The organism is Vibrio sp. CB1-5, assembly GCF_059412285.1.
In genome coordinates this window covers 1-57,671 of sequence record NZ_JBJHPB010000007.1, presented here as the reverse complement: position 1 = coordinate 57,671, position 57,671 = coordinate 1, and the positions used below count along the sequence as shown (strand labels likewise).

The 57,671-nt window shown below is 46.0% G+C and carries 53 protein-coding genes and 1 pseudogene (1 of these 54 running past the window's edge); 19 read left to right on the top strand and 35 right to left on the bottom strand.

The window, feature by feature from the left end:
- Both ACJB0T_RS07255 and cysB read right to left on the bottom strand, forming a co-directional pair.
- Positions 1-260 carry the start of a methyltransferase gene (locus tag ACJB0T_RS07255; RefSeq protein WP_479289343.1) on the bottom strand. The gene continues 937 nt to the left of window position 1, outside the view, so 260 of the gene's 1,197 nt are visible here — the first part of the coding sequence; its start codon is at positions 258-260; the stop codon falls past the left edge of the window.
- Between the two features lie 77 nt (positions 261-337).
- Positions 338-1,312, bottom strand: coding sequence for an HTH-type transcriptional regulator CysB (cysB, locus tag ACJB0T_RS07250; protein WP_479289342.1), 975 nt, complete (start codon positions 1,310-1,312; stop codon positions 338-340).
- Between the two features lie 264 nt (positions 1,313-1,576).
- Between cysB and ACJB0T_RS07245 the strand changes: the two genes are divergently transcribed.
- Together ACJB0T_RS07245 and miaE are read left to right on the top strand one after the other, a co-directional pair.
- The gene (locus ACJB0T_RS07245; protein ID WP_112461994.1) at positions 1,577-2,338 is read left to right on the top strand and encodes a DNA repair protein; all 762 of its coding nucleotides are present in this window, start codon (positions 1,577-1,579) and stop codon (positions 2,336-2,338) included.
- Positions 2,339-2,394: 56 nt separating this feature from the next.
- The gene (gene miaE / locus ACJB0T_RS07240) at positions 2,395-3,165 is read left to right on the top strand and encodes a tRNA isopentenyl-2-thiomethyl-A-37 hydroxylase MiaE (RefSeq protein ID WP_479289340.1); all 771 of its coding nucleotides are present in this window, start codon (positions 2,395-2,397) and stop codon (positions 3,163-3,165) included.
- Between the two features lie 70 nt (positions 3,166-3,235).
- Here miaE and pyrF read toward each other — a convergent pair whose 3' ends face one another.
- From pyrF to msrB, 8 genes are all read right to left on the bottom strand, one after another.
- Positions 3,236-3,931, bottom strand: coding sequence for an orotidine-5'-phosphate decarboxylase (pyrF, locus tag ACJB0T_RS07235; RefSeq protein ID WP_479289338.1), 696 nt, complete (start codon positions 3,929-3,931; stop codon positions 3,236-3,238).
- 69 nt (positions 3,932-4,000) lie between these two features.
- Entirely contained in the window at positions 4,001-5,170 is a 1,170-nt protein-coding gene (gene lapB, locus ACJB0T_RS07230) for a lipopolysaccharide assembly protein LapB (protein WP_479289336.1), read from the bottom strand.
- Between the two features lie 31 nt (positions 5,171-5,201).
- The gene (locus ACJB0T_RS07225; protein WP_479289334.1) at positions 5,202-5,483 is read right to left on the bottom strand and encodes a LapA family protein; all 282 of its coding nucleotides are present in this window, start codon (positions 5,481-5,483) and stop codon (positions 5,202-5,204) included.
- A 207-nt stretch (positions 5,484-5,690) separates the two neighbouring features.
- Positions 5,691-5,975, bottom strand: a complete 285-nt coding sequence (gene ihfB, locus ACJB0T_RS07220) for an integration host factor subunit beta (RefSeq protein ID WP_042499256.1) — start codon at positions 5,973-5,975, stop codon at positions 5,691-5,693.
- A gap of 195 nt (positions 5,976-6,170) precedes the next feature.
- Positions 6,171-7,841 carry a 30S ribosomal protein S1 gene (gene rpsA, locus ACJB0T_RS07215; protein WP_038230008.1) on the bottom strand — a complete coding sequence of 557 codons (1,671 nt, stop codon included), beginning with the start codon at positions 7,839-7,841 and terminating at the stop codon, positions 6,171-6,173.
- 135 nt (positions 7,842-7,976) lie between these two features.
- On the bottom strand, positions 7,977-8,657 hold the full coding sequence (cmk, locus tag ACJB0T_RS07210) for a (d)CMP kinase (protein ID WP_479289331.1): 681 nt from the start codon (positions 8,655-8,657) through the stop codon (positions 7,977-7,979).
- Between the two features lie 243 nt (positions 8,658-8,900).
- Positions 8,901-9,461, bottom strand: coding sequence for a hypothetical protein (locus tag ACJB0T_RS07205; protein ID WP_479289329.1), 561 nt, complete (start codon positions 9,459-9,461; stop codon positions 8,901-8,903).
- A gap of 206 nt (positions 9,462-9,667) precedes the next feature.
- Positions 9,668-10,090, bottom strand: a complete 423-nt coding sequence (gene msrB, locus ACJB0T_RS07200; protein WP_479289327.1) for a peptide-methionine (R)-S-oxide reductase MsrB — start codon at positions 10,088-10,090, stop codon at positions 9,668-9,670.
- Positions 10,091-10,429: 339 nt separating this feature from the next.
- Here msrB and gap point away from each other — a divergent pair, with 339 nt between their 5' ends.
- The 6 genes from gap (at position 10,430) to ACJB0T_RS07170 (ending at position 16,924) form a co-directional block, all read left to right on the top strand.
- Entirely contained in the window at positions 10,430-11,425 is a 996-nt protein-coding gene (gene gap / locus ACJB0T_RS07195; RefSeq protein ID WP_265673358.1) for a type I glyceraldehyde-3-phosphate dehydrogenase, read from the top strand.
- Positions 11,426-11,563: 138 nt separating this feature from the next.
- The gene (locus tag ACJB0T_RS07190) at positions 11,564-12,448 is read left to right on the top strand and encodes a D-hexose-6-phosphate mutarotase (RefSeq protein WP_479289324.1); all 885 of its coding nucleotides are present in this window, start codon (positions 11,564-11,566) and stop codon (positions 12,446-12,448) included.
- Positions 12,449-12,536: 88 nt separating this feature from the next.
- A complete protein-coding gene (rlmA, locus tag ACJB0T_RS07185; RefSeq protein WP_479289323.1) occupies positions 12,537-13,355 on the top strand; it encodes a 23S rRNA (guanine(745)-N(1))-methyltransferase in 819 nt (272 codons plus the stop codon).
- Between the two features lie 125 nt (positions 13,356-13,480).
- Positions 13,481-14,425: a ChaN family lipoprotein gene (locus tag ACJB0T_RS07180; protein WP_479289321.1), complete on the top strand. Its 945-nt coding sequence runs from the start codon at positions 13,481-13,483 to the stop codon at positions 14,423-14,425.
- Positions 14,426-14,595: 170 nt separating this feature from the next.
- Positions 14,596-14,955 (top strand): hypothetical protein, encoded by a 360-nt coding sequence (locus ACJB0T_RS07175; protein ID WP_479292217.1) that lies wholly within the window; start codon positions 14,596-14,598, stop codon positions 14,953-14,955.
- A 94-nt stretch (positions 14,956-15,049) separates the two neighbouring features.
- Positions 15,050-16,924: a BCCT family transporter gene (locus ACJB0T_RS07170; protein WP_479289319.1), complete on the top strand. Its 1,875-nt coding sequence runs from the start codon at positions 15,050-15,052 to the stop codon at positions 16,922-16,924.
- A 76-nt stretch (positions 16,925-17,000) separates the two neighbouring features.
- On the opposite strand, the gene ACJB0T_RS07165 is transcribed toward ACJB0T_RS07170, so the two are convergent.
- Positions 17,001-17,438 (bottom strand): YcgN family cysteine cluster protein, encoded by a 438-nt coding sequence (locus ACJB0T_RS07165; protein WP_112461964.1) that lies wholly within the window; start codon positions 17,436-17,438, stop codon positions 17,001-17,003.
- A gap of 137 nt (positions 17,439-17,575) precedes the next feature.
- On the opposite strand from ACJB0T_RS07165, the gene ACJB0T_RS07160 reads away from it, so the two are divergent.
- Entirely contained in the window at positions 17,576-17,824 is a 249-nt protein-coding gene (locus ACJB0T_RS07160; RefSeq protein WP_479292215.1) for a YkgJ family cysteine cluster protein, read from the top strand.
- A gap of 65 nt (positions 17,825-17,889) precedes the next feature.
- On the opposite strand, the gene recR is transcribed toward ACJB0T_RS07160, so the two are convergent.
- The 6 genes from recR to ACJB0T_RS07130 form a co-directional block, all read right to left on the bottom strand.
- Positions 17,890-18,489 (bottom strand): recombination mediator RecR, encoded by a 600-nt coding sequence (gene recR / locus ACJB0T_RS07155; protein ID WP_479289316.1) that lies wholly within the window; start codon positions 18,487-18,489, stop codon positions 17,890-17,892.
- 23 nt (positions 18,490-18,512) lie between these two features.
- The gene (locus ACJB0T_RS07150) at positions 18,513-18,842 is read right to left on the bottom strand and encodes a YbaB/EbfC family nucleoid-associated protein (RefSeq protein WP_042474318.1); all 330 of its coding nucleotides are present in this window, start codon (positions 18,840-18,842) and stop codon (positions 18,513-18,515) included.
- Between the two features lie 119 nt (positions 18,843-18,961).
- Entirely contained in the window at positions 18,962-21,139 is a 2,178-nt protein-coding gene (gene dnaX, locus ACJB0T_RS07145) for a DNA polymerase III subunit gamma/tau (RefSeq protein ID WP_479289314.1), read from the bottom strand.
- 12 nt (positions 21,140-21,151) lie between these two features.
- The gene (apt, locus tag ACJB0T_RS07140) at positions 21,152-21,697 is read right to left on the bottom strand and encodes an adenine phosphoribosyltransferase (RefSeq protein ID WP_479289312.1); all 546 of its coding nucleotides are present in this window, start codon (positions 21,695-21,697) and stop codon (positions 21,152-21,154) included.
- A gap of 157 nt (positions 21,698-21,854) precedes the next feature.
- Complete coding sequence (locus ACJB0T_RS07135; protein WP_479292214.1) at positions 21,855-22,229, bottom strand: YbaN family protein; 375 nt, start codon at positions 22,227-22,229, stop codon at positions 21,855-21,857.
- A gap of 333 nt (positions 22,230-22,562) precedes the next feature.
- The gene (locus tag ACJB0T_RS07130; protein WP_479289310.1) at positions 22,563-23,657 is read right to left on the bottom strand and encodes a response regulator; all 1,095 of its coding nucleotides are present in this window, start codon (positions 23,655-23,657) and stop codon (positions 22,563-22,565) included.
- Between the two features lie 355 nt (positions 23,658-24,012).
- Between ACJB0T_RS07130 and ACJB0T_RS07125 the strand changes: the two genes are divergently transcribed.
- On the top strand, positions 24,013-24,888 hold the full coding sequence (locus ACJB0T_RS07125) for a LysR family transcriptional regulator (RefSeq protein ID WP_479289308.1): 876 nt from the start codon (positions 24,013-24,015) through the stop codon (positions 24,886-24,888).
- A gap of 80 nt (positions 24,889-24,968) precedes the next feature.
- On the opposite strand, the gene purF is transcribed toward ACJB0T_RS07125, so the two are convergent.
- From purF to fabB, 10 genes are all read right to left on the bottom strand, one after another.
- Positions 24,969-26,483, bottom strand: a complete 1,515-nt coding sequence (gene purF, locus ACJB0T_RS07120; RefSeq protein ID WP_479289305.1) for an amidophosphoribosyltransferase — start codon at positions 26,481-26,483, stop codon at positions 24,969-24,971.
- A 36-nt stretch (positions 26,484-26,519) separates the two neighbouring features.
- Positions 26,520-27,008, bottom strand: a complete 489-nt coding sequence (locus ACJB0T_RS07115) for a CvpA family protein (protein ID WP_338163922.1) — start codon at positions 27,006-27,008, stop codon at positions 26,520-26,522.
- 61 nt (positions 27,009-27,069) lie between these two features.
- Positions 27,070-27,612, bottom strand: coding sequence for an SPOR domain-containing protein (locus ACJB0T_RS07110; RefSeq protein WP_479289302.1), 543 nt, complete (start codon positions 27,610-27,612; stop codon positions 27,070-27,072).
- Positions 27,613-27,635: 23 nt separating this feature from the next.
- Positions 27,636-28,907: a bifunctional tetrahydrofolate synthase/dihydrofolate synthase gene (gene folC / locus ACJB0T_RS07105; RefSeq protein ID WP_479289300.1), complete on the bottom strand. Its 1,272-nt coding sequence runs from the start codon at positions 28,905-28,907 to the stop codon at positions 27,636-27,638.
- Between the two features lie 42 nt (positions 28,908-28,949).
- Entirely contained in the window at positions 28,950-29,876 is a 927-nt protein-coding gene (gene accD, locus ACJB0T_RS07100; RefSeq protein ID WP_446647933.1) for an acetyl-CoA carboxylase, carboxyltransferase subunit beta, read from the bottom strand.
- 175 nt (positions 29,877-30,051) lie between these two features.
- Entirely contained in the window at positions 30,052-30,855 is an 804-nt protein-coding gene (gene truA, locus ACJB0T_RS07095; RefSeq protein ID WP_479289296.1) for a tRNA pseudouridine(38-40) synthase TruA, read from the bottom strand.
- A gap of 187 nt (positions 30,856-31,042) precedes the next feature.
- Positions 31,043-35,059, bottom strand: coding sequence for a FimV/HubP family polar landmark protein (locus tag ACJB0T_RS07090; protein WP_479289294.1), 4,017 nt, complete (start codon positions 35,057-35,059; stop codon positions 31,043-31,045).
- A gap of 293 nt (positions 35,060-35,352) precedes the next feature.
- On the bottom strand, positions 35,353-36,366 hold the full coding sequence (locus ACJB0T_RS07085) for an aspartate-semialdehyde dehydrogenase (RefSeq protein ID WP_479289292.1): 1,014 nt from the start codon (positions 36,364-36,366) through the stop codon (positions 35,353-35,355).
- On the bottom strand, positions 36,363-37,496 hold the full coding sequence (locus ACJB0T_RS07080; protein ID WP_479289290.1) for a 4-phosphoerythronate dehydrogenase: 1,134 nt from the start codon (positions 37,494-37,496) through the stop codon (positions 36,363-36,365). Before ACJB0T_RS07080 ends, ACJB0T_RS07085 begins: the two co-directional genes overlap by 4 nt.
- A gap of 243 nt (positions 37,497-37,739) precedes the next feature.
- On the bottom strand, positions 37,740-38,951 hold the full coding sequence (gene fabB, locus ACJB0T_RS07075; RefSeq protein WP_042499210.1) for a beta-ketoacyl-ACP synthase I: 1,212 nt from the start codon (positions 38,949-38,951) through the stop codon (positions 37,740-37,742).
- A gap of 175 nt (positions 38,952-39,126) precedes the next feature.
- Here fabB and mnmC point away from each other — a divergent pair, with 175 nt between their 5' ends.
- The 5 genes from mnmC to ACJB0T_RS07050 all read left to right on the top strand — a co-directional run bounded on the left by mnmC (position 39,127) and on the right by ACJB0T_RS07050 (position 45,841).
- Positions 39,127-41,130, top strand: a complete 2,004-nt coding sequence (mnmC, locus tag ACJB0T_RS07070) for a bifunctional tRNA (5-methylaminomethyl-2-thiouridine)(34)-methyltransferase MnmC2/FAD-dependent 5-carboxymethylaminomethyl-2-thiouridine(34) oxidoreductase MnmC1 (protein WP_479289287.1) — start codon at positions 39,127-39,129, stop codon at positions 41,128-41,130.
- A 217-nt stretch (positions 41,131-41,347) separates the two neighbouring features.
- On the top strand, positions 41,348-42,424 hold the full coding sequence (locus ACJB0T_RS07065) for an ABC transporter substrate-binding protein (protein ID WP_479289285.1): 1,077 nt from the start codon (positions 41,348-41,350) through the stop codon (positions 42,422-42,424).
- The gene (locus tag ACJB0T_RS07060) at positions 42,421-44,244 is read left to right on the top strand and encodes a GGDEF domain-containing protein (protein ID WP_479289283.1); all 1,824 of its coding nucleotides are present in this window, start codon (positions 42,421-42,423) and stop codon (positions 44,242-44,244) included. The genes ACJB0T_RS07065 and ACJB0T_RS07060 overlap by 4 nt, the downstream gene beginning before the upstream one ends.
- Before the next feature lie 145 nt (positions 44,245-44,389).
- Positions 44,390-45,463, top strand: coding sequence for a DUF4056 domain-containing protein (locus ACJB0T_RS07055; RefSeq protein WP_479289281.1), 1,074 nt, complete (start codon positions 44,390-44,392; stop codon positions 45,461-45,463).
- 3 nt (positions 45,464-45,466) lie between these two features.
- Positions 45,467-45,841, top strand: a complete 375-nt coding sequence (locus ACJB0T_RS07050; RefSeq protein WP_479289280.1) for a diacylglycerol kinase — start codon at positions 45,467-45,469, stop codon at positions 45,839-45,841.
- A gap of 220 nt (positions 45,842-46,061) precedes the next feature.
- Here ACJB0T_RS07050 and ACJB0T_RS07045 read toward each other — a convergent pair whose 3' ends face one another.
- The 4 genes from ACJB0T_RS07045 to ACJB0T_RS07030 all read right to left on the bottom strand — a co-directional run bounded on the left by ACJB0T_RS07045 (position 46,062) and on the right by ACJB0T_RS07030 (position 48,869).
- Positions 46,062-46,262 (bottom strand): hypothetical protein, encoded by a 201-nt coding sequence (locus ACJB0T_RS07045; RefSeq protein ID WP_479289278.1) that lies wholly within the window; start codon positions 46,260-46,262, stop codon positions 46,062-46,064.
- 1 nt (position 46,263) lies between these two features.
- Complete coding sequence (locus tag ACJB0T_RS07040) at positions 46,264-46,410, bottom strand: hypothetical protein (protein WP_479289276.1); 147 nt, start codon at positions 46,408-46,410, stop codon at positions 46,264-46,266.
- 397 nt (positions 46,411-46,807) lie between these two features.
- The gene (cspE, locus tag ACJB0T_RS07035) at positions 46,808-47,020 is read right to left on the bottom strand and encodes a transcription antiterminator/RNA stability regulator CspE (protein WP_479289275.1); all 213 of its coding nucleotides are present in this window, start codon (positions 47,018-47,020) and stop codon (positions 46,808-46,810) included.
- A gap of 481 nt (positions 47,021-47,501) precedes the next feature.
- Positions 47,502-48,869 carry an MATE family efflux transporter gene (locus ACJB0T_RS07030; protein WP_479289273.1) on the bottom strand — a complete coding sequence of 456 codons (1,368 nt, stop codon included), beginning with the start codon at positions 48,867-48,869 and terminating at the stop codon, positions 47,502-47,504.
- Positions 48,870-49,138: 269 nt separating this feature from the next.
- Here ACJB0T_RS07030 and ACJB0T_RS07025 point away from each other — a divergent pair, with 269 nt between their 5' ends.
- Positions 49,139-50,545, top strand: a complete 1,407-nt coding sequence (locus ACJB0T_RS07025; RefSeq protein WP_479289272.1) for a DEAD/DEAH box helicase — start codon at positions 49,139-49,141, stop codon at positions 50,543-50,545.
- A 105-nt stretch (positions 50,546-50,650) separates the two neighbouring features.
- On the opposite strand, the gene ACJB0T_RS07020 is transcribed toward ACJB0T_RS07025, so the two are convergent.
- The 3 genes and pseudogenes from ACJB0T_RS07020 to ACJB0T_RS07010 form a co-directional block, all read right to left on the bottom strand.
- On the bottom strand, positions 50,651-51,286 hold the full coding sequence (locus ACJB0T_RS07020) for a murein L,D-transpeptidase catalytic domain family protein (RefSeq protein ID WP_479289270.1): 636 nt from the start codon (positions 51,284-51,286) through the stop codon (positions 50,651-50,653).
- A gap of 453 nt (positions 51,287-51,739) precedes the next feature.
- A pseudogene (locus ACJB0T_RS07015) lies at positions 51,740-52,024 on the bottom strand (EAL domain-containing protein); the annotation flags it as partial.
- A 154-nt stretch (positions 52,025-52,178) separates the two neighbouring features.
- On the bottom strand, positions 52,179-52,343 hold the full coding sequence (locus tag ACJB0T_RS07010) for an EAL domain-containing protein (protein WP_479292212.1): 165 nt from the start codon (positions 52,341-52,343) through the stop codon (positions 52,179-52,181).
- Between the two features lie 177 nt (positions 52,344-52,520).
- Between ACJB0T_RS07010 and ACJB0T_RS07005 the strand changes: the two genes are divergently transcribed.
- Both ACJB0T_RS07005 and ACJB0T_RS07000 read left to right on the top strand, forming a co-directional pair.
- A complete protein-coding gene (locus ACJB0T_RS07005) occupies positions 52,521-53,804 on the top strand; it encodes a DEAD/DEAH box helicase (protein WP_479289268.1) in 1,284 nt (427 codons plus the stop codon).
- Between the two features lie 136 nt (positions 53,805-53,940).
- Positions 53,941-54,813 carry an aspartoacylase gene (locus ACJB0T_RS07000; protein ID WP_479289266.1) on the top strand — a complete coding sequence of 291 codons (873 nt, stop codon included), beginning with the start codon at positions 53,941-53,943 and terminating at the stop codon, positions 54,811-54,813.
- A gap of 68 nt (positions 54,814-54,881) precedes the next feature.
- Here the strand turns inward: ACJB0T_RS07000 and ACJB0T_RS06995 are convergent, their stop codons facing one another.
- Positions 54,882-55,889, bottom strand: a complete 1,008-nt coding sequence (locus ACJB0T_RS06995; RefSeq protein ID WP_479289265.1) for a CobW family GTP-binding protein — start codon at positions 55,887-55,889, stop codon at positions 54,882-54,884.
- A gap of 350 nt (positions 55,890-56,239) precedes the next feature.
- Here ACJB0T_RS06995 and ACJB0T_RS06990 point away from each other — a divergent pair, with 350 nt between their 5' ends.
- Complete coding sequence (locus tag ACJB0T_RS06990) at positions 56,240-57,583, top strand: MATE family efflux transporter (RefSeq protein ID WP_479289263.1); 1,344 nt, start codon at positions 56,240-56,242, stop codon at positions 57,581-57,583.
- Positions 57,584-57,671 lie beyond the last annotated feature (88 nt).

Below are 57,671 nucleotides of genomic sequence, written 5' to 3'. Positions count from 1 at the left end.
CGTATCGAATCGATCACCGCCGCCTTCTGAAGCGCATGTAATTCAGGTATGAACGAGCTAAGCACCTCTGCGCACTGTGACGGAGACTGCTTTAAGAGTTGGATGTGTTCTGGGGAACATTGAGAAAGCCAATCAGCCAAGACAGGATGCTGTGATTGCCAAGGAAGCTGACCACTGACTATTTGAATAAAGGGATCGTGCCGCCAATAATCTTGGTAGGCTTTTAGTATGACGGTAAGTTGATCAAATTGCTGGCGCACATTTCCCCCTATTCTTCAGGCAATGCGAAACTGCATGGATTGTAGGGGGAAGTGAGTACTAACAAAAGTACTTTGTGTTATCGAATCGGCAATTCGATATCTCTGAACATCTCTTCAATTTCGGTGTTCGACTTAAGTGAAATCGCCTGCTCAACTACTGGGCGGGTTAAGTGAGGGGCAAATCGCTCCATAAAGTCGTACATGTAAGAGCGCAAGAAAGTGCCCTTTCTAAATCCAATACTCGTCGTACTGGCCCCAAAGATATGGCTAGCGTCAATCGCAACTAGGTCGGTATCTTGAGAGTCATCCATAGCCATACTGGCAATAACGCCTACACCGATACCCATACGTACATACGTTTTAATCACATCAGCATCCGTTGCAGTGAAGACAACTTTGGGTGTCAGACCTACTTTGTTAAACGCTGTATCGAGCTCTGAACGTCCAGTAAAGCCAAATACGTATGTCACCAATGAATAAGCGGCTAGATCTTCTATCGTTACGTGGTCTTTTTGCGCGAGTGGATGCTCTTTTGGCACTACGATCGAACGATTCCAGTGATAACAAGGTAGCATGATCGCGTCTTGATAAAGGTGCAGCGCTTCCGTTGCAATAGCGAAGTTTGCTGTGCCTTTGGCTATCGCTTCTGACATTTGCGACGGGGTACCCTGATGCATGTGCAACGATACTTTCGGATAGCGAGCGGTGAATCCTTTAATCACGTCTGGGAGCGCGTAGCGAGCCTGTGTGTGCGTGGTTGAAATGTTCAATGTGCCCATTTCAGGATGGGTATGTTCCCCTGCTACGGCTTTGATACTTTCAACTCGAGACAGAATTTCTTGAGAGATTCGAACAATGTCTTCACCGGCATTGGTTACCTGAGTTAAATGCTTACCGCTACGCTCAAAGATTTGGATCCCTAATTCGTCTTCCAACAAGCGAACTTGTTTACTGATACCAGGCTGAGAGGTATAGAGACTTTCTGCGGTCGCGGACACATTTAGATTATGGTTCACCACCTCGACAATGTACTTTAACTGCTGTAACTTCATCTGCTCGTCTTCATCCTTGTCAAAAATTTCCGCTCAGCTCACCACCGCCAGCCTAAGCATATAATCAATAGTTATAACGAATTACTAAACAGATTAACAGTTTTTTTGGATAGGAATTGTTCTACCTCTCAAACCCGTTCAGAAAGTTTCTACGTTTTCCGAGGATTATGACCAATTCAACAACTTTGCAGTGTTGGTCAGTTAGCCTTTGGTGTATCCTGTCCCACTAGACTGTAGGGAAACTCATTGTAGATACAAAACGTTATGAATATTGGTTTAATTATTGCGCTCGTCGCCCTTTTGCTGGTTTTAGTGCTGGGCTACAACATCATGCTGCAATACAAACTAAAAGCCGAAGCCACTAGAAGGCAAGAGTCGGCCAGGTATGTTGCCTTGATTGATGCCACTGAAGAACTGATCAGTGGTGCGAGCTACTTACCATACAGCAAAGAGCTAATGCTATGTCTTCATAACCGCATTTTAGATGCCGTTACGAACATGCATGAGTTGGATCCTAAGAACAAACACTTGGCGCAACGCGTCGAGGCGGCAAAGACACAAATTCAGCAACTGCAAGAAAACTACGAAGGCAGTGAAGCCACCTCGTTCAAAGTGCCAACCAGTGACAAGCAAGCGATCATTATGTTGAAACTGGTCAAACGCCTGCGTGATACCGTTCGCACTGAGCACAACAAAGGACGTATGGATACGCAGTCTTATATGGTTGAAAATGCGCGCCTTGAAACGATCCAAATCCGCATCAACATTGAGAACGTCGTCAAACGTGCTCATGACTCTATGGCAAAAGGACAGCCCGGTACGGCGGCACAGCTGCTAAAGAAGGGGATTGATGCACTGAGCTCGAAGAACGACAACTACTCTATTCAAGCGAAAGACAAACTCACCGAGATGCTCGACAAGCTGCAAAACTCCCGCCAAGCCAAGGCTGAAGAGAAGCAGCAACAAGCCAACAGTGAACGAGATGACGACATCAATGCTCTGTTTGGTGAGAAGAAAAAGTGGTAGAGTTAACAAAGGTCGCAAACGCGGCCTTTGTTAACTCTACAACAACGAAATTAGCCATGATCAGTCCTTCTCAAATCGACGCCATTTTAGAACCTATCAATCAGTTTTTGCACTGCTCAACGCCTGATGCTTGGGTAGAAAAAGCCAAACGCCCAGAAAACCTACCAGTGATCTTGATTGATCACCTATTGTGCGAGCTCAAAGCCGGCCAATCTGCAATGTATTTAATTCGTAAGTATGCCGTCGATAAACAGAGCAGCTCAGCATTATTTGAATGGTTCAAGCCATATGAAGACTTTGCGTATCGCAGCATTGGTGATATGACTTCTTTGAAGGGCAAAAGTAATATTTCTAAGTCGATCATTGCTAAATCTGAATCGCCTTACAGCCAAGATCTGATTGACAAAATGGTTCTACTGATCAAAGAAGAGTTACATCATTTCTACCAAGTGTTAGAAATCATGGAGAAAAAAGGCATTCCCTACGAATCAATACCCGCGAGCCGCTATGCCAAAGGGCTGCTTAGCCACATGACAACACATGAACCAAACACACTCATCGACAAACTGATCATTGGGGCTTATATCGAAGCGCGCTCTTGTGAACGATTTGCCAAACTGGCACCATTTATGGATGACGATATCGCGAAGTTTTATGTATCCCTGCTGCGCTCTGAAGCTCGTCATTATCAAGACTACTTAACTTTGGCAGAGCAAGTGGCAGGCAAAGACATCAGTGAAAGAGTTGCTTACTTCGGCAAAGTGGAAGCTGAACTGATTTCCTCGCCAGATACTGATTTTAAGTTTCACAGCGGTATCCCTGCTTGATACAAAAATGCCAGAGCTATTTAGCTCTGGCATTTTTAGTTTTACCTTATCGACTAACGTATCGAGACGATTAGCTTAGAGAAGTATTGATCTCTGCAAGAACCTTGGCAGGATCCTCAGCTTGAGTGATTGGGCGGCCAATCACGAGATAATCTGAACCTGCTTGAATTGCCATATCTGGCGTCATGATACGCTTTTGGTCACCTACTGCAGCGCCAGCAGGGCGAATGCCAGGGGTCACCAACTTGAACTCTTGACCTAGCTCTGTTTTAAGCATGCTTGCTTCTTGAGCCGAGCAGACCACACCGTCAAGGCCAGCGTTCTTGGTCAGGTTCGCCAAACGCAATACTTGCTCTTGAGGCGCTACATCAATGCCGATTCCCGCTAGATCTGACTGCTCCATGCTCGTCAATACCGTTACACCGATCAGTAATGGGCGATCTTTGCCGTAAGGTTCTAAGATCTCACGAGATGCTGTCATCATACGCTCGCCGCCACCAGCGTGAACGTTTACCATCCAAACACCCATTTCCGCTGCTGCGCGAACGGCTTTCGAGCAGGTGTTAGGAATGTCATGAAACTTAAGATCTAGAAATACTGAGAAACCACGCTTGTGTAGCTCTTTTACGAACTCAGGACCAAATAGTGTGAACATCTCTTTGCCCACCTTCAGTCGGCAAGAGCTTGGGTCAATTCTATCGACAAAAGCTAATGCATCGGCTTGGTTATCATAGTCCAGTGCAACAATCACTTTTTGGTCAATCATTTTCGCTCCTCGTTTTACTCAAAAAAAGCAGCACCTAAGTGCTGCATTACAAATCTGTTCGGGTTTAGGCTATTCGCCGTCCAACCCCCGAATGGGCTTGATCGTACCCCATCCCTTACATGAAGGACAATGCCAATATAATGAATGCGTTGAGAAACCACATTTACGACATCGATAATGCGGTTTTGTCTTAAGCTGCTCGCCCACAAGCGATTGCAACGTCGTTAAACTCTCTTTCGCTTTACCTTCTTCGGCGTTGGCCAGATGATAATCCATCAAACGATAGAACCCCTTCATTGTAGGGCTTCGCACCAACTGCCTCGTTAATAGCGCTTGTGCGGCCTCTGTGCCGTCATGCTGGGCGACAAGCTGAGCGAGCATCAATTCTGCGGAAACCCCTGCCCCTTTATCGATGCTAGCTCTTAGAAACTCTACTAAACCTTGTTCTTGTCCAAGATGGTGATAACACTCTGCTAAAGTCGGTAAGACTTCACTAATAAAGTCCTTATCTTGCTCGAGCACCGACTCCATGTAGGAAATGGTTTTCGGATAATCTTCGTCTTCAAGATAGAGTTTACCTAGCGAAATACTTGCTCGAGCACAGCGAGGATCCACTGCCAGCGCTTTCTTAAAATTCTGAACGGCCTTGTTGCTGTTGCCATCGGCCTTCTCAATCATGGCAAGCTCACACCAAAAATGGGCGATACTGTTTCTGATGCGTTTTTTGCCCATTTTAAGCAGCGCATTCGCAACCTCAATTGCCTTGTGCCACTCGCTCGTTTGCTGATAGATGGCAAGCAACTGGGTTAATGCTGCTTCGCGATGATCAGGCTCATCAACCAGTTGAACAAAGATTTTCTCAGCTCGGTCAAGAAAGCCGGACACCATGTAGTCCTTTGCAAGCTGCTGCAAGGCGAGGTTTTTCTGATCAATGGTAAGTCCAGATCGAGAGATGAGGTTTTGGTGAATACGGATAGCACGGTCAACTTCACCGCGGGAGCGGAATAGGTTACCGAGAGCAAGGTGGGTATCAATGGTTTCGTTGTCGACCTGAAGGAGCTCGATGAAGTGATCGACCGCTTTGTCCGACTGATCTGACAACAATAGGTTAAGGCCCGTCATATATTGACGAGAGATCTGATGCGATTGCTCTTGGCGATCATGCCTAACGCTGCGCTGCCCCATGTACCATCCATAGGCAGCCGCGATAGGCAACAGCAAGAATAATAGCTCAAGCATTAGCTAAATCGACCTTAACCCTTAATCTCTATTAATTGCTGCTAGTTGCGACTTCTTTTGATTCAGAAGGCGTCTGTTTAGCCAGCTGCTTCTTTAGCTTACGCACCGTCATTTGAGACTTTAGGTGTAAGCTACCAAAAATTAACCAAGCAACCACAAAGCCGACTACGAAAACACTGCCCAGCAGCGTCGACAAATGGAAGTCACCTTGCGCTAACAAGTAGTTGAAGGTTACCACTTCCTGGTTTTGAGAACCCAGTGCTAGGGTTACCAGGAACAATGCGATGAGTACAATTATTTTTAGAATCTTCATATGCTCGTGCCACAGTTATTGGATAGCTCGATTATGCAGGAATTTGACTCTATGCACCATGCTCTAAGGCAATTATCTTGATAATCTAAGTGATATTTAGAGTAACTAGCCTATTGTTTGTCCAAGCAGGTGAACCTTATCAACACCGCTCGCCTAAACGTAAAACGGCACACTAAAAAAGTATGCCGTTTCATAAAGATAGAATCTCTATAGACTGTCGTTCACACGCTCACGAAGCTCTTTACCAGGCTTAAAGTGTGGAACGTACTTACCTTCTAGCTCCACTTTATCACCCGTTTTAGGGTTACGCCCAACTCGTGGCTCGCGGTAGTGAAGCGAGAAACTACCAAAACCGCGGATTTCAATACGGTCACCACTTTCCAGTGTAGAGGCCATATGTTCCAAAATATCTTTTACCGCATCTTCAATTTCCTTTGCGGATAAGTGAGTTTGCTCCGCGCAGAGTCTTTCTATCAGTTCAGACTTAGTCATAGGTAGTTACCCTCGTTACTCTTAATCTTTAGTGTCTCTATCTTCGATGTCTCATACTACAGCGGACAGCGGTCTACATATATTCTATATCAACAATGCACTAACTGCCTGTATAAATTGATAATAGTCTAAATTTCACAAAGATAAAAACAAAAAAAAGGAGCCTTACGGCTCCTTTTTCTCTAATGGCGTAAATTATTCGCCTTTAGCAGCTTTGAATGCGTCAGCCATAGCATTACCGAACGCGCCTTCTTCTTGCTTGTTCAGTGAAGCCATTGCTTCTTGCTCTTCAGCTTCATCCTTAGCTTTAACAGATAGGTTGATTACGCGGTTCTTACGGTCAACACCTGTGAACTTCGCTTCAACGCTGTCGCCAACGCTTAGGATTAGAGACGCATCTTCAACGCGGTCACGTGATACTTCAGAAGCGCGGATGTAACCTTCTACACCTTCTTCTAGTTCGATAGTAGCACCTTTAGCGTCAACTGCAGTAACAGTACCGTTAACTAGAGTACCTTTCTTAGTGTCTGCAACGTAAGCATTGAATGGGTCATTTTCCATTTGCTTAACGCCTAGAGAGATACGCTCACGCTCAGCGTCTACAGCTAGAACAACTGCAGAGATCTCGTCACCTTTCTTGTACTCACGAACTGCTTCTTCACCAGCAACATTCCAAGAAATGTCAGATAGGTGAACTAGACCGTCGATGCCGCCTTCTAGACCGATGAAGATACCAAAGTCAGTGATAGACTTGATCTTACCAGTAACTTTGTCGCCCTTAGCTTGCATTTCTGCGAATGACTGCCATGGGTTAGCTTTACACTGTTTCAGACCTAGAGAGATACGACGACGTTCTTCGTCGATATCAAGAACCATAACCTCAACTTCGTCGCCAACATTAACAACTTTAGATGGGTGGATGTTCTTGTTAGTCCAATCCATTTCAGAAACGTGTACTAGACCTTCAACGCCTTCTTCGATTTCCACGAAGCAGCCGTAGTCAGTTAGGTTAGTTACGCGACCAGTTAGCTTGTGACCTTCTGGGTAACGCTTAGCGATTGCTACCCATGGATCTTCACCTAGCTGCTTAAGACCTAGTGATACGCGAGTACGCTCACGGTCGAACTTAAGAACTTTAACTAGGATCTCGTCACCAACGTTAACGATCTCAGATGGGTGCTTAACGCGCTTCCACGCCATGTCAGTGATGTGTAGAAGACCATCAACACCGCCAAGGTCAACGAATGCACCGTAGTCAGTAAGGTTCTTAACGATACCTTTAACTTCAGTACCTTCTTGTAGAGTTTCAAGAAGTTCGTCACGCTCAACACTGTTTTCAGATTCGATAACAGCACGACGAGAAACAACAACGTTGTTACGCTTCTGGTCTAGCTTGATAACTTTGAACTCTAGCTCTTTGTTTTCTAGGTGAGCAGTGTCGCGGATTGGACGCACGTCAACAAGAGAACCAGGAAGGAAAGCACGGATACCGTTTAGTTCAACAGTGAAACCGCCTTTAACTTTACCGTTGATGATACCAACAACAGTTTCAGCTTCTTCGTAAGCTTTCTCAAGAACGATCCAAGCTTCGTGACGCTTCGCTTTCTCACGAGAAAGTTGAGTTTCACCGAAACCGTCTTCAACAGCGTCTAGAGCTACGTCAACTTCAGCGCCAACTTCAACTTCAAGTTCGCCAGCAGCGTTCTTGAACTGTTCAGCAGGGATAGCAGACTCAGACTTAAGACCAGCGTCAACAAGAACGAAACCGTTCTCGATAGCTACTACAGTACCTTTAACGATGCTGCCTTGTTGGAATTCTGTTTCGTTTAGAAACTCTTCAAAGAGTTGAGCAAAAGATTCAGTCATTATTTAATCTTCAATAAGTAAACGTCCATGGGCATCCTACCGCATGGGGTTGATAATTTAGTTGGTCATCATCCTTGCGACCAACGGCTCAAAGCTCACCAAGCTCTTTCTACTAAAAGCAGTGCCTAATAGAGGCTACTTAGTGAGTTTAGATTCGATATAGTTTAGCGCTTTTTCCAACACTTGCTCGATGTTTAGCGAGGTTGAATCTAGCACTAGAGCGTCATCAGCCGGACGAAGAGGGGCAACCGCTCGGTTGCGATCTCGGTAATCTCGTTCTTCGATCTCGCTCAAAAGGTCGTCAAATCTAACATCTAAACCCTTTAGTTGCAACTGCTTAAAACGCCTTTGCGCTCTTTCCTGCGCGCTTGCGTCTAAGAAGATTTTTACTGGTGCTTCAGGAAAAACCACTGTGCCCATATCACGGCCATCAGCAACCAATCCAGGTTCAATGTTAAATGCACGTTGACGACGCAATAATGCTTCACGTACGCGTGGTAGTGCCGCTATTTTAGAAGCTGCATTGCCGGTCTCTTCTTTACGAAGTTCACCAGACACATCTTCCCCTTCCAGAATCACTTTTACCAGTTCGCCTTCAGCAACAAACTGCACATCTAAATGCATCGCTAGCGGTACCAAAGCATCTTCTGATTCTAGATCGACGCCGTGGTGAATCGCCGCTAATGCTAAAACACGGTAAATAGCCCCTGAATCCAGCAAGTGATAGCCTAATTTTTCAGCCAACAGCATACACAGCGTGCCTTTACCAGCACCACTTGGTCCATCCACAGTAATCACTGGTGTGTTTAAGGACATGTTCTACTCCACGTTGTCACATTATTGTTGTTAATTTTACGGCGCAGAATTATATACCCTATGGCCTTAAGTTGCTATGTCTTTAAAGTTATCGAACGAGAGCACCTTCAGAGGCAAAGAGACAAGCTTCAAAGAGCAACCTCTTTCATCTGGAAATAAACTGTCCATAAAGAAAAAGGGCTTATCGATGATAAACCCTCCGTTTGCTCTATATAGAGGCAATAGATATAAAGGCAGTGAGTGCTAGAAGCTATAACGTACGCCAATACCCGCACCAATACCTAGCTTAATGTCGCTATTATCAAACATCAGATTTGGAGTTAGCTGCGCGTAACCATCCCAGTTTCTTGCGAACGGGAGTTCTACACCTAAGGCAATACGTGGGCCAAATTTGTCAGAGCGTTTAATTTGACCACCGACACCTGCATACCAGTTAAAAGGCACATCACCACCAAAACTGCCGCGATTAAAAATGTAATCGGCAGCAACACCGTCGTTACCAACCGCAAAGTTAATCGTATTGTTGATTTGACCAACAATGCTTAGCCCTTGATCTAGACCCATACCAAGCTTAAAGCCAGAGTTGCCACCGCGACGCGATGAAGAGCCGGAGCTTGATTTAGATTTTTGCGTCGAAGCTGTCTTTTTAGGTGCTGACTGCTTTGATGTTGATGCAGAAGATGGCGCTGCTGCTTGGTCTTCTTCTACGATTTGCCACTGCTCTTCGCCACCAGCGGTGTTTGCAAAAGACGGGCTCATAAATAACGCTGCAACAAGGGCAACGATAAACGGTGTGTTTTTCATACTGGTGTTCTTGTGTTTGCTGCTCTCACTTAATGCAAGAGCTTATGAATGTAAAGTTACGCGCATTCTAGAAGCTTACGCTTTTAAAATGTCATCATAGAGCAAAAATAGAGCAAGAATGGCTTCAAGAGTCGTTGGGTGTGGTAAACACCCAACGACGGACGCGAACGGATAAGACAGATATGAAAGAATGGTACAGCTAGTGACTAATTTACGGACTCTTGATCAGTTTTGTTGAAAATTAACGACACAGAGTTGACGCAAAAGCGCTGCCCTGTGGTTTGAGGACCGTCTTCAAATATGTGGCCTAAATGGCTGTCGCAGGCACTACAGCGTATCTCTACACGCGTCATACCGTGACTGTGATCGTCTAAATAGCGGATAGCGGACTCATTGACAGGCGCGTCAAAGCTCGGCCACCCGCACCCAGAGTCATACTTATTTTCTGAGTGAAACAGTTCGGCCTGACAACAGGTACAGTGGTATAGCCCTGTGTCCTTATTATGAAGCAGTGTCCCGGTAAATGGAGCCTCGGTACCTTGTTGGCGACAAACACGATACTGCTCATAGGTTAGCGTCTCACGCCAGTGTTGGTCTGGCTTGGCTCTATTCTTATTTTCCCCAGTCATCTCCTTTACACCCTCTTTTTTATTGTCTACATTTTATAATCAGCGCACACTTATTACGTGTAATAAACTTGGTTGTAGCACATTGTAGTCAATTACCACCAAAGTGTGTCCAACATGTTAACCCACCTTGTCTCCAAGGTTAAATACATCAAGCAAATCATTACAGAGTCACGAGCTGAGTTCAAAAAAACGTCATTTAATACCTAATGTTAAGAAAAGCGACACTTTTTTTTGACTTTAGACAAATTAATTCCGATTATCTATTGAAGTTAGTGACTGGATTCTGTAATTTTACTACCAGTTATCTTTAAACAGAAATTAAGTTGTGGAGCAACTATAATGACTATCAAAGTAGGTATTAACGGTTTTGGCCGTATCGGTCGTTTCGTATTTCGTGCAGCGCAAGAGCGCAACGACATCGAAGTAGTAGGTATTAACGATCTAATCGACGTTGAGTACATGGCATACATGCTTAAGTACGATTCAACTCACGGCCGTTTCAACGGTACTGTTGAAGTTGAAGGCGGTAACCTAATCGTTAACGGCAAAACTGTACGTGTAACTGCAGAGCGCAACCCAGAAGACCTAAAATGGGACGCAATCGGTGTTGACGTAGTTGCTGAAGCAACAGGTCTTTTCCTAACAGACGAGACTGCACGTAAGCACATCACTGCTGGTGCTAAGAAAGTTGTTCTAACTGGCCCTTCTAAAGACGCAACTCCAATGTTCGTTATGGGTGTGAACGATTCAACTTACGCAGGTCAAGACATCGTTTCTAACGCTTCTTGTACTACTAACTGTCTAGCTCCTGTAGCTAAAGTTCTTAACGACAAGTTCGGTATCGAATCTGGTCTTATGACAACAGTTCACGCTACTACAGCAACTCAAAAAACTGTAGATGGCCCTTCTGCTAAAGACTGGCGCGGTGGTCGTGGTGCTTCTCAAAACATCATCCCATCTTCAACTGGTGCTGCTAAAGCAGTAGGCGTTGTTCTTCCTGAACTAAACGGCCTTCTAACTGGTATGGCTTTCCGTGTACCAACTGCTAACGTATCTGTAGTTGACCTAACTGTTAACCTTAAGACTGCTGCATCTTACGAAGCAATCTGTGCTGCTATGAAAGAAGCATCTGAAGGCGAGCTTAAAGGCGTTCTAGGTTACACTGAAGACCAAGTAGTATCACAAGATTTCATCGGTGAAGTTCAAACTTCAGTATTCGATGCTAAAGCTGGTGTTGCTCTAACTGACAAATTCGTTAAAGTTGTATCTTGGTACGACAACGAAATCGGTTACTCAAACAAAGTTCTAGACCTAGTAGCTCACATCTCTAAGTAATGTAAGCTTTTAGCTGAATATTTGTAATAAAGGCGACTCATAGGGTCGCCTTTTTAGTATCTGTTTCTGGGTCCAATCGACACCTGGGAGCTATCCCCTCGCCCTAGGAACCAGAGACTTAACCTAGGAAGTTACACTATGGATTTGTCTGTTTTACCTACCCTGACCGCTCTCTCTGACTATGTCACTATCGCTCAAATTGGTGACAATAAAGTGGTTCGCGTTCTTCACCCTAAAGCTTCAGCTGCCATCTCTCTACACGGTGGCCATGTCATTTCATTTAAGCCAGCAGGCCAAGAAGATCTGATTTGGATGAGCAAAGACGCCATCTTTGACAACAAAGCGGCACTGCGCGGTGGTATTCCAATTTGTTGGCCTTGGTTTGGCCGAGTAGCAGCACCGGCTCACGGTTTTGCGCGCAACAGTACTTGGGAGCTCATTGAGCACCGCGAAAATGAACAAGGTGTAATTGTTAGCCTTGGCCTGACCGACACTGACGCTACCCGTGATATCTGGCCACATAAATTCCAATTGGTCTTAAACGTGGAAGTGAGCGATTCATTAAATGTATCGCTAAACATCACCAACACTGACACCACTTCGTGGCGTTTCTCTGGCGCTCTGCACACCTACCTCAATCTAGGTGACATCGAGAAGATGGAAGTGACTGGCATGGGCTCTAGCTACATTGATGGCTTACTTGATGGCAAAATGTGTGAAGGCCAAGAGGTGCTTACCCTTTCCGATACCATCGACCGCGTTTACACAGCTCCATCTGATGAAATCGTACTGCATGACAATGCATTCGATCGCAAGCTGGCAGTATGCAATAGCGGCGACAACTCAGCAGTACTTTGGAACCCTTGGAAACAAGGTGCGGAATCTATGGGTGACATGAACAATGACGGCTACCTCAGTATGTTCTGTATTGAGTCAACACTTCATGCAGACTCGCTGGAAGCAGGCAAAGAGCTTGCACCAGGTGAAAGCCACCAGTTAGCGACACAGATTTTCGTCAAGTAATCTGCGAACCTAAAGGAATTCAGACGACTGAATTGCTTCCCTTCCTTGATATGGTTAGACTTACGAAAATTTTCGTCGAGTCTAACCTATGTCTTATCAATGCCCTCTGTGTCAGCAGCCACTCGCTCTAGACGAGCGCAGTTATCGCTGTAGCAATAATCACCAGTTCGACAAAGCCAAAGAAGGTTATGTCAATCTTATGCCTGTGCAACACAAGCGCTCAAAAGATCCAGGTGACAACAAAGAGATGATGCAGGCAAGGCGCACATTCCTAGCGCACGACTTCTATGCTCCAATGCGAGACAAAGTCGCCGACACATTGCGTTCATCTTTAACCATAACTAAGGGCAATATCCTTGATATCGGTTGTGGCGAAGGGTACTACACCAGCTATTTTGCCGACAAACTCACAGGCGATAATCCCGACTTTACCGTTTATGGCCTCGACATTTCCAAAGTCGCGGTTCGCTACGGTTCTAAGCGCTACGACAAGGTCAACTTTTGCGTTGCCTCTAGTCATAAGCTACCTTTTTCTGAAGAGAGTCTTGCCGCGGTGATTCGTATTTATGCGCCGTGCAAACATGAAGAGCTGCGCCGCTGTATCGAAGCTGATGGACTAATGATCACCGTCACACCTGGCAGTCATCACCTATATGAGCTTCGCGAGCTTATCTATCAAGATGTCAGACTTCACGACGAAGCTGCTGAAGTGATTGAGGGGTTCGACCTAGTTTCTGAAGCTAAGCTCGACTACACAATGAACCTTAACGGCCAGCAAGCGTATGACCTTTTGCAGATGACACCATTTGCTTGGAAAGCTAGCCAAGAGCTCAGAGAGAAGCTACAACAAACCGAGCACTTCGACTGTCGTGCCGATTTTATGGTAAGAGTGTATCGCAAGGTTTAAAGTCAACCAGTAATTGGTAATGATATTAATTTTCAATTGCATTGAGTCATGTGCGGTTCTCGTTTACCATATTGGTTCCAAGATAGCCTTCTATTGAAGGCTATTTTTTATTAAAGAGAGTCCCTATGAAAGCTTACCCTATCGCACTGTCACTCGCTCTGCTCGCCGGTTGTAGCAGCGTACCTTCAAATGACCTGTCCAAGCCAGCTCAATCCGTTGAATCCTTCTACGACTATCAGCTGTATTCTCCGCAAGGCTCAGCGGTTTCGCTTTCATCATTACCAGTCGAACTAAAAACCGCGGACGTCATCCTCGTGGGAGAGTGGCATACGCACAGTGGCGTGCATCGCTTTCAGACCGATCTTCTCAAACAGCTTGTAATCAACAACGACAAGCTTGCGCTTTCGATGGAGCAATTCACGCGTGATAAACAGCCTATCATCGATCAATATTTGAAGTCAGAAGTTGGCGAACAAATGCTGATACGCGAAGGAAACGCGTGGCCAAACTATGAAAGCGATTATCGACCGCTTGTGGAGCTTGCTAAGCAAAACCAACTCGACATTATTGCCAGTAATGCACCTAAAAGCTTTGTTCGCTGTATTGGGCGTGAAGGGCTTAACTACTTAGAAAAGTTGGACAGTAATGAGCGAGCATATATTGCAAAGCGCATTGATACCTCCTCTTCAGCCTACAAAGACAAGTTCATGGCTTCGATGCACCATGGCGATAGTGATCAAACCGAGCGCCAATATGCCGCTCAGTTGACATGGGACGCGACGATGGCGGAGAGTATCGTTAACTACATTAATCAGCACCCTGGCACGCTAGTCATGCACATTGCTGGTAAATTCCACACTGAGAATGCACTCGGCACAGCAGCGCAAATACAAGCTCTGGAACCTAACCTTAACATCGCGGTTATCACTCCAGTCACCGATATAACGAATGACTCAACAGATTTTCAGCTCTCGGTTCTCGCGCCACCGGTTCGATATGTGCAAAAAGAAAATCAAATGCAAGCCTACAAGCACCTTCATAAACGTAGTGACACACTCACCTGCGACTAGCGTACTTGAAGCAATAAGTCCGCTTTTTTGGCGTACTTATTGCTCAGCTATCAATGATAAACAGGTTCTATGTCCCACCTAGAGAAATTTTTATAAAGATTTTGCCATGAATGACGACATAGTAATTGATAGCACTAATGGAGATAGCTATGCAGAGCGTCAATTCCGGCATGTCTGCGCCAACCAATCAACTTGGCAGTGCCGCAGCAAACACAATCAAACAGGCAGAATCTAGTGGCAATACTTTGCCGACACCGCAAGGTGAACGTGGTGGCGACAGTGTCTCTATCTCACCGCAAGCAAAAGCGCTGTTTGAACAAGAAAAGTCAGCAACGCCGAAGCCCAACACTGGCGATAAATCAACGGATAAAGACGATAGCATGGGTAAGACGGTAACCTCTTTTGCCCATGGTGCACTAGGTATGGATCACCCTGACGATCTCGAAGAGCAAAAAGATTCGTCCTACTCGGCGGGTCAGTATGCGTCAGCAGCGGTCACCATTGGGGCGTTAATACTCGCCTTGGTATAAAACAACGCTCTTTTGTTCTCACGATAGATAACCAGATTTGAGCGTGTGATGTTATTCAAATGATAATGATGTTATTTGACTTAGAAAACATCGCATGGAACGTTATTTTAAACTCATCGATAAGCCAACCTTTTTTGGCGCTATCGCACTTTTACTCGCTGTTATCATTCCGCTGATCCTGTTCCCAGAGCAAGGCGCTGATATCATTGCGCAAGCAAAACTAATAATGACCGACAAGTTCGGTTTCCTTTATCTAGCACTTGGCCTCGCTGCCCTCTTCTTCATGATATTCATCATTTTTAGCGATATTGGCCAAATCAAACTGGGTGACCCTGACGAAGCGCCAGAGTTTAAGACCTCATCTTGGGCTGCTATGCTGTTTTGTGGCGGTATCGGTGCCAGTATTCTTTATTGGGGCTGTATCGAATGGGCGTATTACTACCAATCACCACCGTTTCAACTAGAGCCAGGCAGTGAAGAAGCAATCCGCTGGGCAGCAACCTACGGCATCTTCCACTGGGGACCTATTGCTTGGGCAATTTACCTGATCCCAGCACTACCTATCGCTTACTTCTTCTATGTTCGTAAGCAGCCTGCTCTCAAGGTATCTAGCGCACTTATTCCAGTCATCGGCGAAAAGCATACCAATGGCGCGTTAGGTAAGCTGATTGATGTTCTGTTTATTTTTGGCCTTCTGGGCGGCGCAGCAACGACTTTAGGTCTGGCGGCACCACTTATCAGTGAAGGTCTGAGTGTTCTGTTTGGCTTGCCGCAAACGACGTATACCCAAATTGGTGTGTTAGCTATCTGTACTGCGATTTTTGCTTACTCTTCTTTCGCTGGTATGGAAAAAGGCATCAAGATCCTCAGCAACATCAACTTCTGGGGTGCAATGCTATTGCTCGCTATCGTTTTGCTGCTGGGTCCAACCATTTTCATCCTAGAGACTGGCCTAGACTCAATCGGCCGCATGATGTCGAACTTCTTTGTAATGGCAACATGGGCAGAGCCTTTCGGTGGCTACGGCAGTTTCGATGACACCCATTTCCCACAAGACTGGACTATTTTCTATTGGGCGTGGTGGCTGGTATTTGCACCAAGTATGGGTCTGTTTGTCGCCAGAATTTCGAGAGGCCGCACTATCAAACAAATGGTAGCAGGCTCACTATTCTTTGGTTCATGCGGCTGCTTCTTGTTCTTTATTATCCTAGGCAACTATGGCTTATCATTGCAGCTTTCTGGGCAACTCGACATTGTCAGTATTTTGAATGAACACGGCGCGACCAAAGCCATCTTCTCGATGCTTTCAGAGCTTCCGTTCTCTTGGTTCATCATTCTGCTGTTCACCCTGCTTTGCATTATCTTTACCGCAACCACATTCGACTCTATCTCTTATATTCTGGCGTCTGTGGTACAAAAAGATGTTACTCAAGAGCCTATGCGTTGGAACCGCCTATTCTGGGCATTCACGCTAAGCTTTATGCCTGCGGTACTGATGTTCCTAGGTGGATTGAGTACATTGCAAACCGCTGCTATTGTTGGTGGTCTGCCGCTACTTGGTATTGCTGTCATGCTGATGATTTCAGCTGTGAAAGCGACGACGCTGGATATTCGTCACCAAGAGGACTACGTTGAACCAACGATCAATATTGAAGATCTGCCTGAGTTTGATCCTTGGTCTCATGAAGGTGTTGCGCTGGCGAATTTTGAGAAGTGCCGTGATGTTGCACAAGTTGCTGCCGATGAAGAGCGTGCGGCAATGCAAACCCTGTTTAAAGTGAAAAAACGCATCCGCGCCTACGCACTTGAGCATTCAGCAGACGAAAGCAAAGCGATCCCTGAAGAGCTGCAGCATCAGCTTGAAGATGCACTAAGTGCACTAGCGGAAGCACAAGACCACAAAGAGCAATCATCGCTAGCCGCGCAAGATGCTCGCTCACGCTTTACTGAAGTGTGTGCTGGTGCTTAAATTCCAATGACTAAAAACCAAAAAAGCAGGCTGTCAAAGCCTGCTTTTTTATTGGATGAAACCTTACCACCGATAACTAGCGTGAAGGATGGTTAATAATGTGGTCTTCCCAATCCACAACATCAATCTCATAAACCACTTTGTTACGAACGCTTTCACCTGCCGCGTGCATCGCTGACTTAGAGCCAGTAATCAAAGGATGCCACTCTGGGATCGATTTACCTTCTGAAAGCAAACGGTAAGAGCAAGTCTCTGGTAGCCAGTTGAATTCGCTAATTTTATCGCGTGTTAGCTTCAAGCACTCTTCGCCTGATTCAAAACGATTTGGGTAGTCTTTACACGAGCACGTTTTGCTGTTGAGCCAGCTACAAGCAACATTGGTGTAGTAAACTTCATCGCTATCTTCATCCATGAGTTTATGCAGGCAACATTTACCGCAACCGTCACATAGAGATTCCCATTGTGATTCGCTCATTTCTTCAAGTGGCGTAGTTTCCCAAAACGCATTGCTCATTCGTGTTACCCTTTTCATCATTGGAGGCGTTTTATACCTCTAGAGGCCAAAAACTGCAAGCATTGATGCATGATTCACATATGTACAATTCTAGCGCATCTGGTAAACTCGCCGCCTTCATTATCGAGGGTATTATGATGGATTGTCGATTAGGCTGCGGAGCGTGTTGTATCGCTCCAAGTATTTCTTCTGCTATTCCAGGTATGCCAAAAGGCAAGCCAAGCGGCGAGCGCTGCGTTCAACTTGATGACAACAACCTTTGCAAACTGTTTGGAAAACCCGAGCGCCCCAAGGTTTGCTTGAGCTTTAAAGCCTGTCCTGATGTTTGCGGTGAGAATGATTGTACCGCTATGAAGAACATCTTTGAGCTTGAAAGGCTGACTTAGATAGCTGCAACTAAAAAAGGCGCGATAATTTCGCGCCTTTTATATAGAGTCGTTTGCACAAAGGCTTAGATCTTATGTCGCCCCATAAGAGAGTGCGACAAGGTTGTGCCATCAACAAGTTCAAGCTCACCACCTACCGGAACGCCATGAGCGATACGGCTGGCTGACACTTGGTGTTCATGACACAGCTCTGCAATGTAGTGCGCAGTGGCTTCACCTTCTACTGTTGGGTTGGTTGCAAGAATCACTTCTCCAATGTCACCCTGTCGTAAACGGTAATCCAATACATCTAATCCAATATCGCTAGGTCCAATACCATCTAATGGTGACAAGTGCCCCATTAGAACAAAGTAACGACCAGAAAACTGTCCAGTTGCTTCTACTGCTGCGATATCCGCAGGGCTTTCTACAACACACAATTGACCATTTTCTTTGCGTTTTGGATTACTGCAAATATGGCAAATTTCTTCTTCCGTAAAGGTTCTACATTGCTGGCAGTGACCGATTTCAGTCATGGCACTTGAGAGTGCATCCGCCAACTGTAAGCCACCTTTTCGGTCACGCTGTAACAAATGAAAGGCCATGCGTTGTGCAGACTTGGGGCCAACCCCAGGTAAGCATCGCAAGGCCTCCATCAAATGCTCCAGCATATGGCTAGTTCGCATTAATTACGTCTCTAATCTTCCAATTAGAACGGCATTTTCATGCCAGGTGGAAGTTGCATACCACCTGTTACTGACGCCATTTTTTCCTTTTGAGTTTCCTCAACACGACGAGCTGCGTCGTTGAATGCTGCTGCAATCAAGTCTTCTAGCATCTCTTTGTCGTCTTCCATTAGACTTTCGTCAATTTCAACACGACGTGTGCTGTGGCTACCAGTGATAGTCACCTTAACAAGGCCAGCACCAGACTCGCCAGTTACTTCCATGTTCGCGATTTCTTCTTGAAGCTTTTGCATGCGGTCTTGCATTTGCTGGGCTTGCTTCATCAGGTTGCCCATACCACCTTTACCAAACATAGGTTTCTCTCGGTTTATTCATGTTTCAATTAATAACATGGGGTCTCATTCATTAAATGCAACCCCTGCTCACCGACAATCCCTGTCCCCTATAAGAACAAGTCTCGTCGCCAAGCGGCTTATAACGGTCGAATACTTTCTTCGTCCAGCTGCGCGGAAAAACGCGTCAACATGAACTGAACATTGGGATCCGTGTGTAGGCTTTGCGCGGCATCCGAGAGTTTTTGCTGATACAAATTCTCTCGAAGCTCAAGCGGCGTTATGCCTTGCTCAGAGATCTCAATGGACAAATGACACTCTTGTTGTAGTAAGACATTTAACCCAGCAAGTAGTTCGGATTGGTTTTTGTCCGAGTTTAGGTGCGCATGGGTTGGCCTTAATCCAAGTTGAATCGAGGTACCATCGATAGCGTAAACTGAGTTAAGAGCAAGTTGTTGAACCAACTTACCTACTTCCAGCTTCTCAATCATCTCCGCCCACTTATCTTGGGCAGCAGCCTCTTCAGTCAAACGCTTTGCCATCTCAGGCGTTTTCTCGTGCTCAAGCGCTTTTTTTAGCGTCGACGGTTTAATCGTCGGCTCAGTCTTTTGCAAAGTTGCATTGTTCGAAGGTCGCCACTGATACGGCTCATTCGAAGTCGGTTGTTGCGCTTGTGGCGCGGCGACATCTGACACCGGAGTCGAGCTTTGAGCACGACCCTGAGTGCGCATTGCAACTCGCTCTAATACGGAGCTTGGTTCAGATGACGCTTTAGGCTTTTTTGCAGGTGTCGCTCCTGGGCTTTGTGAGTTCTGTCCACCAGCCTGTCTGCGAGAACGAAGCTGATGACGTAAACCGCCTGCCGCAGGACGAACACCGGTATTTTGCGAACCACCACTTGGTACTGGCGCGCTTTCTGGTTGTCCTTGCGGTGGTACTGACTGATTTTGCGAAGGATGAGCTACCGGCGGTGATGGCTGCGGGTACCCTTGCGGTGTACTCGGCGGCTGCGATGAACTCATTTGCGAGGTATCAATGTACGGTTCTGGCCCTTCATCGTACTGAGGAATAGAACCCGCATACTGTGGCGCGCTTTGAGTATGTGACATTGGTGGTGTCGACATAGTTTCAACCGGTGGTGCCTGATTGACATTCGAAGCAGGTTGCACAGATTGTGACGGCATCGAATTTGAAGGCACTGTCGCTGCAGTTATTTCACTCGCTTGCAACTCAGTAGCAGGCCTAAAGGCCAGCATTCTCAGCAAAGTCATTTCCACCGCAACGCGCTGCGACGGTGAGAACGGCAGATCTTGACGACCTTTTAAAGCAATCTCATAGTAAAGCTGTACATCTGTGGCAGGCAACACGGTCGCGAGATGACGAACTTTGTCTCCGTCAGCGACTTCTCCATCCACGCTGGTTGGCAGTGCTTGAGCCATAGCGATACGATGCAGCTGTGTCGCTAACTCAGAAAGCAAAATGTCCCAATCAACGCCGTTGTCGGCCAGAGCTGATAACGTCGCCATCACTTGCTGCGCGTTGCCAGTGACAATTGAGTCAAGCAACTGCAGAGCTTGCGCAGTATCCAAAGTGCCGAGCATTTGGCTCACCACTTCAGTAGTAACATGGCCATTACCAAGCGCAATAGCTTGATCGGTCAGGCTCAACGCATCGCGCATACTGCCATCAGCGGCATGAGCAAGCAGCGACAAAGCTCTGTGCTCCTGCTCAACTTGTTCATGGCTCAGTACATGCTCTAGCTGTTGGTGAATGTTATCAACGGTAATCGGCTTTAAATGGAACTGCAGACAGCGAGACAAAATAGTCATCGGCAGTTTCTGAGGATCCGTCGTCGCCAGAAGAAACTTCACATACTCAGGTGGCTCTTCAAGCGTTTTCAAAAGAGCGTTAAAGCTGTGACGAGAGAGCATGTGCACTTCGTCAATTAAGTAAACCTTGAAACGCGAGCGTGCCGGCTTGTACTGAACGTTATCCAGTAACTCACGAGTATCTTCTACCTTAGTGCGAGATGCGGCATCGATTTCTAGTAAATCAACACTGCGACCTTCATCGATCTCTTTACAGCTCGAACATTCACCACAAGGCGTTGCCGTAATGCCAGTTTCACAGTTCAAACCTTTGGCAAACAAACGACCAATCGTCGTTTTACCCACACCCCGCGTACCGCTAAACAGGTAAGCGTGATGAAGTCGGTTCTGGTCTAAAGCATTCTCAAGAGCAGTCAGGACATGCGCCTGTCCAACTACTTCGGAAAACTTCTTTGGTCGCCATTTTCTGGCTAACGCAAGATAACTCATGAGGCGTCCTAATTAGTGGCCTTCAAATTCACACAGACTGTATACGTCGATACCCAGCGCTTCAAGGCGCTTGTCACCACCAATCTCTGGAAGGTTGATAACAAAAGCAGCGTGTGCAACTTCACCACCTAATTGGCGAATAAGTTTTGTTGTTGCTTCGATTGTGCCGCCAGTTGCCAGTAGGTCGTCGACCATCAACACTTTGTCACCTTCAGCAATTGCGTCTGTATGAATTTCTAGTGTGTCCATGCCGTACTCTAGCTCATATGACTGTGCCACAGTTTCGCGAGGCAGTTTGCCTGGCTTACGAACAGGAACAAAACCTAACCCTAGTTCTAATGCTAGTGGCGCACCAAACAGAAAGCCGCGAGCTTCTGTACCAACAATTTTAGTAAAGCCTTGGTCTTTGTACTTCTCTACCATTAGCTCAATCGTCGCTTTGTAGGCTGCTGCATCTTCCATCAGACTGGTTACATCACGGAACAAGATCCCCGGTTTTGGGTAATCTGAAATACTTTTGATGCTTGCTTTGATAAGGGAAATTTTGTCGATAGTCATAGTATTGATCTCTGGAAAGGTCTTTGGGTGCCTGTCGTTCAGAGTACGGGTCTTGGCATGTCGCAGCCGTAAAATGGCAACAGCAAGCTAGATACGTTCATTCTGTAGGTATTAAGTAAAACGCCCACAATTAAAGTGGGCACACAACCTTCTAATGTTAGTGATTTTCGTGGTGTTCAGCAACGGGCGGTTTCACAGGAATCCGCAAAAAGAAGATAAAAGTGGCCACAAACAGCGTCAACAGCATAAGTTTTAACCAAAGCGGTTTAATGACAAAGATAGATATAGAGAAGCTCGCAACGATGAGCATTGCACCTCGGCGCTTAACGGTTTTCGTTACGCAGCGATCTTGTTCCCAATCAGTAATGATCGGGCCTAATTTGGGGTGCGATTGCAACCATTGATGGAAGGCAGGACTACCGCGAAGAAAACACGCACTAGCCAAAAGAAGAAAAGGAGTCGTTGGTAATAGAGGAAGGGCTATTCCAACCACGCCCAAAACAACAGAAATAGTACCCACTGTATTCCACATTAAGCGCTTTACAGTGGTTAAATTATTTATGGTCAAAAACCTGCGTATCCGTTCATTACTCTGATCCAAGTGAGAGTAGCGGGAAGTGTTGGGATTAGCAATGCGGCAATAAAACCTAAAAAGTAAAAAATGTTGTACGGTTCTTTGAATTCTTGATCTGACATGACTTTTGCTCTTAAATTGGGCTAAAACTCAGCTCTTTGGCTGAGCTGGAAATTGTACGAAAAAGGGAGGCAATTGCCTCCCAAAGCGTTAACATTTTCACTATAACTCAATTACAACCCGCCAAAAACCGAGTAATTGTAGGGGTATTAATGCCTACAAAACACCCAGCTACACCATCAAACTAATGTCCCAACTAAAGCTGCTAGAGCCAACTCGACTCAAGGTCAGTTTCCCTGCATCTTGGAGGGCGAGATCTTTGGTCATGAAATTACTCAAGCAGTTGTCGCCCAACCGCCGCCCACCTGCGATGTTAAATTGCGCCTGACCGTTATTCCACCGGCACCCCAGCCCAGCAGGTAGAATAGACACCAAGCCTTCCGCGAGGTCGATGGTACCAAACACCGCTTCGACTGTACTCGCACCGGTTGCACATGCCATGCCTTTTTCTAAATTGCGCGCCAATCCTTTCAAGTCCACTGAGTTATGCTGTAAGCGACGCACATAATCATCGAATAAGGTTCTAACCAACAAGGTACTTGCCACGCCCCCCTCGTCGGCCGAATCAGCATCCACTAGATAGAAAGCAAGCTGCCCACTCACTAACCAGCTGTAATCAAATACAAGTGGCAAACTGGTTGTCGATTGCAGTAAGCGATAACTACTACGCCAAGCACCCAACGATGAATCTTTCTCCGGGAGTAGCGCTGTGAGCAGCTCTCTCGCCGCGTTTGGGTTTTGCTGTAAGTACTCTAGATGCCAGTGGAGTTCTTGCTCCTGCTGCTCACTTTCACTGCCGTCATCATCCAGCCGGAACCATCGACTAACAAAATCCGATTGCTCTGCGGCACTTGAGCTCTCTTCTAGTACAACCTCTATTGCGTCAGCGAGATAGCGATAATCGCTCAATGGTTTAGTGAGAAAATCTTTCACCCCCATTCGTAGCGCTTTTGCTACATCCCCCATATCGCCAGTTGCGGAAATCACAATCACGGGCAACGACGGATATTCCACTCTTACCTCTTCTGTAAACTCCATGCCTGTCAAAAGCGGCATTGCTAGATCACAGAGAACAAGATCAGGCTGAACTTCACCAAGCATTTTGAGGGCTTCAAGGCCATCACCGGCCTCAACAACTTGGTGACCAATTGCTTCCAGGAACTTTCTGGTTACACTTCTAAATACTGGGTCATCGTCAACGACCATCACCCTAGCACTGTGTTGCTGCTCGATAGCCACAGCAACTTGACTGTCAGTTTTAGACATAAGACTACGCCTCACAAATTCCATTGAGCGTGTAATTATTATTATTTTTGGTTTACATCAAACGTCGTATCGTAGGAAAACGCTACAATGATGCAATTCATTGACTATTGAAAACAGGACATACTCTATTCCTGAGTACTTTAACTGTAGGCAGAAATCCACTTTTATACAAATGTCCCCAATTGTGGCATTATCTAGTGTTCTCGGTTTTGCTATAAAAGTGTCCTATTCACTGATTTCCCGATACTTAATGTCCAAATACGCGAATTTACTTGAAAGGATCTGACTGAAGACTAGGCGGCTTTTCCAAGTTTTGGGCTATATTAAAAACCAATAATTACAAATAGTTGAATATATGAAACTCGATGATCTAAATCTGTTCCGACTTGTTGTGGAAAATGGGAGTTATACAGCAACTTCTCGTAAGACCATGATACCAGTTGCAACAATTACTCGACGCATTCAGGCACTGGAAGATTCGTTGAACCTTCGTTTGCTCAATCGTCATGCTCGCAAGTTATCACTCACTGAAGCAGGCGAACGTTTTTACAACGAGTGTTCTCCTCTGCTGCAACGGCTAACGTCTACCTCGGAAGAAATCGCCGACGAGTGCAAAGGCGCATCGGGTAAACTTAAAATTTCCTCACCATCAAACCTCACCAAACGTTTGATGATGCCTATGTTCAATGATTTCATGGCTCAATACCCCGACATCAGTCTTGACTTGACGATGAGCAATCACGCCGATCAACTAGACCCAACCGAGTGGGATGTCATCTTCCGCGTTGGACCGCAGCGCGACTCTAGCCTCATTGCACGCAAGCTCAGCACAGTCAAAGATGTTTTAATTGCTGCCCCTGAATACCTAGCAAAGCATGGCGAGCCAAAACATGCTGAAGAGCTTTCATCTCATCGACTACTCAAGGGCGTACCACTGATTAAGTGGCAACTTAAGAACGTCAGTGGCGAGTCCATTATCAACAATACCAAAGCTCGCTTTGAAGCCAACAGTCTCAATGTTGTGCGTCGTGCCTGCTCAGCTGGGCTCGGTATTACCTTGATGCCAGATGTGATGATTAAAGAGCACATCGACAACGGTGATCTAGTGCGAATTTTACCAGAGTGGAGCGCCAACCCGCGTGACATCTATATGCTCTACAACCACAAAGATCACTTGCCAGAAAAAGTGCGTTTGTTTATCGATTTTGTCATCGACTACTCTCTTCACTAAGTTTCTAGACCGTAATCGCTAGATAAGAAAAACCAGAGCCAGGCTCTGGTTTTTTTGTGCTTCTTTTAGATAAAAGCGTCTTAGATACCTTCGTTATGAAGCTCTAAGTTAGCTAGATCTTGCTGAATATCGCGCTGGACTTTTGTATCATCGTTACGCAATGAGTCAACGTAATCCAAGTACGACTGATCGATATCACCAGTCACGTATTCACCATTAAATACTGAGGCTTCGAACTGCTTAACATCTGGGTTGCCTAGGCCTACCGCTTCCAAAAGATCTGGAACCGTTTGGTAAATTAGCGCATCAGCACCAATTTGCTTACAGATTGCATCATTGTCGCGGCCGTGTGCAATAAGCTCATTAGCACTTGGCATATCGATACCATACACGTTCGGGAAACGAACCTCAGGCGCCGCCGAGACCATGTACACTTTGCTAGCACCAGAATCACGAGCCATCTCAATGATCTGCTCTGATGTTGTGCCACGAACAATAGAATCATCAACCAGCAGTACGTTCTTACCCTTAAACTCAGAGCGGATTGCGTTGAGCTTACGGCGTACAGACTTCTTACGCTGCTGCTGACCAGGCATGATAAAAGTACGGCCTACGTAGCGGTTCTTAACAAAACCTTGGCGGTATGGCTTATCAATCGCTTGAGCAATTTGCAGGGCGATATCACATGATGTCTCTGGGATTGGAATAACCACGTCGATATCTAGGTCGGAAAACTCATCTTTGATACGCTCACCAAGCTTCTTACCCATTTCAACGCGTGCGCTGTACACAGAAATCTTGTCGATAAATGAATCTGGGCGTGCGAAGTAAACAAACTCAAAGATACATGGGTTTAGTGTTGGATTGTCAGCACATTGACGAGTATACAGCTCACCATCAAATGTGGCGTAAATCGCTTCACCGGGAGCAACGTCACGTACGAAATCAAAACCTACCGCATCCAGAGCAACAGACTCAGACGCAACCATGTACTCTGTTTTGCCATCAACGTCACGTTTACCCAAACAAAGAGGACGAATACCGTTAGGATCGCGGAATGCAATCATACCGTGGCCGATGATCATCGCTGCAACAGCGTATGCACCTTTAATGGTACGATGAACATTAGTCACAGCGCGGAACACGTCATCCGATGTCACGTTACCTTTTACGGTATCAATTTCGTGAGCCAGAACGTTAAGCAGAACTTCAGAGTCCGACGTCGTGTTAACGTGGCGACGGTCTTTTTCAAACAACTTTTCACGAACTTCGTGCGCGTTGGTGAGGTTACCATTGTGTGCCAGGGTAATACCAAACGGAGAGTTTACGTAGAACGGTTGTGCTTCAGAAGCGCTAGAGCTACCAGCTGTCGGGTAGCGAACATGTCCAATACCTACGTTACCTTGGAGGCGCTGCATGTGCTTCGCTTCAAAAACGTCTTTAACTAGACCATTCGCCTTACGCAGACGAAAACGATTGCTTTCTATGGTAACAATACCAGCGGCATCTTGGCCACGATGCTGTAAAACGGTCAAAGCGTCATAGATAGACTGATTCACAGGCGTAGAGCCAACGATTCCAACAATACCACACATGTCCTAATCCTCGATTTGCGACATTAGCTGGCGCCGCTAAGCGCCAGACAAGAAACTAGAAGTTGCTTCGATGTGTTCAAAAAACGGCTCAATGACCAATTTAAAGTGTGGAACCAGTTCTGAGGTTTCCCACCACTCGCTGTTGTTTAGCGTGGTAAAGGTATCAACAAAGAACAGCACCGCTGAGACGATAAGCACTCCTCGCAAACCGCCAAACACGATACCAAGTACTCTGTCTGTACCCGAGAGTCCCGTTTTCTGAACCAACTGCCCTATGACATAGTTAATGAGCGCTCCGACAATCAAGGTCGCAACAAACAAGGCAGCGATTGCGGCGCCATTTCGAAACATGTCGTCTTCGATATTAGTAAAGTACACCGCAAGTTTTGCGTAGTACTGGCTGGCGATAAAAAACGCGCCAAACCATATCAAAAGCGACATTGCCTCTTTGGCAAAACCGCGAACTAAACTGATCAAGGCCGATAGCCCAATCACACCCAAAATGACAAAATCTAACCAATTCATGAATTCTTCATCTCAAGTTGGCGCGCATTTTAACAGAAAAATGAGCGACGCAAACGTTTTCTTATGGATTTAGTGGCTTAAATTTGAGCAGTTGACCTCTAGAGCCGGTAATTTCCTCTAATTCAATCAATTGCTTCTCTAGTTTACTTTTTGAAACATCTGGACCGATGATCACGCGAGTAAAGGTCTCTTCTTGTTTCACGTGGGCTTGATAGCCACGCTTTTGCAGATCTTTAACAAGTGCTGCGGCATTGTCGGCATTTTTTAGCGCCATCAGCTGAATAATCCAGGCACTGTCTGCATAATCGTTACGATCAGGTACCTCTTGCGCTGATACATTGACGATATCCGCTTCTGGCTCTTGTACAGCCTCTTCGCCCACAGTCGCTTGCACAGGCGCTTCAGGAAGCACGGAAATGTCCTCTTCTGGTTCCAGTACTTCAAACGATTCCACGTCAGCGTTAATTTCTGGCTTAAGCGGGATGCTTGCAAACTCTTCTTTGTAGTGAAGCTTCTTACCGTCAAGCAGGTCTGGCAGGATAATCACCCCGACTGCCACCAGTACGATGGTGCCCACTAAGCGACTTTGGAATTTACTCGCCATGATTTCTCCTAGATTCGAATTTACTAAGCGGTTTTACCGCCGCAGTGCTCCAACACCTCACCAACCGTATGGAATGAACCCACAACCAAAATCAGACCGTCTTGTTTTGCATCTGATTTCGCCGCCTCAAATGCCGCCACAGGCGAATCATAGCGAGTTAGAGTTTGGTTGGAATCAAGATGGACACACAGTTCATCCGCAGACGCGGCTCTTGGTCCACTCAATGATGCAGGATACCAATGCTCTGTCAGAGGATTCAAAACTCGGATAGTTTCAGCGATATCTTTGTCATGCAGCATACCTATCACCACTTTAAATCGAGTATTGGGATACAAACGATTAAGCTGAGTGACTAAATACTCCGCTGAGTGAGGATTGTGCGCGACATCGAGAATGGTCGTTGGCATGCCTGCGATGACCTGCATGCGTCCGGCCAGACGTGCATCTTTAAGACCGTTAACAATGTTGATGTCGGTAATATCCAAATTGGCTGCACCCAGCGCCATCAACGCTGTATTGGCATTCATCAACGGAAGAACCGGAATAGGCAAATCTTCTAACGCGAAGGTGCCGTGGTGCCAGTTCCACGTCGAATCTGAGGTTTGCTTGTAGTCGAACTGAATACCTGTTTGATAGAACTCTGCACCAATGTCATCGGCATGAGCAGGTACTGTTGCTGGCGGTTTCGGCTGACCACAAATGGCCGGCTTTCCGGAGCGATAAATGCCCGCTTTTTCAAAACCGATTACGTTGATGTCATCACCCAGCCAGTCGACATGGTCAACTGCAAGGCTAGTAATCACCGACACATCATGTTCAACCACGTTGGTCGCATCCAGCCTTCCGCCAAGGCCGACTTCAAGCAGCACTACTTCCACCTTGTGTTGCTGGAATTGCTTTAGAGCAGCTAAGGTGGCGTACTCGAAAAAGCTCAGGCTGACGTCACCACGCAGCTTTTCGATGTAGTCGAAAGCTCGGGTGTGTGACTCGTCAGGCAGCTCTTGCCCGTTGATACGTACACGTTCATTGTAGCGAATTAGGTGAGGAGAACTGTAGACACCAACCGAGTAGCCAGCATCTAATAAGATGGCTTCCATCAATGCACACGTCGAACCCTTGCCATTGGTTCCGGCAACGGTGATAACGGTCGGGGCTGGTTTGGTAAGTTGACCTTTTTGTGCCACGACGGACACTCGGTCTAGGCCAAGATCAATGGCACTGGTATGGATACTGGTTAAGTAATCAAGCCACATCTGTAGTGTCGATGTGGCTTGTAGAATGGATTGTGAACTCATTTAGCCGTCAATATCTTAACGTTTGATAACTTAGTGAGTACTTTACCCTTTTTCGTCAGCTTCTGGTACTTCATATGCAGGTTCTTGTGGAGAATCTTCCACAGAAACCACAAGCGGTGACGCTTGGTTCGTCATTTTCGCAAGTAGACTACCTACACGCTGACGCATTTCACGGCGATCAACAATCATATCAATCGCACCATGCTCAAGCAGGAACTCACTACGCTGGAAGCCTTCTGGAAGGTCTTCACGTACTGTTTGCTCAATAACACGACGGCCTGCAAAGCCAATAAGCGCTTTTGGCTCACCGATATTGATGTCACCTAGCATAGCAAGACTTGCTGAAACGCCGCCCATGGTTGGGTCAGTCATTACAGAAACAAATGGCAGCCCTTTTTTAGACAAACGCTCAAGTGCAGCACTGGTTTTCGCCATCTGCATTAGCGACATTAGCGCTTCTTGCATACGAGCGCCGCCACTTGCTGAGAAACAAACAAGACCACAGTTGTTTTCCATTGCTGCTTCTACTGCACGTACAAAGCGAGCACCAACAACAGAGCCCATTGAGCCACCCATAAATGAGAACTCAAACGCACACGCTACGACTGGCTGACCAAGCAGCTCACCTTGCATTACAACCAAGGCATCTTTCTCACCACTGTTTTTCTGTGCTGCAGAAAGGCGCTCTTTATAACGCTTTGAATCTTTGAACTTAAGCTTGTCTTGAGGCTCAAGCTCAGTCGCGAGTTCAACACGGTTACCTTCGTCTAAGAAAGTTTCTAGACGACGACGTGCTTTCATTCGCATGTGGTGGTTACACTTAGGGCAAACCTCAAGGTTACGCTCTAGTTCTGCGTGATAAAGTACTTGCTCACATGAAGTACATTTAGTCCAGATACCTTCTGGGATAGATGCTTTGCGCGAGCTAACGATGTTGCTTTTTTCTAAAATCTTTTCAAGCCAACTCATGGAAGACCTTTTCTCTTGTTACCCCCGCCAAAATGGCGAAAGTGTGAAATTCTAATTAATGCCGTGGGATTAAACCATATTACAGCCAAACTGTAGATAAAAAACTGGTTGTACCTATCCTTGTGACCAGGCCATAACTCCTGAACACGCTAACTTTTCACTGTTTGGAACCTAGTTACCAACCAGAGTTCAAATCATTCGGCAAAAATAACGGACCAATTGGCATTTCTGGGAGCTGGTACTCATCTGGATAATCGACGTCGACCAAATACAAACCGTCAGCTTTGGCCGTAGCGCCAGCCAGTTTGCGATCTTTTTGTGCCAGTAACCACTCTATCCACTCAGGTGGCTGCTCACCTCTACCGACCACAATTAAGCTACCAGTAATGTTTCGCACCATATGATGAACAAAGGCATTCGCTTTGATATCAATCACCACGTAAGGGCCGTGGCGAGTCACGTTCAAGTGCATGATATTGCGCCAAGGGCTACGAGATTGACACTGCACGGCACGAAAGGACGTAAAATCATTTTCACCAAGTAGGTACTGTCCTGCTTGATGCATTTTTTCTACATCCAAGTCACCATGATAATGACTGATACCAGAAGATAAAATTCCAGGACGTAAATCGTGATTGAAGATCACATAACGATAGCGACGAGCGGTTGCAGAAAAACGCGCATGGAACACTTCTGGGACTTCTTTCGCCCAGCGCACCGCTATGTCTTTGGGTAGGTTTGCATTAACGCCCATAGTCCAAGCAACAGGCTTACGGATCGCAGATGTCTCAAAGTGCACCACTTGCCCTGTTCCGTGTACACCGGCGTCGGTACGCCCCGCACACTGAACCTCTATCGGTTCATTGGCAACGATAGATAGCGCCTTTTCCAGTTTTTCTTGAACACTGGTAACTTCGCGCTGTCTTTGCCAGCCGAAGTATTTTTCACCGTTATATTCAATACCTAATGCAACTTTCATAGTTAACTCTGCATCTGTGATTTGTCAAAGGGGGCAAAGTATATACGCAACTCTACTTGGTATAAAGTCACAGCCTGTGAAAGCTCGGTTATTAATCACCTGCATAAACGAAAAGCTCATAACCAAAACCTGACGTTCAAGAGGCACGCCAAAAAGAAAAACGGTGGCAAGCCACCGTTTTTTGATTTTACTGATGCTCCGAGAGCTTGTTGAGTAGCTGTTTAGCCTCTTGCTCGACTTGTCCTGAGCCTTCAACCAACACTTTTTCAAGTAGCTTCACTGCCCCTTCAATGTCGTTCATCTCAATGTAGATTTTTGCCATATCAAGGTTGCCAGCGGCTTCTGAATCTGAGTCTACGTCGACCTCCGAAATCGGTCCGATGACATCTGGGAACTCATCGAGTCCCACATCCAGCTTTAACTCTTCCTCTTCTTGCTCGGAAGCATTGTCATCGTCGACCTGTGCCATTAACTCATCGATAGTCATAAACTGGTTTTCTTGACCATCAAAATCAGCGACAGGGTCTTGTGAAGACCAATCTTCATCAGAGGCTTTAGCAAGGGAGCCTACATCATCGCCACTCCAAATCGCTTGTTCCTCGTCTGGAATCTCACTATTGATGTTAGCGCGCTGTTCATCGGTTAGGGTAAATCCGTTCCAATCTTCACCAGCCTCTGCGCCTACTGTCTCTTGCAACATAGCATCAATATCAAGACCAGCGCTGTCCGCCGTCGTTTGATCAACAGGTGAGATGTTTGAAAATGTCGCCCCTTCACTATCTTGCAAAAGCTCGTCGAGATTGCCTTCTTGTTCAATCGCCGACATATCGACCATGCTAAACGCATCGGCAAGTGCATCAATTTCCGAATGATCCAGCGTTTCACCCACCATTTCTGGTGCAGGCGCCAAAGGTTGCTCCTCTGGTTCAAGATCCATCGCCGCTTGCTGCTCGTCGTATTCTGGAAGAGATTCAAGAGAGAATTCATCCTCAAAATCATGACTATCGGCTTGCTGCGCGACCGGCTCCTCCGTTGGCAGAGACTCGCTGTCATCCATATCGAGCAAGGCGTCTTGCTCAGTGAATTCGGGGAATTCAAAGTCATCAAAAGCGTCTTGCTTATCTGCTGATGATGGATCATTAACTGGCTTTTCTGCTACTGGTTGGTTAGCTACTGGCTGGATAGCTTCTGCCTGTTCTTCCACTAATGGGTCGGCTACTTCATTGCTAGCCACATCCTCAAGCTCGCTCTCAGCATCACTTTGCGTCGCTCGTTCTGCAAACGTATCTTGTGGCTCAGACGTTGGCTCTGGCAGTGCCTGGTCTTTAGTGAGATTGGCATCAGAAAACGCGTCGTCTTCGCTGTACTCTGGCAGCTCGTCGTCGCTGAAAGCAAAGTCTGCATCAGAAGAATCTTCAGACATTGGCTCATCGTCAGAATCACCCTCAGCATCGGCAAACGCTTGCTCTTCGCCGTATTCACTTTGCAGAGCATTTGCGAGGAAATCTGCATCGTCCTCTTGTACCAAGTCAGATACCGGCTCTTGTTGAAGCTCTTCCTCCAACCAATCATCATCTTGAGGTAACCCAAATTCATTGGCCACCAATGCATCCAGATCTTTTCGAGACTGCTCACTGTCATCTTCATCGTGAGAAAGGTTGCTACCACTCTCAATTTCTGGAGCAAATTCAAAGTCTGTATCAGAAGTAACCTGAGAGGTGAGCTCTGGCGATTCAACAACTTCTGGCTCTTCAGTAACATCGGCGATCGGGTCAATGTCTGAACCTTGCGACGATACTTCAAAAGCATCATCTGCTTGACTCGGGACTTGTTGCGATAGAGTGCTCTCTATTTCCTCATCAAGCACTTCCGAACTTGCAACCTGTTCTGCCTCATCTGCTGTCACGTCCAAATCTTGAGCATCAACATCCAGTACAGCCTCAGGCAGTGGCTCGGTAACACCTTCATTATCCAACTCTGCTGCTAGCTCAGTATCATCATTCAATGAGTCTTCCGGCAACGGTTCAGAACTGGACTCTTGGTGGGCTACTAGGTCTGGCGCATGGACAGCAAACAGCGCATCCATTTCTTCTTCGCTGATGTCTGAGCCAAGCAGATCATAAGAGCCAAATGGATCCAAGTCGAAGTCATCTTCTACCGTGTCATCTTTAGCATCTGATAGGCTGCTCTCAAATAGCACTTCATCTAATAACTCGGTGCTATTTTCATCCAGCTCAGTCTCTTCATCCGCAAGAAGCTGCACATCTTCATCATCGTCTACCGAGGCAGACTCCGCTGACAGTACTTCATCAAGGGTTAAATCAGAGTCATCCAGCTCAGAGAGCTCAAAATCATCAGCCAGCATGTTGTCAAGCAAGTCGACTTCATCATTGCCCAACTCAGCCTGAAGCTCAGGTGCAGCGTCAGGAGTCGCATCAATTTGCGAGAACTGAGCAAAGAGATCATCAATATCGTCGTTGTCTACACTCTCAGACATGTTATCTGAAGATTGCAGTTCATCGTCGGCGCGCTGAGCGTCACTTTCCTCAGCTATGATTTTTTCCAAAGGTGCCAACGGAGAGTCTGCAGACAGATCATCTAAATCAATTTCACCTTCATCGAGGTCGAAGTCGTCGCCAGCGAGTAATTCGTCCATTTGCGCTTGGTTTAGCGCGCTGTCTTCTTCTAGAGTCTCTTCAGCATTAATTTGTGTGGCAGTTTCTTGCTCCAAATCGCCTTGAGTGTCTAGGCTGAAGTCTGCAAACAGGCTATCCAAGTCATCTTGTGATACGACGTTATTGCTGTCGTCTTCATCTTCGTCGGAAAGGTTAAAGTCTAACTCGTCATCATCACTTGGCACCGCAACATCGTTGAGCGCACGTTCCATTTCTTCAAGGCCAAGTGCCTTCTCACCATCTTTGACGCTGATACCGTTGGTGCTGGTATCAAGATCAACCACGCCAATGTCGAGCTCTCCATCGTCATCGATGCTAGCAAATGGGTCATCTTCATCATCTAGATTGAAGTCAAAGTCCGCCTCATCCAGGTCGGCAAACACATCATTCTCATCATTTTCTTGGCTTACATCACTGTCTTCAGCTTCATCATCCAAGCCAGCTAGTAGGTCATCGGAGAACAGCTCATCATCGTCACTGGCAACCGCTGCGGTGGCGACTCCCGCACCAGCAGCTGCGGCCATAGCGGATTTATCCGAGCTATCAGTTTGAGCATCGTTAAGCTGCGCAGTTGGCTCATCATCTCGACGTTTACGAGAGCGTAATATTGCCATTACCAGAAGACCAAGAAGCAGCGCTGGCACAAAGGCTAGCAGAGCAACAAACCACGGTTTAGAAAGCCAAACATCAAGCTGGCTTGGTGCCAATCGAGCCATTTCAGCCTGTTTACGCTTTTCCTCACTAAGCTGACGTTCGACTTCAGTGCGGATACGTTCTTCGTTATCCACTTCCGTTTTTAGCGCTTCCACTTCGTGCTGAACTTCAGAAAGCATCAACCTTAGTTGGTGATTTCGCTCTTCCAAAGACATTAGCTCGCTTTCCGAGCGGCTAAGCTCTTCTCGTAACGCTTCCGTTGCATCAGGCGCTTTCGGAACATCCGGCGCTTTAGTCGTCACTTCCGCTTCGGCTTTAGGTGTTGCTTCAACTGGCTCAGGTTTTGCTGCAGATGGCGTTGTTACTGCTTCTGGCTTGACTTGAGGCTTTTGTGGCTCTGGTTTCGGCTGCACAGTTGCTCGTGGAGGCGCAACGACAGATGCAGGTTGATTCAGTTTGGTCTGATGCGCAGCTAGAACGGCTAGCGCTTCTTGCAGATCAACACGATTGATCAACGTATTAGATGGAATACGAAGTTCACTGCCTGGCAGCAACTGATGAATATTGCTCTTTTCAAATTGACCTGGGTTTAGCTCATAGAACGCATAAATGGTTTGCTGAACGCTAGCACCCGCAGGCTTAAAACGTGATGCAATTGACCATAGGGTTTCATTTCGAGCAGTAGGACCATAGTAGCGTGCAGGAGCACCGCTATCTTCGTTAACAAGTTGACGGGCAGGTTGCGAATATTGCGGAGCCGAGATGACCTCACCGTTTGGTCCGGTCAATCGAATAGTATCAGCGCTGATAGATAAAGAAGTTGTCGCTCCTGCTAGTGCTAACGTCACTAACAAAGGCTTTAAAATTTGATGCATGGAAGGCTCAGCTGTCTGCGTTACACCCAAGTGACCTCAAAGTGCAGGTTCAGGTCATTTGGGTATAGAAATTACAAAAATTATCTCGTTACTATATCGGATATTAGCTCCAAAACTATAGGTCAGCCTTTAAAAAACTTGATTCAAGCATGATATCGGTACCAATTTCACATTGGCCGACAGTACAAAGGCCCCTAAAAAGGAGCCTTTGATTAAAAAGTGACAGCAACGATACATAAAGCACCACTCAATGTCCTGCAGAGACTGCAGTACAAGAGCTCAACGACTGCCGTTTAGAAGTAATCGCGGATTAATACTTCTGCAATTTGTACCGCATTCGTCGCCGCACCTTTACGAACGTTGTCTGCGACAACCCACATGTTCACACCGCTATGGTGACTGATGTCATTGCGAATACGACCAACCATGACATGGTCTTTACCGCCCGCGTCACGCACTTGTGTTGGCATATCTTCACCGTGGAAGACTTCAACACCTTCCGCTTGCTCTAGCAATTGCACCACTTCCTCTGCAGAAATAGGCGCGCTCGTTTCTAGATGCACAGCTTCAGCGTGTCCATAGAATACTGGCACACGAACGCAGGTTGGGTTAACCATTAGGTTTGGATCGTTGAAGATCTTTTGCGTTTCCCACACCATCTTCATTTCTTCTTTGGTGTAGCCGTTGTCCATGAACTGGTCGATTTGCGGAATACAGTTGAACGCAATTTGCTGACTAAATGCTTTAGGTTCTACTGGTTTACCGTTAAGCAGCATCGCCGTTTGGCCTGCTAGCTCATCAATACCACTTTTACCTGCACCAGAAACCGACTGGTAAGTAGTCACGTTGATACGCTCGATACCCACCGCATCGTGAATCGGCTTAAGCGCTACCAGCATTTGAATGGTTGAACAGTTAGGGTTAGCAATAATGTTGCGGTTTCTAAACTCAGCAATCGCTTCTGGGTTCACTTCTGGCACTACAAGCGGTACGTCGTAGTCGTAACGGAAGTTCGAAGAGTTATCGATGACGACCACACCTTCATCTGCCGCGATAGGCGCCCATTTTGCTGATTGCTCACCGCCTGCAGAAAACAGTGCAATATGGACCTGTGACCAATCGAAGTTCTCTACGTTCTCAACTTTCACTGTTTTACCGTTGATACGATAGGTCTTACCCTCACTGCGCTCACTCGCAAGTAGGTAGATGTCACCCATCGGGAACTCACGTTCTTGTAGCACTTCGACCATAGTTTCACCTACAGCACCTGTTGCTCCAAATACAGCGATATTAAATTGTTGGCTCATTTAGTTACCTCGATTTGAAATCCTAGTTCTGCTAATGGTGCAAGATTACAAGACTCGTCACCCTTAACAAGGACAGCGCCATACTCGCGTCTATCCCAATAAAGTTTACGCATTTTGTCGAAGCCATTTTCATTGTGAATTTCACGGCGGAAAATCGCATCGTCCTTGCGTACATCATAGATTATCTGCGTCATACTGTGCAGCGCCGCTTCATCCCATGCACGATCTAGCGTCAGTTCTGGGATTGGAGCAACGGGTAGCAGTGCATCTGGGTTTGCACGTTCAGACAACCCTAAAAACTCACAATAGCTATTAAAGATCATGGTCGTTCCACGCGCTTTACCTTCAAGGCCGTAACCCGCGATGTGGGGGGTCGCGAACGTTAACAGAGGTAGCAGATCAAAATCAACCACTGGTTCAAATTCAAATACATCAAGAACAGCAGTAAACCCATCTTGCTTGAGTAAGCGCTGTTTGAGTGCCTCGTTATCAACGATAGGACCACGCGCAGCATTAATCAAAATCTGGTCTGCGCGGAATTTATCAAGACGAGCTTGGTTGATTAAATGATGCGTTGGGTACTCACCATCGCGAGTGATAGGCGTATGCATGGTGACCACATCGGCCTGCTCTAGCAGAGTATCAAGCTCAGTAAAGACTCTTTGGTCACCTTGCTGCTCCTTGAGTGGGTCATTAAGAAGAACCTTGATGCCAATGCCTTGTAAGCATTTTTGCAGGTAGCTTCCTACTTGACCACAACCAATGATACCCACTGTTTTGTCGAAGATCGAGAAACCTTGCTGCTGAGCAATCACCATCAAACTACTGATAACATACTCGGCCACACCCACTTTGTTGCAACCTGGTGCAGCCGTAAAGAAAATACCGCGCTGCTTAAGAAGTGCTTGGTCTACATGATCCATTCCCGCGGTTGCGGTGCCAACGAATTTAAGCTTGTTGGCCTTTTCTAAAAGCGCTTCATTGACCTTAGTGATTGAGCGAATCATGAGCGCATCAACATCAACAAGATCGTCAGCCGTTAACTCGCGGCCAGGTTTGGCGATCACTTCACCGAGTTGGCTAAACAGCTCAACGGCATAAGGCATTGCCTCATCAACAATAATCTTCATGGGAAGTTCCAAAGGGGGTTGTCCTTACAATAGGCTGAATTGTGCAAGATATAGCAGCATGTGTCGAGTAAGTGAGACAGAAAGATGGCGCTTGGCAAAATTCAGGTACAAAAATGCCCAGCCATTTGGCTGGGCAAGATCCAGAACAAAAGGATTTTAACCCGCTCTCCAGGGATTAAAACTTGCGTCTGCGACTGGTTTTCACCAGTCAGCTCTGGAAATCATAGAACTGATTAGCCAGGGTTAACCTTGGTACTTCTTCAGTACTAGTGTTGCGTTCGTGCCACCGAAACCAAAGCTGTTAGACATCACAGTGTTTAACTCTTGTTCACGAGTTTCAGTAACGATGTCTAGGCCTTGTGCCGCTTCATCTAGCTCATCAACGTTGATGCTTGGTGCAATAAAACCGTGGTGTAGCATTAGCGCCGAGTAAATCGCTTCGTGTACACCTGCTGCGCCTAGTGCGTGACCTGTCATTGCTTTCGTTGCTGAGATAGCAGGGCTATTGCCGCCAAAGACTTCTTGGATAGCACCAAGTTCTTTAACATCACCTACAGGCGTTGATGTACCGTGAGTGTTTACGTAATCAATCACTTCAACGTCTTGCATTGCCATCTTCATACAACGCACTGCGCCTTCACCAGATGGTGCAACCATGTCGTAGCCGTCCGATGTTGCACCGTAACCGACAACCTCACCGTAGATTTTCGCGCCACGTGCAAGAGCGTGCTCGAGTTCTTCAACAACAACCATGCCGCCGCCACCAGAGATAACAAAACCATCACGGTTCGCATCGTAAGTACGTGATGCTTTTTCTGGGGTTTCGTTGTACTTAGTAGACAGTGCACCCATCGCATCAAACATCATAGTTTGAGACCAATCTAGCTCTTCACCACCACCAGCAAATACGATGTCTTGCTTACCAAGTTGGATAAGCTCCATCGCGTGACCGATACAGTGAGCAGACGTTGCACACGCTGAGCTCATTGTGTAGTTCACACCACGGATTTTAAATGGTGTTGCCAGGCACGCTGACACAGTTGATGACATAGTACGAGGTACCATGTAAGGACCAACACGCTTCACGCCTTTTGCGCGTAGTGTATCCACTGCAAGTGTTTGGTTAAGTGCAGACGCACCACCAGAACCTGCAACGATACCTGTGCGGTCATTTGAAACTTGATCGTCTGTCAGACCTGCGTCTTCGATCGCTTGCTCCATTGAAAGATATGCGTACGCCGCTGCGTCGCCCATGAAGCGCATTTTTTTACGGTCGATATGCTCAGCTGGGTTAATTTTCAAATCACCCCAAACTTGAGAACGAAGGCCCATCTCTTTGAATTGCTCAGAGGCGTTAATACCAGAACGGCCTGCTTTAAGAGACGCTAAAACTTCTTCCACGTTGTTACCGATGCTCGAAACAATACCCATACCGGTAATTACGACTCGTTTCATGTGACATTCCTATAAATTCAAAAACGGCTAAATGATAACGAAGATACAGGATAAAAGTGGTCAGCTTTCCCATAAATTCGTACAATTCGCATCAATAAATGCTATCGATGCCCCACTAAATGTAGTTGTGATAACTTTCTACCTAGGGGTATAACACGAGATAAGTGTCAAAATTATGACTTCCATCACTCATGCGCAACTCGACTGGAACGAGTCGGGCACCCCGGTATCCGATCAATTTGACGATGTTTACTTCTCCAATGTCAATGGTTTAGAAGAAACTCGTTACGTATTCTTGAAGCAAAACCGACTTCCAGAGCGTTGGCACGATTTCGAGCAGCCGCGTTTTGTCATTGCTGAAACCGGATTTGGCACCGGATTGAACTTTCTCGCAGTCTGGCAGTGGTTCGAAGAGTTCAGACAACAAAACCCTAGCGCGACGTTGCAAGAACTGCACTTTATCAGCTTTGAAAAATACCCATTATCTCAGCAAGACCTGATCAAAGCTCATGAGTCATGGCCAGAACTGGCAACCTATGCCAAGCAGCTACAAGCCCACTACCCTATCGCGGTGCCAGAGTGCCACCGTATTGTCCTTGCTAATGGCGCAATCACTCTCGATCTCTGGTTCGGTGATATTAAAGACTGCCTACCAAGTGTTCCGACTCCATCACAGGGCATTGTCGATTGTTGGTTCCTAGATGGTTTTGCGCCTAGCAAAAACCCGGAGATGTGGAATCAAGATCTCTTCAATGGCATGGTGAAACTTGCTAAACAAGATTGCACCTGCGCCACGTTCACCGCTGCCGGATTTGTCCGACGCGGTCTGATTGAAGCAGGCTTTGAGATGAAAAAAGCCAAAGGCTTTGGCACCAAACGCGACATGATTGTTGGCCACATCGCTCAAAAGCAGCCTTATAGCAACTATGAGCCTCTTTACTATCGCAACGCGAAGCCACGTCCACAATATGTCGCCATCATCGGTGGTGGTGTTGCCAGTGCAACCTTAATCGCAGCTCTTGAGAAGCGCGGCATTCAGACCAGCCTGTTTTGCAAAGACTCTCAACCAGCAGAAGGAGCGTCAGGCAATCGACAAGGTGCCGTTTATCCACTTCTCAATGGCGAACATCTTGGCGTATCACGAGTCTTCGCACCCGCGTTTTTATATGCGAGACAATTCGCCGAACACGCGGCAACCCAATTTGATTTTGACCATGATTGGTGCGGTGTTACGCAACTCATGTGGGATGAGAAGTCGGAGCAAAAACTGAAACGTATGCTCGAAGGCAACTTCCCAAGTGAGCTCATTCACCAACTCGATGCAAAGCAAACCAGCCAAGCGATTGGTGTAGCCTCGCCGCACGCTAGCGTTCATTACCCGCTAGGTGGATGGCTTTGCCCGGCTGAGTTAACTCAAGGGCTTATCCACCACTACGCAAACAGTGGCAAACTTAGCGCGCATTTCAATGTTCAAATTGACTCGATTGAGCAAATCGATAACGGTCAATGGCAACTTAATGGTGCTAACCTAGCCGAGAGACCAAACTTCGATGCCGTCATTATTGCTAATGGTCACGAGTTTAGCCATCTCGCTCAAACCAAAGCGCTGCATCTGACCGCAGTAAAAGGACAAGTCAGCCACATTCCCACCACGAAAACACTCGAAGCGATTCAATCGGTATTGTGCTACGACGGCTATATGACACCTCACAATCCAAACACAATGACGCACTGTATTGGCGCCAGTTACGATCGCAAGCACATCAATACCGACTTTGATTCAATAGCCCAGCAAGAGAATGGCGATAAACTGAAAGCCTGCGTACCCAATGTAGATTGGGTGAACGAGGTCGACACCAGCGACAATCAGTCTCGCCAGGGGATCCGTACCGTCAGCCGAGATCATTTACCGTTTGTCGGTCAAGTGGCCAACTTCGATGCACTCAGCCACGCCTACGGTGAGCAAGGTAGTCAGCTCAACCAATTGACTCAGCACCCAGAACTATACTGCATGCTAGGTCTTGGTTCGCGCGGGCTCAGCTCTGCGCCACTGCTGGCTGAACTGCTCGCCTCTGAGATTTGTGGCGACCCACTGCCACTGCCGGTCGATGTTCTCAATGAGCTCCATCCTTCGAGAACCTGGATTAAACGCATTAATAAAGCTAAGCCACTAAGCTAAGGCCCAAAGCTAGGTTCCAAAACTCATGTAGAGGGTGTATTACACCCTCTAATTTCACATCAAATAAACACTTAGTCGCATTACAGCCAAACACTTTACCCCCATATCCAACGTTTTATATTTGAGACTCCTGCCTCATTCATGTGATTTAACTCACAACTATTCGACGTTTTCACAAATCACTTCCATAATTTCCTCTAACACAGGGAGTGTTGTTATGAGAGTGATTTGGGCGCTTTGCGTCTACTGTTTATTATTAGACACAGCCATTGCAGCGAAAGTCGACAATACGCCACATCAAGCGGATAGCCGAGTGTTGTTCGTAAACCCTGGGTTTGCGCAGGAAAGCTTTTGGCATGATGTCGACCTCTATGCACAAGCGGCAGCAGGTGCTTTGGGCTTGCAACTAGAGATAATCCATGGTGAGCGTGACCGACTTCTGACCCGCCAAAAGCTCATCGAAAGAATGCAGAAAAGCCCCTCACCTGATTTTGTCATTCTAGTGAACGAAAAAGGTACGGGACTCTCCTTGCTTGAATCTATAACGTCTCCACAAATCAAAGTCACTTTTGCACTCAATGACTTATCATCCAATGACAAACGACTTATGTCCAACATGCCTGATTGGTCTAATCGACTGCTACCTGGAGTATTTCCAGACAACTATCATATCGGGTTTGTCAGTGCACAGGATCTGTTTATTAAAGGTAGAGGACGGCCGGGGGACTTTTTACTCATCTCTGGTGATAAAGCTACTCCTGCATCCAACAATCGAGAGGCAGGGGCGACATCATTTATCATGCAAAATGAGAATACCTCCCTAGCCCAACGCGTTTACGGAGACTGGTCCGAATCCATTGCCTATGAACAGACCAAAATCTTGTTGAATAGACATGACAACGTACGCTACCTATGGACAGCAAACGATCACATGGCGTTTGGCGCCATTAAGGCCATCGAAGAGGCCAATATCACAATCGGCAGTGACATCTTTGTGGGGACAATCAACACATCCAACCAAGTGTTAAACGCCTTGTCTAAAGGCGAAGTCTCCTCTCTGGCAGGAGGCCATTTCACCGCGGTAGGTCTGTCGTTAGTCAAAATCCATTACTATTTGCACAGTAAGGCTTGGCCACAGCGCACCAAATACAATTTATTTCGCACAGTGCCTTACCCTTCTGAGTTCTACAACCTATTAAAAGATAAGAACTGGCAGCGGATTGATTTCCGAAAAATCGACATTCAACAAAACCCTATCGATCCATTTGTACCCAAGTCTGAGGAGCTAAAGTGACATTGCTCCCTATGAAAACACTCAGACACAAAATCATCGCCATCATGGTGATTGCTACCGGTTTTTTGGCGTTGTTGAACATTTCGATCCAAGCCTATGTCGACTATCAACAAGAAATGAATCAAGCCGAAACGAATACCCTGAGCCATGTACGCTCCCTGTATTACCCCATTTCAGAAGCGCTCTGGGATCTGGATCTTCGTCAACTAGAGCAACTGCTAGTCAGCATCAGTAAAGACAGCAACATCCAAAATATTCAGCTCAAAAGTACTGATGGTACCATGCTCGACGCTAACGTATCCGAACTGTTAACCTCGACGACTCACAGCTATGAACTACGCCACAACGGCAGAATGCTCGGTACCTTGTCCTATCAAATAGACGACTCAAAGATTCAAGAAGAAGTATTATCTCGGTTAGCATTAGGTTTTCTTTTAAACACCCTAGAAGCCTTAGTGATAATCGCCATTGTTGTTGTGGTGGTTTACTCGCTCGTCACCAAACCGCTTAACGAGCTTTATAAGATATCGAAAACCATCAACCCTCAAACGTCGAGTAAATTAAAGCTGCCTGACAGTCTGACTCAGCGTCAAGATGAACTCTCCTACGTTGCGAAAGCACTGCAAAACCTGAATAACGCCTCAAGGCGCGCGATAGCGGCACAAAGACGTACAGAGCGACAACTGCTCCATCATCAGAATCAACTCGAACAGAGTATCGAGATTCAAACCAAAGCCTACAAAACCCAAAGTAAACTGCATCGTATCCTCGCCGATATGTCACTCAATATTCTGACCTGCAGCGAGGACAACATGGCAACAGTTATGTATCGTGCATTTGAGCCCATTGGCCGTTTGCTCGACATCGACAGACTCAGCGTACTCACTATTGACGACAATATTGCGCACTATCGCTATTCATGGCGAGCCGATGGTAGTGAAAACCCTTACCTCGAGGGGTTCAATATCGGCTCGATGGCATTACTGCAGCGTCGTCTACTTTCTCTGGAACCTATTGTGATTAATGATATTGAGTTTCTGAAGAGCCAAGCGGATTCTGAGTACAGCATGATGAAGAAGCTAGGAATCGATTCGATAGCCATTTTTCCCCTGATCGATGGTAAAGCGATATTTGGCCTTTTTATTGCCTCCAACATCCACGGCGCACATGACTGGAGTGACACGCAGCGAGCAACTTTAAGCCGGCTTTCAACCACCGTCAGTGAAATGCATCTGCGACTGCGCAGCCAGAAAGAAATGACCGCGCTGCAAGAGGAACTCATAGAAGCCAATCAACGTTTGCACATCGCAGCAGAAACTGACGAGCTAACTGGGTTGCCGAATCGCCGCCCATTCATGAGCGAGCTTGAACATCATACTCATAGCCTCTTTGTCAGCAGTATTACTACCATGATGATTGATGTCGATCACTTCAAACAATACAACGACCTTTACGGTCATGTTCAAGGTGACTTTGCACTGCGTTATGTAGCCAATACTTTAAAGCAAGTGCTTGTTCCCTGTGGTCATATGGTCGCGCGTATTGGCGGCGAGGAGTTTTGTGCCTTGCTGGTCAATGTCTCAGCTCAAGAAGCCACGACCTTGGCGGAAAAAATGCGCCAAGAAATCCTATCACTCAACATTCCACATTCAGGAAACAATCCGTTCAACGTGCTTTCGATTTCAGTTGGCGTTGCTCATCAACTCGTCGAAGAACAGGTGACAACGCAGCAATTATTGGAAAGCGCCGATGCGGCTTTATACAGAGCAAAGCAGAACGGGCGAAACCAAGTTCAATCAGAACCGCAAGACCTTGATTAGCGAATTGGCAGAAAAAGGTAAATACTATTTATTCAAACGTTTATTATTCTCACGACAAATTATTGCATTTTTTTGACAAACCGCAGGTGCGTACACTGCACAATCTTGCGCTTTTTTTTGTTCCACTCACTGATTTGGTTCACCTATGAAAAAAATACTAATGCTACTAAGTCTTGCTTTTACCGCTGCTGCGCCAAGCTTCGCAGAATCCGAGACCGTACCAGTAGGGATCAGACCATGCTGCGCCTTTGGAACGGGCCTTAAAGCGGAACTAGGAAGCGTCCCTGTTCCTTTCTACTCAATCAAGAATGTTCTCAATACTGAAGATGTCGACGCGCACGTATTCAATGATGGCTCAGCCAGTGTTGTCGGCAGCCTATTTGGCGCATCTGACGAAGTAAATGGACTCATTTTCACCAATAAAGGCGGCTTTATCGATACTGCGCACGTTCGAGATACCGCGGATTTTGCCTTCTATTTATATCACTCTCTTAAGCAGCGCGACAGCGACAGCTATCAAGTGAACCTTACGCCAGAGCTGCGTGACCGGCGCATCGTATTTAATAACCTAAACCAGCTAGACGCAGAACAGGATGATGAAGCTAAGCTGGCGGCACTACTCGCGTTTCGTCTTGCTCAATGGCATGAAATTGCACAGTGGTACGGCTTAGTCTCTGTGGGTGGTTTTAAAGAGTATCCATCGGCGTTTTCGCCAGAAGATCTCTATTCAAATATGCTCGGTGCGCTCATTGCCTATGAGATTTTGCGAATCAACCCAGACATTACCCAAGAGGCGTTTGTGGTTCTATTGCCAGAGTATTTCCGTAAGCACTTAAAAATGCTAGAAGCACAAGATGAAGATACGAGTATCGATAAGCTCAAAGAGCTCGATGGCATCTGGTGGGACAGCAGCAAAAGACTACCAAACAAATGGGTAGTGAAAACACGCGATTATCATTTTAGTTTGGATCTCATTCCAAATGCAGTTTCGAACGGCACACCGCTGAGCTTATCTGAGTTTGCAAGGCTTGAACAATACGGACAACTACAGTTAGTAAAAGCTGACAATATTCAATCGTTTGATATACTGCCGGCCTCATTAAAAGATAAAGCAGTTTGGACTCATGAAGAGTTCCAAGCGATTGGCAATATTTCTAAGTCTGTTGATGACAAGCACGAAAACAATCGCAACGATGCACTTACTTTAAAGTTGAACTAAACCATGACTGAGATTCAAAAAAATACTGGCATAAAACGCATTATTTACGCCGCTCGATACTCTTGGTACGGCCTGGTCGCCGCTTGGAAAAACGAAGCTGCTTTTCGCCAAGAATGTGTAGCGCTGATTTTTGCGGTCATTATCGCTGCTGTGTTAGATGTTTCTTTGTTTGCCAAAGCTGCTCTAGTGGGTAGTGTTATCTTTGTTATGATTGTTGAACTGATGAACTCTGCGGTGGAAGCCGTGGTAGATCGTATCGGTCTTGAACGTCACGAGTTATCAGGGCGTGCAAAAGACCTCGGCTCAGCGGCCGTGTTTTTGGCCATCGGTCTTGCCATGATGGTGTGGGGCTCAATTCTTTGGGCTCATTTCAGTTAGCTCCAACTTGCTAATAGCGAAAGCCATTAGATAGAAAAAGAGATAGGCTTGACGTACCAAGAGGGTCAGCTGAAGTTATTCGGGGCGCCTAGAAACCACAACGGACTGCAGTAGCAGCCCGTTTCTGATCGTTTACATCGCATAGAATAAGTGCCAAAGTAGTTAGGGTTCGCACCTGCTTCCTTCAATCGCTCTTTATGGCAGGAAGAAAGAAAGCGATTTAGTTTGCATTTATGAACCGTTCAGCACTAGCAAAAAGCTTGTCGCAGATTCTTTTCTGTTTGTTGTACTCAGGTGTGCCTTCAACCAAAGAATCTAAAACTTCTTTCTCTTTTTGATATTCAGCGACCATATGGGAAAATTTCTCTTCAAAGCTGCTCTTGCGGTTTTTGTTACTTGATTTCTTTGCAGGTTTTCTCATTTTATAGATCCCATAATTTTTTTCGCTCACGTTCTATTAGAATATTCTCGATCTTTTTTCTTACTTCGTGAATGGTATCTTTGCGAGAATCACTTTCACTATTATCGACAATTTCTTTTTTGACTTTACGCTCTGTTGTTTTCTTCAAAACTAATCTCCTTGATTTAAGAAATATAAAAATCCCCTAAGACCATATTTTGGGAGTTTAGTATTTTTCCTTTTTGTTCCAATTCACTAAATGAGAAATGTAAATTTAAGCAATTAACATTTCCTCTATGAAGAACATGACGTGTCAGAACATCGCTATTAAGCTGATTTATGGTCGCTGACCAAGAGGTGCTGGTATGATAAAGATAGTAATTAACTTGATACAACTACCTTGAAAAACACCGACTAGATTTTACTCTTAAGTTGATTTTTCTCACGCAAAACATAGTACCAATATTTCTTACGATTGGACTTTCTAATAATTTAACTCCTTAATAAATAATAAAATACAGAGATCTTTTCGTTGCTAAAAAGTCGAAAAGATCTCATCAGAATTCTTACAGTGCAGTAACGTCTGCTGCCTGTGGGCCTTTAGAGCCTTGCTCAACATTAAAGGAAACTTTTTGACCTTCCGTTAATGTTTTAAAGCCGTCGCTGGTAATTGATCTAAAATGAACAAATACATCAGCAGTACCGTTATCTGGTGCAATAAAACCAAAGCCTTTTGTTTCGTTGAACCATTTTACTGAACCCGTTGTTTTATTTGACATGTATATCTCGATAGTTTGATTGTGTTAGAAAGAGAGCTACTAAATAAGGAATGAAGAAAAAGGTATCGCAGGGCAGGATAGATATGATGAATCAAATCGATAGAGAACTGAGAAAAGCTTGAACTAAATAAGTTATCAATAGCTCACTGTTTGAGCTGACGTACACTATACACTGTATTAACAAAATAGATATAATTTTCTTTGAGTATTTTTTATTACTTATAAATCATGCAGTTAAATTAAAGTAATCCGTACTTTCATTGGGAAGTTCAACAATCTATCAGTAAAGAGAGTCTCAGAGTACTAACCATAGCGGGTTGGGATGCACATGGTCATTAATCTATAAGTTTCCACCATGCCTTTCCTTCTGTGAATTAAGACTAATCCCTATCGTGAGGAGTCCTTGATACAAACAAGGCGCGATAAATAACTCTATCTATCGCGCCCTATTTCATTGTAAGTACAAACGTGTAAACGCCACTTAACAACAAGCACGGTGCTTTATCACCGAGCGCAAACGCAGCAGCATCAATAAGGCCGCAACCGTCAATCCGCTCAAAATGCCCACCCAAAAGCCTTCCTCGCCCATGGCAGGCACTATGTGATCCGTCAATCCTAACACCACACCGAGCGGCAGAGCTAAGCCCCAGTAAGACGCAATCGCCAAAATCATCGGCACCTTAGTATCTTTATAGCCGCGCAGCGCACCGTTAGCCGAGGTCTGCAACGCATCACTAAATTGATACATAGCCGTAAATACCAATAAAGTAGCCGCCGTCGCACTCACCGCAGGGTCGGTGGTATAGAGACGAATAATCCAATCCGGGCACAGCAAGAACATCGCCACCGAGCACAGTGATAACATCGCCGCGACCACGATACCAATTTTGCTTCGCTCTACTGCGCCAACATTGTCTTTTGCACCCAGAGCGTGACCAACACGAATCGTAATACCAAAGGAAATACTCATTGGAATCACATAGGTCATACTCGAAATGTTAAGCGCAATCTGTGCTGCTGCAACGTTTTCGGCACCAATACGACCAATCAAAAGCGCAATAACGGCGAAGATGCTACCGCACACCGCAATGTTCATTCCAATAGGTAGGCCAAGCTTCAATAGATTGAAGATCTCAGCAAACCTAGGTTTCACATCGGTAAAACGGATAATGGTTTTAAAATGGTGATGACCGCGAATGTAGGAGTAAAGTAGCGCTGACATCAACCAATACACCAAACTTGTCGCCCAACCACAGCCAACGGCACCCATCTCAGGAAAGCCGAACTTACCGTAAATGAGCACGTAGTTAACCGGAATGTTAACCAATAGGCCAATCACCGAGATGATCATTGGAGCCTTGGTATTGTTCATGCCTTCACAAAAGCCGTTTAAGGTATAAAACAGCGCAATCCCCGGTACGCCAAAGGCCAATGCATAAGCGTAATCACTTGCAATAGGGATGATTTCTGGTGCCACACCAATCCACTCTAGGATCTGTTTTGCGCTGACCAAATAGGCAATCAACAATGCACTAGAAGACAGTGCTAGCCATACCATTTGGAAAAACTCAATAGAGATGCTATCGAAGTCACGAGCACCACGATGAAATGCCACTACCGGCGTTAAAGCCATAATAACGCCGCGTAGCAAAAGAAGTACCGGGATCCACAAGCTTGCTCCTAGAGCAATCGCCGCAAGATCTGCAGCGCTGACTTGACCAGCCATGGTGGTATCAACAAAACCCATTGCCTGAGTAGCAAGCTGAGTCAGAATAATAGGAACCGACAGGTTCATAAGCGCACCCGATTCACGGGTAAAGCGATTTAAAGGACGCATTGTCGTTTGCATGGGAAAGTTCTAACACCAATATAAATGCACCAATGGAGGCGGGATGGCGAGTGTGCATTTTAGGGTGTGCCTGTCTAAGGCGGCGACAATATAAACACCTTAACAGGTAAATTCAATACTGCTTTAGGCCTAAATCACTGAAATAATGCAACCAAAATTGTATTGAACTTCATCACAAAACCACGCAGAATAGCGCACCTTGCCCTATTCTTGGGGTTATGGCACTTCAAGGCAATCTGCCCTCCTCTTTTCTTAAACTGAGTATCACTATGAGTTTTGATTCTTTAGGTCTTTCCCAACCTATTCTGCGCGCTATTAAAGAATTAGGTTATGAGAAAGCATCGCCCATTCAAGAGCAAGCTATTCCTGCCGTTATTGAAGGCAGAGATGTCATGGCAGCCGCTCAAACGGGCACAGGCAAAACCGCTGGCTTTGCTCTACCACTGATTCAAAATCTCGATAACGGTAATCGCGTCAAGAGTAACCACATTCGCGCGCTGATTTTAACGCCAACCCGCGAGCTTGCCGCACAGGTTCATGAGAGCGTGTTCAAATACAGCGTCCATCTACCCCTGACTTCTCAGTGTGTATTCGGTGGCGTAAAAATTAACCCACAGATGATGAAGCTCCGCAAAGGTTGCGATGTCATGGTAGCGACACCAGGCCGCCTTTTGGATTTGTATCAGCAAAACGCGATCAAGTTTTCTCAATTGGAAGTACTGGTACTTGATGAAGCCGATAGAATGCTGGACATGGGCTTTTATCGTGACATCAAAAAGATTCTCGATCTACTGCCTGCAAAACGTCAGAACCTACTCTTTTCAGCCACTTTCTCAAATGAGATCCGTGACCTAGCCAAAGGCCTAGTTAACGATCCGGTAGAAGTATCTGTGACGCCACCAAACTCAACCACAGCCTTGGTGGAACAAAGTATTTACCTTGCGGATAAAAAGCAAAAGCCGGCGATGCTTGCCAAGCTTATCCAAGATGGTGACTGGAAGCAGGTGCTGGTATTTAGTCGAACTAAACATGGTGCCAACCGTCTTGCTCGTTACCTAGAAAGCCAAGACATTACGGCTTTGGCAATACACGGTAACAAGAGCCAAAGTGCTCGTACGACAGCGCTGGCTAACTTTAAAAGTGGTGAAGTTCGCGTATTGGTCGCTACCGATATCGCCGCGCGTGGTTTGGACATCCCTCAGTTGCCACAAGTGGTAAACTTCGACTTACCAAACGTATCTGAAGATTACGTGCACCGTATCGGTCGTACGGGTCGCGCAGGTGAAACGGGCAACGCATACTCACTGGTTTGTGCAGACGAAGCAAAAGAGCTATTTTCCATCGAGCGCTTGATTGGTAAGTTGCTGCCAAGACATGAGTTGGAGGGCTTCAAACCCGTACATGAACTCCCGGAATCAAAACTCGATACTCGCCCAATCAAAGCGAAAAAGCCTAAGAAACCGAAAAAAGCTAAGCCGCAGCAGGCACCAGGCCAGCAAAAGCAAAAGCAAAACAACGGCGCAGCTTCAAAGGAAAACACAGGTTCAGACAAGCCACGCAAGCCAAGAAAGTTCAATTTCAAGCGCAAGCCAAATAGTGGTGGTGAACAAGCAGCGAACAAGTCTCGCAAACCAAGACCAAATCGCTCTCGCCCTAATAAAGCGAAACCAAGTTAATTCGTCAAATACAAAAAAGGCTCACAAAATATGTGAGCCTTTTTGTTAATAATCAATAAATTAAGCCATTCAAACTAATCTATTTATCCTAAGCTACTAATCCTATTAAGCACTCGCGTAAATAACACTTCCGCCTTTAATCGTGTCGATAATTTGTCGAGACAAATGCTCTGGCAGTGCTGGGCATCCCCAACTGCGGCCTAGATAGCCGTTTTGTTTGAGAAAAGACTCATTGGCGTAATCTGCGCCATGGACAACAATGTAGCGCTCTCGAGCATTATCGTTGACGCCTTTGGTCAATCCATCCAAGCGTAAAGAGTAGCCGTTCGAGCCGTAGTAAGTCGAGTCGGTTAAAAAGGTGCCTAAGGATGTCTTGCGAGAATTAACAATATTAGAAAACTTAGTCGCTGTTTTCTCACCGCTATTGACGCCATGAGAGACATAAGTGTTAAACACTAACGATTTCTTATCCATATCAATGACAAAAAAGCGTTTTTCCGTCGATGGTTTTGAATAATCGATGATGGTCAACAACGACTTACTGCGGTTGGTGGTTTTCTCATAAGCAAGGTACGCATCCTTAAATAATTGAAAATCAACCACTCCGTCGAGTTGTGCACTGCTATAAATACGTTTAATCGAACCTGATTCTAATTTTACTTCGCTACGTGCGCTGTGGGAAAACAGTACAACGGCCGTCAATGCCAACACCCACAACGGCGAAAAAATACTTTTTACCATTATTACAACAAGTTAAGCTAAGTTAAATTAATTTACTGGACGTCACTGCCCCTAACAAGCCGCCAATAATAGCCTAATTTTTCGGCAATTAGAATCGTATTCACCGATTTTTACATCATTATTTGAATGCGATCGTGAAATAAATAAGCTCTCTAAAACCAATGCTTTTAACATCAATAAGTTGCCACAATCAAATAAACAACTTTGCTTAGTGAACACAGTTAAGTATTCACTCAGTTTCGTTTTCCTTACTGTCTAATAAACGCCAAAAACCATATAACGCACTTAATCTCGGGTCTTAAATAATTTCTCTAACTCACTCAACGGCATAGGTTTATAGTGTAGAAAGCCTTGTGATACATCACTGCCATTACTCTTAAGCCATTCAAATTACTCATTATTTTCAACTCCTTCCGCCACACAGCGACAGCCCAACGAACTTGAGAGCAGGATCTACGCATGATAAATGTCCTGCGAACGGTTACTTTGCCGTAAATTGTCGGCAGGGGCTTTGTCTATTTTAATCTCATCTATCGGAAAATCAGCAAGATAGCTCATTGAAGAAAAGCCAGTTCCAAAATCATCTAATGAAATACTGACACCAATATCTTTTAACTTCAGTAACTTATTTAATGTTCCTTCTCTATCTTCAGCTAATAACGCTTCAGTGATTTCTAGTGTAATATTTTGCGGGTGACTATTTTTTATTAATCCAGTCAATGAGTTAAAAACGTTGTGCTGGCAAAATCTGCTGACGAGATATTAATTGAGCATGGAACCATCTTTGTAACAAGGTATCTATAGATTGAGTCACGTTTTCTATCACCCTGTGGGTAAAATAGTGAATTACCCCACTACGCTCGGCGATAGGAATAAATTCTGCCGGCGAAAGTTATCCAAACTCCTTATTCGTCCAACGCATGAGTGCCTCAACACCCACCACTTCTCCGGTACTCATTGAGATCTGAGGCATAAAGTACAGCTGTAGCTCCTGATTCTGGAGTGCCGTATAAAGCTGCTTTAGATGGAGCAAGTGCCCATTGTGAACAACTTTCATCACTGACATCTCCTTAGGTATTAGCAAGGCTCATTCCCTCGATCATGAAAAGATCCGAAATTAGTCGCCACATAGTGAGAGATTTCCCTTATAATCAGCGGCCATCTTGACCATGACGCTCTAAACTTACTTTGTTGTGGTCAAGAGAACACGGTCATCTGCTTTTAGGAACATAGAATGTCATTTTCATCACAAGGTTTTTCACCAGAGATAGCACAAGCCCTCACTGAGTGCGGCTATGAAAAACTCACCCCTGTTCAGCAACAGGCGATCCCTCACGCACGTCGCGGGCACGATATCCTTGCTCATGCGCAAACGGGAACGGGTAAAACGGCTGCATTCTCTTTGCCAATCATCCAACAATTGCTGGATACACCAAAGCAAGTTGGCCGTGCAACGACTCGAGCACTGATTCTGGCACCAACACGCGAGCTCGTCGATCAAATTGCCAACAACATCGCCGACTACACCAAGTACGTTGATCTTAATATCACCGCGGTTTATGGCGGTGCGAAAATGTCTTCTCAAGAGCGTAAGCTTGAGAATGGTACCGATGTATTAGTGGCTACACCGGGTCGTCTGATTGAACACATTGAGCTTGGTAACCTAAACCTTGCTAACCTTGAGTTCCTCGTGTTCGACGAAGCAGACCGCATGTTAGACATGGGCTTTATTAGCGCTATCCGTACTATCATGAGTGGTGTTTCGGGTCACCCACAAACCATGTTGTTCTCTGCTACCTCTTCATCACAAATGAACGCGTTAGCACAAGATCTTCTTCGTAAGCCGAAGCGCGTTATTGTTAACGAAGAAAACTCAACGGCCGCGACGGTTTTCCACGTGGTTTACCCTGTTGATGAAGAACGCAAGCTAGAGCTACTGTCTGAGCTAATCGGCCGTAAAAACTGGCAGCAAGTTTTGGTATTCGTGAACTACAAAGAAACCGCAAACGAGGTCGTTAAAGAGCTTAAGCTTGATGGTATCAAGGCAGTTCTATGCCACGGTGATAAGGCACAAAGCTCACGCCGCCGCGCACTCGAAGAGTTTAAGTCGGGTAAAGCCCGTGTCATGGTCGCGACCGAAGTTGCAGCGCGCGGTCTTGATATCCAAGGTCTACCGCACGTTGTAAACTACGACATGCCGTTCCTTGCGGAAGATTACGTTCACCGTATCGGTCGTACTGGTCGTGCTGGACAACAAGGCCATGCTGTTTCTTTTGTAAGTCGTGACGAAGAGTTGACGCTGGTACAAGTTGAAAACCTTATCCAGCAGCGTATTAAGCGCATCCAACTTGCCGGCTACGAGCCAAAAAGCCGTGATGCCCTATTGACCAAAATGCACAGCAAGCCAGCATACAAAGATCGCCAAGGTCGCAAGAACAACCCTCAGCAAGAGCAAAGCTCGGCCGAGCGCCGTTTGAAGATGATGCGTGCAATCCGCAATAAGTCAAAAGGCGCGTAATAACGCCACTGTCTTTTAAAAACGCCGCTTACGTGTCACGTCAGCGGCGTTTTTTTATTGTTACGAAGCCAACGCTAGATCTCGCTTTAATTGTTATGTTATAACATTTAATTATTTAGATTTGGCAGATATCGATATGACAAACCCCTCAATCAATCAGGTACTCCTCGTGGCTGGCACGCATGGCAACGAGCTTTCGGGCCTTTACTTACAAAAACTCATTCGAGATGGTGTGTACCAAGCCGATCGCTCAACATTTCAGGTCAAGAACACGGTCGGTAATCCTCTAGCAGTGAAACAGAATACGCGCTTTATCGATATAGACTTAAATCGCGCCTTCTCATCTGCTGATTTAGAATCGGATGCAAACGAAAAACGATTGGCGGCCGAGTTTGTTAAACAGCATGCAAGCAATGAAAATCAATTGATTATCGACCTGCACAACACCACCAGCAATATGGGTGCAACGCTGATTCTACTGTCAAACGACCCTTACTACACAAGGATGGGTGCCTACGTCAAACAGCGCATGCCAGAAGCGAATATCCTGTTTGAAGACCGTAAATCTTGGCAAGACCAACCGTATTTGTGTACTACTGGCCAGCATGGACTGATGCTAGAGGTCGGCGCACAAGCTCATGGCTCACTCAAGTACGAGACGCTAGAGCTAATGAAGAACTTGCTCACCTCAGTACTCGACTACATTGAGAACATAAACTTAAACAATACAGTCCAGCTCAACAACTACGAGGCGTACGGCTATATCGAAGAGGTCATGTTTCCTCTCGATATCGATGGAATGCGCCTTGCGACCGTCCACCCAACGCTCTGTGGTAGAGACTTTGTCGCCGTTGAGCCAGGCGAGCCTATTCTAGCCACCTTCCTTGGCTACGATGTGCACTGGCAAGGTAAAGACACCGTCTATCCACATTTCATCAATGAAAGTGCTTATTGTCAGAGTAATACTGCAATGGCGATGGCAGAGAAACGCCTCGTTCGCGTGAGCTAGAGATCAAAAAAGGCGGGACTAGAATCCCGCCTGTTTACTTTATTAGAGAGTGATTGAGATATAAGACTCTATACGTTGGTGACACAAGCAAGGAGTCGCTGTTCGATGCTCTCATCAAGCTTATGAGCAATGAGCTCAATTCGGCTTTCGACGCAATCATCCAGCTCCATTTCGGTTATCCCATCAGATGTCAGGTTGTAACCAAAAATTCCCATATTGGTGATAAACACCGCTTTCATTCGCTCGACGTCCAAGTCTAGAAGAAGCAGAGCTAGTTTTTGACGGTCAAACACTTTGTCTGGTGCAAATCGCCAACCAACACTCTTAAATCCTTCCCCTTCATTTTCTGCCTTAATCATGCCACTCTCCGGCATTGGCAACTCTGAGGCCAGCGGTTTTGACGAATGATGAGGGTGGTGATGGTGGTGATGCGCCTCAGTTGCCAGCGTCACCCCTTCAAAGGCAATAAGCGGGATATTGCCATGCTCTGCAAATATCACTTGAGTCTCAGGGCGACCAACCTGCTCAACATATGCTTTCAGCAGTCGCTTCTCGTCAGCTTGATACAAATCGATCTTGCTGCCAACGACAGTGTCCGCAATCGCTATCTGTTGATTGAATGTCTCGTGGTTGGTATAGCGTGTATCAGAGAGCTTTCTAGCATCAACCAACGTCAGTATCTTTTGCAGCGATAACACTGTTCGATAATGTTCGGACGAGAGCACTTCAAGCACTTCTTTAGGATGTCCTAGCCCTGTCGGCTCAATCAGTAAACGATCAGGCTTCGCCTCGTGCAATAGCTGATTAAGCGCAATTTGCATTGGTAGTCCTGCTGCACAGCACATACAACCGCCTGGAACCTCGCGTATGAAGACCTGTTCGGCCTCACCGGATTGTCCTTGTACTAAGCTGCCATCGACACCAATCTCTCCAAACTCATTCACAAGGACTGCCCAGCGCTCACCTGCAGGTTTACTCTTGAGTAGATGTAAGATTGCCGATGTTTTTCCGACACCAAGAAAGCCAGTGATGATGTTGGCTGGTACTGCTTCAATACGATTGCTCTTATCGTTCACTGTTCAATTTTCCTCAAAGTGGTTCATTTACTGTCATGTCTCTTAAAGCACAGTTAATTTCTAACTGAGGGCTCACGGCCGCATAGCCGTCTTGCTCTGCATATCGAATCAAACTGTCATGGTGTTCATGTGTCAGTCACGATAACACTAAAGATGCACACATGTTATAACATAACATGTGTGCAGTGCACTCATTACCAATACGACGTTAACAAGCCGTTCCCGTTGCTGACTTTTTAACCTTTCGATCAATCTCCACAATTCTTTTAATGACATAGTTCATAGAAACCACTACCATTCAGCATCGCAAATCAATCTCATTATCACCGGCTGCACGCTCTTTTTCTACTATGATTATCTCGCACAAAGACTATTACAAGATTGCCCTGCCTTTCATTATTTCGACTGTCACCCAACCACTACTTGGAGCAGTCGATACTGCTGTCATTGGCCAATTAGGCGTGGCAGAGCTTATCGCTGGGGTCGCCGTCGGTACGGTGATTATGAATACCTTGTATTGGTTGTTTGGCTTCTTTCGTGTCAGCACTACGGGTCAAAGTGCGATGGCACTCGGAAGAGGTGATCACAGTCTTCTGGCAAGCAGCCTAATGAGACCGTTTGTACTCGCAGCCTCTGTTGGACTGGTGTTTATCGTCCTGAAATCTTTGCTCTGGCAGGGAGCCCTTTGGAGCATTAAACCCGAAGCCGATGTAGCGCAGCAAGCGGAGATATACTTTTCTATTCTTATCTTTGGTGCCCCGTTTGTCTTGCTCAACTACACCGTTATCGGCTGGTTGATGGGTCAAGCAAAAGCAAAAGAAACACTCTACACCCAAGTATTTGGCAACGTTCTTAACATCGTGCTTGATGCTATATTTGTACTCTATTTCGACCTTGGCGTCGCAGGGGTTGCCTATGCTAGCTTGATCTCTCAAATAGTGATGTTCGCCATTGGTATCAGTTTGGTGCTCAGAACAGCTGGAGTATCGTTGCCATCGCTTATGTCAGCTTCAAAGATGACCAAAAGCGATCTCGCGACCATCGTCTCATCAAACACAGATCTGCTGCTGCGCACGGTTTGCTTGCTCACTTTCTTCAACATGATGGCACGAACGGGTGCTCAGCTTGGTACCGACACTCTCGCGACTAACGCTATCCTGATGCAGATAACCTTTATCGTTAGCTACCTTTTTGACGGCGTGGCGAATGCATCGAGTGTCTTCGCAGGAAAGGCGGTCGGTGAGAAAAATCCATCCATGCTTGACCGCGTTTTGAGGCTCAACTTCCAGTGGACTGCGGGATTGATTGTTTTGCTAACACTTATCGTTGTTCTATTTCAGAATCAATGGGTTTACTTATTTACAAGCCTAGAGACCATCGTCGACTTGTATCAAGAAATGACGCCATGGCTACTCATGTTCCCTCTGGTAGCAGGTTTCGGCTTGACCGTGTACGGCATCTTTACGGGTACCGGAACGACAAGACCGGTTAGAGACTCAAGCATTGTGACGCTGATTGTGTTTCTTGCCGTGCAGGCATTTAGTGTCGAACTATGGGGAAATCATGGTCTTTGGCTCGCCTTTACCCTGTTCTATTGCGGTCGCATTGGCTTCTTGTATCCGTTCATAGGTCAAGTAAAAAACAAGTGTATAGAAATAGAACCAACCAACGCTATCCATGCACTGAAGAAATAACTAAAACACATTGATAAAAGCGCTCATTAAGAGTAATGCCGATCAGTTAACAACTAAATGATCGGTTGAACGATCCATTCAAAGTGTC

Excerpts from the sequence above, each read along its gene's own strand:
- ACJB0T_RS07045 (WP_479289278.1), bottom strand. The coding sequence starts at position 46,262 with ATGAGAAAACCTGCAAAGAAATCAAGTAACAAAAACCGCAAGAGCAGC.
- ACJB0T_RS07050 (WP_479289280.1), top strand. The coding sequence starts at position 45,467 with ATGACTGAGATTCAAAAAAATACTGGCATAAAACGCATTATTTACGCC.
- ACJB0T_RS07160 (WP_479292215.1), top strand. The coding sequence starts at position 17,576 with ATGGATTGTCGATTAGGCTGCGGAGCGTGTTGTATCGCTCCAAGTATT.
- ACJB0T_RS07000 (WP_479289266.1), top strand. The coding sequence starts at position 53,941 with ATGACAAACCCCTCAATCAATCAGGTACTCCTCGTGGCTGGCACGCAT.
- ACJB0T_RS07175 (WP_479292217.1), top strand. The coding sequence starts at position 14,596 with ATGTCTGCGCCAACCAATCAACTTGGCAGTGCCGCAGCAAACACAATC.
- ACJB0T_RS07030 (WP_479289273.1), bottom strand. The coding sequence starts at position 48,869 with ATGCAAACGACAATGCGTCCTTTAAATCGCTTTACCCGTGAATCGGGT.
- purF (WP_479289305.1), bottom strand. The coding sequence starts at position 26,483 with ATGTGTGGTATTGTTGGAATCGTTGGCTCTACGCCTGTGAATCAGTCT.
- cmk (WP_479289331.1), bottom strand. The coding sequence starts at position 8,657 with ATGTCCTTAAACACACCAGTGATTACTGTGGATGGACCAAGTGGTGCT.
- rpsA (WP_038230008.1), bottom strand. The coding sequence starts at position 7,841 with ATGACTGAATCTTTTGCTCAACTCTTTGAAGAGTTTCTAAACGAAACA.
- folC (WP_479289300.1), bottom strand. The coding sequence starts at position 28,907 with ATGAGTTCACAATCCATTCTACAAGCCACATCGACACTACAGATGTGG.
- fabB (WP_042499210.1), bottom strand. The coding sequence starts at position 38,951 with ATGAAACGAGTCGTAATTACCGGTATGGGTATTGTTTCGAGCATCGGT.
- ACJB0T_RS07085 (WP_479289292.1), bottom strand. The coding sequence starts at position 36,366 with ATGAGCCAACAATTTAATATCGCTGTATTTGGAGCAACAGGTGCTGTA.
- ACJB0T_RS07020 (WP_479289270.1), bottom strand. The coding sequence starts at position 51,286 with ATGGTAAAAAGTATTTTTTCGCCGTTGTGGGTGTTGGCATTGACGGCC.
- ACJB0T_RS07225 (WP_479289334.1), bottom strand. The coding sequence starts at position 5,483 with ATGAAGATTCTAAAAATAATTGTACTCATCGCATTGTTCCTGGTAACC.
- ihfB (WP_042499256.1), bottom strand. The coding sequence starts at position 5,975 with ATGACTAAGTCTGAACTGATAGAAAGACTCTGCGCGGAGCAAACTCAC.
- cspE (WP_479289275.1), bottom strand. The coding sequence starts at position 47,020 with ATGTCAAATAAAACAACGGGTTCAGTAAAATGGTTCAACGAAACAAAA.
- msrB (WP_479289327.1), bottom strand. The coding sequence starts at position 10,090 with ATGACTGGGGAAAATAAGAATAGAGCCAAGCCAGACCAACACTGGCGT.
- ACJB0T_RS07135 (WP_479292214.1), bottom strand. The coding sequence starts at position 22,229 with ATGTGGAATACAGTGGGTACTATTTCTGTTGTTTTGGGCGTGGTTGGA.
- ACJB0T_RS07110 (WP_479289302.1), bottom strand. The coding sequence starts at position 27,612 with ATGGCGAGTAAATTCCAAAGTCGCTTAGTGGGCACCATCGTACTGGTG.
- ACJB0T_RS07025 (WP_479289272.1), top strand. The coding sequence starts at position 49,139 with ATGAGTTTTGATTCTTTAGGTCTTTCCCAACCTATTCTGCGCGCTATT.
- apt (WP_479289312.1), bottom strand. The coding sequence starts at position 21,697 with ATGACTATCGACAAAATTTCCCTTATCAAAGCAAGCATCAAAAGTATT.
- ACJB0T_RS07190 (WP_479289324.1), top strand. The coding sequence starts at position 11,564 with ATGGATTTGTCTGTTTTACCTACCCTGACCGCTCTCTCTGACTATGTC.
- ACJB0T_RS07010 (WP_479292212.1), bottom strand. The coding sequence starts at position 52,343 with ATGAAAGTTGTTCACAATGGGCACTTGCTCCATCTAAAGCAGCTTTAT.
- gap (WP_265673358.1), top strand. The coding sequence starts at position 10,430 with ATGACTATCAAAGTAGGTATTAACGGTTTTGGCCGTATCGGTCGTTTC.
- accD (WP_446647933.1), bottom strand. The coding sequence starts at position 29,876 with ATGAGTTGGCTTGAAAAGATTTTAGAAAAAAGCAACATCGTTAGCTCG.
- ACJB0T_RS06990 (WP_479289263.1), top strand. The coding sequence starts at position 56,240 with ATGATTATCTCGCACAAAGACTATTACAAGATTGCCCTGCCTTTCATT.
- cysB (WP_479289342.1), bottom strand. The coding sequence starts at position 1,312 with ATGAAGTTACAGCAGTTAAAGTACATTGTCGAGGTGGTGAACCATAAT.
- ACJB0T_RS07205 (WP_479289329.1), bottom strand. The coding sequence starts at position 9,461 with ATGAAAAACACACCGTTTATCGTTGCCCTTGTTGCAGCGTTATTTATG.
- ACJB0T_RS07170 (WP_479289319.1), top strand. The coding sequence starts at position 15,050 with ATGGAACGTTATTTTAAACTCATCGATAAGCCAACCTTTTTTGGCGCT.
- miaE (WP_479289340.1), top strand. The coding sequence starts at position 2,395 with ATGATCAGTCCTTCTCAAATCGACGCCATTTTAGAACCTATCAATCAG.
- mnmC (WP_479289287.1), top strand. The coding sequence starts at position 39,127 with ATGACTTCCATCACTCATGCGCAACTCGACTGGAACGAGTCGGGCACC.
- ACJB0T_RS07055 (WP_479289281.1), top strand. The coding sequence starts at position 44,390 with ATGAAAAAAATACTAATGCTACTAAGTCTTGCTTTTACCGCTGCTGCG.
- ACJB0T_RS07080 (WP_479289290.1), bottom strand. The coding sequence starts at position 37,496 with ATGAAGATTATTGTTGATGAGGCAATGCCTTATGCCGTTGAGCTGTTT.
- truA (WP_479289296.1), bottom strand. The coding sequence starts at position 30,855 with ATGAAAGTTGCATTAGGTATTGAATATAACGGTGAAAAATACTTCGGC.
- ACJB0T_RS07245 (WP_112461994.1), top strand. The coding sequence starts at position 1,577 with ATGAATATTGGTTTAATTATTGCGCTCGTCGCCCTTTTGCTGGTTTTA.
- ACJB0T_RS07065 (WP_479289285.1), top strand. The coding sequence starts at position 41,348 with ATGAGAGTGATTTGGGCGCTTTGCGTCTACTGTTTATTATTAGACACA.
- ACJB0T_RS07125 (WP_479289308.1), top strand. The coding sequence starts at position 24,013 with ATGAAACTCGATGATCTAAATCTGTTCCGACTTGTTGTGGAAAATGGG.
- ACJB0T_RS07005 (WP_479289268.1), top strand. The coding sequence starts at position 52,521 with ATGTCATTTTCATCACAAGGTTTTTCACCAGAGATAGCACAAGCCCTC.
- ACJB0T_RS07115 (WP_338163922.1), bottom strand. The coding sequence starts at position 27,008 with ATGAATTGGTTAGATTTTGTCATTTTGGGTGTGATTGGGCTATCGGCC.
- ACJB0T_RS07090 (WP_479289294.1), bottom strand. The coding sequence starts at position 35,059 with ATGCATCAAATTTTAAAGCCTTTGTTAGTGACGTTAGCACTAGCAGGA.
- ACJB0T_RS07165 (WP_112461964.1), bottom strand. The coding sequence starts at position 17,438 with ATGAGCAATGCGTTTTGGGAAACTACGCCACTTGAAGAAATGAGCGAA.
- recR (WP_479289316.1), bottom strand. The coding sequence starts at position 18,489 with ATGCGAACTAGCCATATGCTGGAGCATTTGATGGAGGCCTTGCGATGC.
- pyrF (WP_479289338.1), bottom strand. The coding sequence starts at position 3,931 with ATGATTGACCAAAAAGTGATTGTTGCACTGGACTATGATAACCAAGCC.
- dnaX (WP_479289314.1), bottom strand. The coding sequence starts at position 21,139 with ATGAGTTATCTTGCGTTAGCCAGAAAATGGCGACCAAAGAAGTTTTCC.
- lapB (WP_479289336.1), bottom strand. The coding sequence starts at position 5,170 with ATGCTTGAGCTATTATTCTTGCTGTTGCCTATCGCGGCTGCCTATGGA.
- rlmA (WP_479289323.1), top strand. The coding sequence starts at position 12,537 with ATGTCTTATCAATGCCCTCTGTGTCAGCAGCCACTCGCTCTAGACGAG.
- ACJB0T_RS07180 (WP_479289321.1), top strand. The coding sequence starts at position 13,481 with ATGAAAGCTTACCCTATCGCACTGTCACTCGCTCTGCTCGCCGGTTGT.
- ACJB0T_RS07150 (WP_042474318.1), bottom strand. The coding sequence starts at position 18,842 with ATGTTTGGTAAAGGTGGTATGGGCAACCTGATGAAGCAAGCCCAGCAA.
- ACJB0T_RS07130 (WP_479289310.1), bottom strand. The coding sequence starts at position 23,657 with ATGTCTAAAACTGACAGTCAAGTTGCTGTGGCTATCGAGCAGCAACAC.